Raw genomic sequence first — 57,671 nt, 5'->3', positions numbered from 1 at the left:
TTAATAAAAATGATACCGCAGCTAGCGGGATCAAAAGCACAAAACCGTTTATATACATATTATCAAATCCAAGCCACTTGAAAAGCCATAGAAAAAATATATTTAAAAAATAAGTAATGATGTAAACAAATATAAATTTGAAAATCAGACTATTATCATCACTTTTAAAGACCAATTTACCTATAGTTTTAAAATTAAACATAATACCAAAGATAGTAGACAATAATACTGCTAGTGAATAGTGAAGCCCAGCGTAAATGAATAATGAAAATAGCCCATATCCAAAGGCGGTATTTAGGATGCCTACGAGGAGAAACTTGACGGCCTGTCGTTTAATCATAGCTACCATTTCGTCTATAAATATTTATAGTATTAAAATTTACCGTATCAATCGGCTCAACCCCAAGTTGAGGTAAAATTTCCATTATATTGGTTACATTACCATTCAAGGTTACTATATCAGAATTCTTAATTGTATTATTAATATCTTGCAAAACGGCTCCGTCTCTAGTGATCTGCATAATATTTACGCCGCTATCCTGTAGCCATAAATAGAACCTTTCATAACTTTGATCGAAAAAATTACTATTTTGAATTATTACATCTGTTTGGATATTTAAATTTTTAGATGCATTATTAAACATCAAGCTATTAGGTACAACAAAGGAGTTTATAAATTTATATCTACCCTCTTTTACCCATTTATTCATTACTTTATAAAAATCTTCTTGAATAAAATCATCTTTTCTCAAAAGTCTTTTGTTTATATCAAACGCTTTTTTATAGTATTGATATAAAACAATGTTCTCGGTTGGTCTATTTGTAAAATTAATATATTCTTGTTTAATCAGTTTTGTCGGAGTTACATCAAACCATTGCGTTACTAGGTGATATGGTGGAATTTTATCATTTAAAAGATACATTATTGGTAAGTTAAAAAAGTAAAAATCTTTGTCAGATACTGTATTTTTAGGTACATAATCATGAATATAGTCAAAAATATAAGATAATTTCTGATTCATATAAATATTTTTTAAAGGAATATATGAGGTCTCGGATTTGGCCTCGAATACACTACCTTGATAATTTTCAAGCCAGTTATATGGTATTAAAAATTTTACGTATATTATGAAAGATACCATTACAAGCATCCAATAGATCAATAAGATCCTGGCTATTTTGCGCAAATTTTGATTTAATAAAAAGCCGAATGCCAACCCTGCACACAAAAGAATGCTATTCATATTTAAGGCGATAGTAGTGAAAGTATTACTATAAACTATAGCAGCAGCACAAAAAGTAATGAAAATATAAATTTTTGATCCAAAAATGCTACTGTTTTTATAAAACATAGCAGCAAACATGATATACAAAATCATAGCTATGGAAAAGCTAATATAAGAGATATATTTAATAATATATAATATAACAGTATTATGAAATAAAGCAATATAAGTAAGCGCAGTCAGTCCAATAGCTACGATAGTAAACCGAAATAAGATAGTTGTTCTTGCTGCAATTTGTCCTACCAATGCATCATATAGATATACAATCTTTTTTCTAAAATGTACAAGAATTAATATTATAAAAAATTCCAACACACTTATTGTTAATATCCGACTAAGCTCTGGTTCAAAAATAAACCTCGTCGCTATCGTCCATAGACTTCCTTTTGAATCATTATCTGTTATTGATGAAGGATCAAAAGGCATTATGAAATTTATGGATGCAAAGAATATAATAGTAAAGAGTAGTAAAAATCCTATTCTTTTAAAATAATTTTTTACGCTACTAGATATAAAAGCATAAGATACAAAAAGACTTGCAAAAAGAACCAATCCCACATTTTGCTTTATGAAAAAAAGTAGGACTAAAAATAAAATTCCAAATATTTGATATATAACGCCTTGTTTAGAATTCTCATTTTTTATGGATTTTACTAGAAATAGTAGGGTAGAAAATTCTATGATGAAGACGTAGGTATGATAATCCTTCGGTATATATGTCTCCATACTAAACCATAAAAAACTAGCAAAAGTGGCTCCTATAGCACTAGCCGGTTTTGAAAAAAATTCTCTTAAAACCAAATACAATAAAATTACCTGTATCATTGCAGCTACTACACCGATGCAGGCAAAAGCAAAAAAATTTATTCCGAATATTTTTTGATAGAAGGCGTTTATATATACAAATAACGGAGTCCATGCTAGATAAAAATCTTTATTGATTACCTCTCCCCTATTTACTAAATAAGCATAGGTTTCCCACCAGCCTTCTTGGAGTGAGAAGTAATGGTTAAATATAAAGAGATGCGGTATTAATATTATGCTCAAGCACAGTATTAATACAAATTTATCTCTAACGGAGCTATTCACTACGATCTCCTTGTTTTTCATATACGTTAATTGTGTTGAAAAAGGTTGCTTCAGTCGGAGCTACTCCTAGAGTTGGAAATACCCTGCACAGATCAACGATACTACCATCCATTTGTAATACATCACCATTTTGCAAACGGTCATCTTCTTGCTTTGTGTCATTTTGGTCAGTAGCTATTTTTTTATCACGTCTAATAGTAACTAATGTTATACCGTTTCCCTTTAACCACTCCGTAAATTGTGACCTATCCATGCCGAAAAATTTTTCATTTTGCAAAATAATCAACATATTTTTAAGAAGATGGTTTTTTTCTTCCTCGACCGGCACATTATCATATGGAACTACAAATGACTTTATAAATTTATATTTCCCTTCCTGCACCCATTTATTCATGGTTTCATGAAAATCAAGCTGTTTAAAAGAGCTTTTAACTTGAAAATTCCGGTGCACAGTAAAGAAAAATGTCTGATATTGATACATAACAATATTTTGCGCAGGAGATTTGACAAATTCATCATATTCCCTAGATATAGCCTTGGACGATGACACATCTAGCCAATGAGTTACTAAATAATACGGTGGAATTTTATTATTCAATAAGTACATTATAGGAAAGTTAAAAAAATAGAAATCTTTTTGGTTTTTAGATTTAGTAGCTACATACTTATCAAAATAATCAAAAATATCTGATATCCGCTCATCCATATAAATACCATCTAACTGAGCGTATGAACTTTTAGAATTGGCGCTAAAGATATCTACCTGAGTATTGAAATTCCAATAATACGGCATTCTTATAGTTGCTAAAAACATAAAAAATATTATTATTAAATGTATATATATAGTAATGTATTTTATTTGTCTTAATCTACTTATATTTATAATAAATGCGCTGGCAAAAGCTATACATATCATATTACCACTCGCCGTAAAAGCATCAGCCAAAGTACCCGAATAAGATATGGCGGCCATGGCTACAATCATAAAGGCATATATCTTTGATGAATTACCGACTATATTATTTCTATTGAAGCATATATACAGTAAGAATAAAATAATACCTATTGAAAGAGATATAAAATTCTTTATTTCTATTCCAATTCCACTCATCCTGACAAACATACAGTATATTATAATTATATGTAATATAATAAGCATTAATATACGAAATTCTATTGTAGTTTTGGCTATCATTTTTCTATATAGGTTAGTATAAATTTCTGCTATTTTTAATCTAATAATATACAAGATAAGTGCAACCATTGATACAATAAGCGAATTTTTTAATATAGTTTGGTTTAAAGGATATGTAGCAAATCTCGTGGCCATAGCGAAAAAACTGCCCTTGGAATCATTTTCTGTTATAGAAGATAAATTAAAAGGAATGATAAAATTCATGATAGTAAAAAATATAGCCGAAATAATGAGTAAAAAGCAAATTCTTTTTATATAATCTTTAAAGTTTATAGCAACAAAAGCATATGCAACAAACAAACCGGCAAAAAGGACCAGGCCCACATTTTGTTTAACAAAAAACAATAAAACACAAAATAAAATTCCAATTATATGATAAAATCTGCCTATGTTAGAATTATAATTTTTTATATATTTTATCAAAAATAGTAATGTTAAAAATTCGGTAATATATACATACGTATGATAATCTTTGGCAATATAAGTACCGCTGTTTATATTTAAAAATGTCGCAAAAAGAGCTGCGATAGCACTAGCCGGTTTTGAAAAAAATTCTCTTAAAACCAAATACAATAAAATTACCTGTATCATTGCAGCTACTACACCGATGCAGGCAAAAGCAAAAAAATTTATTCCGAATATTTTTTGATAGAAGGCGTTTATATATACAAATAACGGAGTCCATGCTAGATAAAAATCTTTATTGATTACCTCTCCCCTATTTACTAAATAAGCATAGGTTTCCCACCAGCCTTCTTGGAGTGAGAAGTAATGGTTAAATATCAGTAAATGTAACGCAAGCGTTATACAAAAGCAAAAAGCAACCATTAAATTTTCTAAAATTTTAGTGTTAAACATATCTACCTCAAATCATTTAAAATTATTTTCGCGCTCTCATCGAAAATTTTACCTTCCAAATGCGCTTTGCAAAATTCTACTATAAGCCCGTGAAATAGTGCATATGCGCCGTTTTCGTTCTCCAGCTTATCTGCTTTTGCCGCCGCATCGCAGGGAGAGTTGGCGGAATTTACAAACTCGTAGATCCGCTCAAATTCCAGTTCGCCAAGCCACGCGCTAAGCTCATCGTAGCTTTCAAACTCATAGCCCAAAGCCCCGAGCAGCCGCGCCGAATAGCTGTCTGCGACCATCACCGCGCGCTCGCACGCGTAGCACAAGATCGCATCGCAGCTCTCCGCGCCGATCCCTTTGCGCGCTAGCAGCCACTCGCGGCTAACGCCCGATTTAAAGCTCTCAAAATCCCCAAAATCCGCGATCATCGCTTTGCAAAACAAGCTTAAGCGTCTCGCTTTTTGATTATAAAATCCGCTTACTTTGATGATCTGCGCAAGCTCCGCTTCATCTAGCCCGGCGATCTCATCTAAGCCCAAAAGCCCCTTGCTACGCAGGTTTTGCAGTGCCGCGTCAGCATTGCGCCACGCCGTATTTTGGATCAAAATCGCCCCCACGACCACCTCAAAGCTTCCAAACGCAGGCCACCAGCGAAAATCCTTGATTTTCACGGCGCGAAAAAGCGCGATAAAAAGCTCGGTCGCGCTCATTTCGCGCCTCCGAAATTTCTAGCAGCGTCTTTAAAATTTCGCGCGGCGGCAGCAGCTTGTCGCACGCATTTCGCTACCGCGATAAAATTTACGCCAAATTTAAATTCGCGCGCAGTATTCATCTGCCGCCGCCTTTTAAATTTACAAAAAATTCCTCGCCAAAGCTCAAGAAAAACTGCTTTGCTGCGCGGCCGCTGCGGCTTGCGCGAAGCATCGCAAACTCACGCGCCTTTGCGTGCAGCACGTCTAAATTTGCGGCAAAGCTTAGGCGAAATTCCGCCGCACTCATACCTTGCGCAGCCGCAAAATAGGCATCTACGATCCCCAAATACTCCCGCATGCTCCCGCCGTAAAAGCTTAACTGTAGCCCGAAGCGCTCACTCAGGCTGATTCGCTCGTTCGCCGCGTCGCTTAGGTGCAGCTCGCCGCGGCTGATCTGCGCGGCGTCATTATCGCTTGCGCATTCGCCTACGATGTGGCGGCGGTTGGACGTCGCATACATCAGCACGTTGCGCGGCGCGCGCTCTAGTGAGCCTTCGAGTAGCGGTTTTAGGTGCTTGTAACCGCTCTCGCCGAGCTCAAAGCTCAAATCATCGCAAAAGATGATAAATTTAAAATTTATTTCTCGGATCGCGTCTATTATCTCCACGAGATAGCCCAGATCATCCCTACCAATCTCGATGATCTTAAGGTCTTGCGGGATAAATTTAGAAAAAACCGCTTTTGCAAGGCTTGATTTGCCGCAGCCGCTCTCGCCCCACAAAAGCGCGTGGTTGGCACTCGCACTGCGCAGAAAGGCGTCAGTGTTTTTTATTAGAGCCGATTTTTGGCTCTCTAGCCCCACGAGCGCGTCAAGATCGGTAAAATCGATGTCGCGAACGATCTTTAGCACCTTTTTATTCGCGCGAAAGACGGCGACCTGCACCGCGCGCCAATCAATCGCTCTAAAATCGCTGAAATAAATTTGCTCGATAGAGCCGCTCTGGGCGCTTTTTAGGACGGCTTGCCCCGCTAAATTTAAACCGCTCACCGCGTCTAAATTTAACTCTTCGCTCCCGCTTTTGCTCGCGCTTTTTTTGATATTTTCATCGCAAGTTCGCATTTTTTAGCTCCCTTCGCAGATAGATCAAAATTTCATTTATCACGTCGTCATCGTCGCGCGTCTGTGCCTTTAATCGCACCTTATCGCCGTTTGCAAGGGTGATCAAGATATTTTCATCCATGCTCGAAATCACGCGCAAGCCAAGCTTCGTAGCCAAAACCTTAATCATCATCACGTCGATAAATTGCTTGGTGTAGATATCCGCGCGCCCGAAGCGATCCTCGATCTCGCCGAAAATTTCAAGCACTTCGCTCGCCTCTGCGCACTTGCTAAGCCGCCTGTAAAGATCCAAGCGCAGGCGATCCTCTCTGATAAATTCCGAGTTTAAAAAGGCGTTTACCGAAATTTTAAGCTCCCCGCTCGCAGCGGCGCTCTTTCTGCTTAGCAGCTTGCCGATCTCCTCTTCGAGCATCTTTAGATAAAGCGAGTAGCCGATCGCTTCGATATGCCCGCTCTGTGCCTCTCCGAGCAGGTTTCCGCCGCCGCGAATTTCAAGATCGTGATACGCCAGCACCGAGCCGCTGCCCAAAAACGAGTTGCTCTCAAGCGCTACGAGCCGCTTTAGCGCATCCTGCGTAAGAGCGGTTTTATCCTCGATCAAAAAGTAGCAAAAGCCCTGCTTATTGCTGCGTCCGACGCGGCCGCGCAGCTGGTGCAGATCGGCGATACCGAATTTATCAGCGTTTTCGACGATGATTGTATTCACGCGCGGCATATGAATGCCGCTTTCTACGATGCTGGTACAAAGCAGCAGATCGTATCCGCCCGCCACAAATTTTAAAATTTCATCCTCCGTAGTTTTAGCGTCGATCTTGGAGTGCAAAATTAGAATTTTAAGGCTCGGCAAAATTTCAAGCAGCTTCTTTTTGGCGCTTTGCATCGTCGCGATGTGGTTATGGACGTAAAAAATCTGCCCGCCGCGTCGCAGCTCGCGCGAAATCGCCTCTTTTATGATCTTTTCGTCCCACTGCTTGACGAAGGTGCGCACATCCAGGCGGTCCTGCGGCGGGCTAAGCAGCGTGGAGTAGCTTTTAATCGAGCTTAGCGCCATATTTAGACTGCGCGGTATCGGCGTCGCAGACATACTAAGTAGGTGCGAGGCGGCGCTTTTTTCTTTGAGCCGCTCCTTTTGCTTAACGCCGAATTTATGCTCCTCATCGATGATTATGAGGCCCAAATTTGCGGGATTTAAATTTAAAAGCGAGTGCGTGCCGACTACGACGATCGCCTCGCCGCTTTGCAAGCGCTTTAAAATTTCGCTCTTTTGCCTCGCGCTACTGAAGCGATCGAGCTTGAAAACAGGAATTTCAAACTCCCTAAAGCGCTCGCTAAGCGTGGCGTAATGCTGAGAGCTAAGCAGCGTAGTGGGCACAAAAAACAGCACCGAATGGCCGCTGCGGATGCAAGCAAATATCGCATTCATCGCAACCTCGGTCTTTCCAAAACCCACGTCGCCGCTAAGCAGGCGGTCCATCACCTTGCCGCTTTGCAGATCCGCCAAAATCGCACCCACCGCCTTTTGCTGATCGCTCGTGTAGCTAAAGCCGCTCGCGCTTAAAAATTTCGCATAATCCGCGCTTTCGTTTTTGATGACGAGCCCCCGCACCAGCTCGCGCTTGGCAGCCAGCGCGATGATCTTCGAAGCGATCGCAAAGAGCTTTTCGCGCACTCGCTCTTTGATTTTTGAAAAGCTCGCCCTGCCCAGATGATCCAAGCTCACCGCGCCGCCGCTTGCGACGTAGCGATCGATCTTATTTAGATACTCTACCGGCAGCAGCAGTTTGTCGCCGCCCTCGTAGAGCAGGGATACGAACTCCTTGCTGCGCCCCATCACCTCGATGAGCTCAAGCCCGTTAAATTTAGCGATACCGTGATCTTCGTGCACGACAAAATCGCCCACGTTTAGCTCATCCAGAGCTAGGCTCGATCTTCGCACGCGCTTTTTAGGCGCTGCTTTGTTTAGCGAAAGGATGATCCGCTCGGCGCTTATTAAATTTACGACGAAATCCTCGCGTAAAATTTCGATATTGCTAAATCCGCTAAGATCAAACGGCGCGAGCAGAGCGTCGTTTCGCGCGATCAGCGTGATAGTCTCGCTGCGGTGAAATTCAAAAAATTCCTGCGACGGCGTCACGGCGAGGTCTTTAAATTTACGCGCCGCAGGCAGCACCTCGATCGCGTCTAAAAAATCCAAATTGCGCTCGGAAAAAATTTCATCCTTTTTGATCTCGCGCAACAAGATGCAATCAAACGCCTCCGTGTAATCGACGAAACCCTCGATAAACCAAAACCCGAGCGAGCCCAGATCGCGCGCTAACGCGTCGCTGTCCGCGCGCGATATCTTTTCGCTCACGCTCTCAAACTCGTCCTCGCTTAAATTTGCCAAAAACGGCGCTATCTCTGCTTGAGAAAGCTCATCTTTTTCGCTTTTTTGCGTAGCGACGTCAAAGCGCCTGATGCTCTCGACCGTCTCGCCGTCGAGCAGAATTCTAACCGCGCTTTCGCTCCCTACCGAAAAAATATCGATGATTTCGCCACGGAAGCTCACCTCGCCCATGCTTTCAACGATGTCGCGCACGTCGTATCCCAGGCGTAAAATTTCCTCTTTCAACTCGCTTAAGTTTAACTCACCCCCCAATTTTATATTTAGCGGGCGCAGATGGCTTGCTGCGGGGAGTTTGTTTAAGATCGTGCGAACCGGCGAGATTAAAATTTTTTTGCCGCTTGCTTTGTAAAACGCGCTAAGAGCGGTGCTGATGCCTGCTAGCTCACCCATGTAGCTACGCAGATCCTCGCCGAAGCTAGCTCTAAAATCGGGCAGGCAAAAGGCCGCGTAGCCCATAAATTTAAGCACCTGCTCGCACGCCGCGGCTTCCTTTTCATCCTCGCAGATCAAAAGTTCTTTTTGGTTTTGCAAAAAGTATTCGTAAACCTCGGCTTGCATTATTTAAACCTTTCGATCTGGTGCTGCACGACGTTTGCGATCTCCTGCCACGAAACATTAGGCTCTAAGGTCGAGATATTTTTGAAATTTTGCGCGTTCCAGCTCATAAAATTTGCAGGATCAACGCTTTGAGCCAAAAACCTAACTTCGTAATGCAAGTGCGGACCAGTGCTGTAGCCGGTGTTGCCGCTATAGCCGATGAGATCGCCCTTTTTAACCCAAGAGCCGGGCGTTACGACCGCGGAGCTAAGGTGGCCGTAGCGGGTCTCAAAGCCGTAATTGTGCGATAAAATCACTAAAATTCCATATCCGCTGCCGCTACCGCCTGCAAACTGCACGAAGCCCTCTGCCGTCGCAAACACCGGAGTGCCCTCGCTCGCTCGCAAGTCGATGCCGTGGTGCATCCTCATAACACCGCTGATTGGATGAGTGCGCATCCCAAAAGGGCTAGTTACGCCGCGATACTGCATCGGAAGTCCATTAGGCACAGCGCTAAGAATCGCGCTCGCCGTTTTTTCGCTAGCTGCGATATGCGCGCCGGAGCCCTTTTTGCGCTCCTTTTTCATCTCATTCATCGCAAGCATTACTTGGATATCACTATCCAGCCCGCCTCCATCGTCTTCGCGTCCGTCCAGCTTGGCAAGCACCTCCTCGTTTTTGCCCTCAAGTGCGATATTTTGCTCTTTAAGCGCGAGATTTTCGGCGTAGAGGGTTTTGTTTAGCTCCTTTAAATTTGATCGGTCGCTCGCGAGTTTAAATATCGCAAAAAACAGAACGAGCAGAAAAATTACGAAAAACGCAGATAAAATTTTAAGTTGAAATCTAAAATTTTCGCCAAAATACAGCGTCTTGGTGCCAAAATGATCGCTTAGGGTGAGTTTAGTTTTAGCCACGGCGCGCCTCAAGCCATAAAATGAAATTTTCTACCAAATGAAACGAGCCGAAAACCAAATACTCCTCGTCCGCTCTAAGCTCGCCGCGAAACGGCGAATGTGGAATTTTAAGCGCGTCAAGCGCACGGATTATCGCCTCCGCTGCCATTTCGCGATCCGCAACCTCGTAGCTAAAGATCTCCACGCGCTCTACCACGGGTGCTAAAGCTCGCAGCACTGCGGCTACGTCTTTATCGGCAAAAGCGTTGTAAATCAACACAATCTTTCTGCCCCTGTAGATTTCAATAATTTCGCGGGCTACTTGCTGTGCCGCAAGCTCGTTGTGCCCGACGTCCACGCGCAAATTCGGCGCCAGAGCCTCCATCCTGCCACGTAAATTTAGAGGCGGTAGCTGCGAAATTTCAAATTTCAAATTTAAAAATTTCATCGCAGCAAGCGCTAGAGCTAAATTTGAAATTTGAAATTTAGGTAGATTATTGTGCGCGCAAAACCATGCAATCTGCGCTTGCTCACTTTCGCTTAAAAGCTCTGCTGCAAACCTCAAATGAGTTCCTTTTTGCTCTGCGATCTGCTGCGCGATACGAAGCGGAACCTCGCTCATCTCATCGCTTAAAATCGCCTCCTTATCCATCGTAATGAGCTTGGTGTGGGCGATCTGCTCTAGATTTTGTCCTAGCATGCCCAAATGATCGGTGCCGATCGGTGTAAAAAGCGATAGCATGCGCCCGAAGCTCGACGTAGCATCAAACTCGCCGCCCATCCCAGCCTCGATCACGCAGTAATCGCAATCCCCAAAAAGCACTGCCGCCGCAAGAGTGAGATACTCGAAATACGACAGGCTATCTTTAAACTCCGCGGGCAAGCTTTCTTGCAAAAACTCATGCGCGAAATCAAGCTCCTCATCCGTAGCATCGCGCCCTAGCGAAATGGGAGGCGAGCTTTGAGCAGATTTAAAATTTAATCTTAGCGGAGATTTAAAATTCTGCTTCGGCGAGAATTTGAAATTTTGCTCAGACGGCGATTTAAGATCTTGAGAATTCCATAAATTTTGTGTAGAAGCAGAATTTTGCGTATCTATGGAATTTCGCGCGATAAAATTCTGCTCGCTACAAAAATTTCGTGTGGTAGAAATGAAGCTTTGCAGGGCAGAATTCCGCTCACCATGCGAATTCTGAGTGGCGATAAAATCCTGCATGGCGGAATTTTGCAAATTAGAAATAGAAATTTGAGAGGCTGAATTTTCTCTGTTCGCAAAATTTTGCATCTTTGCGGAATTGTGTTTTTCCGTAAAATTTGACGCCGAAGCGGAATTTTGCTCGTTTTTAAAATTTGAAGCGCCTGAATTTAACGCAAAAACTGGGATTTGCGCGATGCGTCCGCCTAGATAGATGCGCTCGTTGAGCTTAAAAACGTGCGGGCTAGTGTAGTGCCCGACGCTAAAGCCCGCTGCGGCGATCGCGTTAGCCAAAAATCGCCCGGTGCTTCCCTTGCCGTTGGTGCCGATGATCTGAATGACGTTTTTGAGCGGAATTTTATCTTTAATGGCGGCATACGCCCGCGGGAAGCGCTCGTAGTCGATTTTTTTGTAATAAATCGGGCGATTTTGCAAAAATTCTTTAATGCTGCGCCCGCTCAAGTCTGAATCCCCTAATCGCAAGCACCGAAATAAACTCGTCAAACGCCTGCGTGGAGGCATTTTCGATCGCCTTATAGCGGTCCTTATCGCTAATGATCGAGCTCGTATCGTAGCTATTTTTGACTAGGCGGCTAACTTTAAAATCATAATCGCCCACGCAATCCTTGTTGAAAACCTCGCCGTTTTTAAGCTTGGTGCTGAAATTTACGATGAGATTTGCGCGGTAGCTAGTGACATAGCCGAACTGATCGTATGAAAGCTCGCTAAAGCTTAGGCTTTTTATACTCGCTACTACGATCGTCTGCGCCGAGTTTTTATCCGAAAGGCTCATCCCTAGGCGCTGGACTATACCCTGCCTGATCGCATCTTTAATAGCGACGGTGTTTTGCGGATCGGTCTTGCTCATCATAACGTCCACAAATACGCTTCCGCTCATCGTCTCTTTTGCAATCCTTGAAACGGGCTTGTAGCCGCAGCCAATTAAAAAAATCAAACAAAAAACGGTTAAAGCTTTTCTCATCTTCGCCTACTTTATTACCAAATTTACGAGCTTGTTTTTGACGTAAATTTCTTTTACGACGCTCTTACCCTCTAGCCATTTGGCGCAGTTTTGCTTTGCAAGGCTTAAAATTTCGCCCTCGCTTAGGCTCGCACCCGCTTCAAACTCGGCACGTTTTTTGCCGTTAATCGTGACGGCGAGTTTGATCGTATCACTTTCAAAAACCTCTTCGCAAACTCGCAGCTCGCCGAAATTCCGCCTATTAAACAGCTTCTCGCTAAGCTCGGCGCAGATGTGTGGCACTATAGGCTCTAGCAAATTTAAGATCACGAAATAGCCCTCGGTAAATACGTCTTTGTTGCTCTGCACATTTAGCGCATTTAGCGCCTCCATACACGCGGCGATTAGGGTATTAAAAGCAAAGCTGCTCTCATAAACCTGCTGCGACTTCTTAAGCGCCTCGTAAACTTTGAGGCGGGCATATTTTTCCTCTTTATTTAAAGCGGCGTGGTCGATCTGTGGAATTTTATCCGTAGCATAAGCGTTTTTGGCGCGATCGTAAAGGCGGCTAAGAAATTTATATGCGCCCTCTACCGCGCTGTCGTTCCACTCAAGCTCTTTTTGAGGAGGCGCGGCAAAAAGTATAAAAAGTCTCGCCGTATCGGCGCCGTAGGTCTCGATAATGTCATCGGGATCGACGGTGTTGCCCTTGCTTTTACTCATCTTTGCGCCGTCTTTTAGCACCATGCCCTGGGTTAGCAGCCGCTCAAACGGCTCACTATCGCGCAGATAGCCTATGTCACGAAGAGCCTTTTGGAAAAACCTTGCATATAAAAGGTGCAATATCGCGTGCTCGATGCCTCCTATATACTGATCGACGTTCATCCAGTAATTCACGCTTTGCTCATCAAACGCCCGCTGCTGCCATGTCCGCTCGTCGCTTGCGTAGCGCGCGAAATACCACGAGCTTTCAAAAAATGTATCGAGCGTGTCGGTCTCGCGCACCCCGTCGCCGCCGCATTTAGGGCATTTGCAAAACTTCCAGCTAGGATGCGCGTCGAGTGGATTGCCTTTGCCGGTGATCTTAATATCCTGCGGAAGCTCTACGGGCAGATTTGAAATTTCCTCGCTTACCAGCCCGCATTTTGGGCAGTGGATCATCGGGATCGGCGCGCCCCAGTAGCGCTGGCGGCTCACTCCCCAATCGCGCAGTTTAAAATTTACCACGCGGCGTCCGAGCCCTAGCTCTTCAAATTTTGAGATAACGGCGCTTTTTGCTTTCTCGCTATCCATGCCGCTAAATTCCGCGGAATTTATCAAAACTCCGCTCTCTACGTAGGCTTTGTTAGCGTCGTAATCGCCGCTTTTAGGAGCAATACTTTGAATGATCGGCAGGTTAAATTTCTTCGCAAACTCAAAGTCCCTCTCATCGTGCGCAGGCACAGCCATAACCGCACCGCCGCCGTATTCTGCTAGGACGAAATTTGCGGTCCAAACGGGGATTTTTCTGCCGCTTAGCGGATGAAGCACGCTGATTCCGAGGCTCACGCCGTCTTTATCGCTTGCTTGGCGCTCGCGCGGGCTTTGATTTAAAATTTCTCTCACCTTCGCCGCAGCTTCGGCGTCAAGTAAATTATTATCTAAAAGTCTCTTTACGACCTCGTGCTCCGGCGCAAGCGCCGCGTAGCTCATACCGTAGATCGTATCAGGGCGCGTCGTAAAAACCTTAAAGCCCTCGATGCCGCCGAGCTTAGCGCTGCTTTGTTCGTCAAATTTAAAGCTAAATTCCAAACCCTCGCTGCGCCCGATCCAGTTTTCCTGCATCGTAAGCACCTGAGCGGGCCATTTGCCCTCAAGCTGCTTTAGGCAATCCAAAAGCTCCTGCGCATAAGCGGTGATTTTTAGGTAGTAGCCAGGCATCTGCTTTTGCACGACCTCGTTGCCGCAACGCCAGCACCTACCCTCCTCGACCTGCTCGTTGGCAAGAACCGTCTGATCGTGCTCGCACCAATTGACCACGGCGCTTTTTCTATAGATAAGCCCTTTTTCAAAAAGTTTGATGAAAAATTCCTGCTCCCAGCGCGTATAAAGCGGATCGGAGGTAGCGAGCATGCGACGAGCCGAAAAGCTAAAGCCAAGGCGGTGCAGCTCATTTTTCATATAATCAATATTTTCGTAAGTCCAAGTTTTAGGGTGAATGCCGTGTTTGATCGCCGCATTTTCCGCAGGCATACCGAAGCTGTCAAAGCCGATCGGCTGAAGCACGTTGTATCCGCGCAGCCTATAATAGCGACTCAGCGCGTCGCCGATGCTGTAGTTTCGCACGTGCCCCATGTGGATGCGGCCGCTTGGGTAGGGAAACATCGAAAGGATATATTTTTTAGGCAGGCTGTAATCGTCCTTAGGCTCGAAAATTCCCTCTTCATCCCAAATTTTCTGCCATTTAAGCTCAATACTTTTACTATCGTAAGGCATTTTGCGCTCCTAGAATTCGTCTTTAGTTTTTGCCGACTCGATCGCTATTAAAATTAGCGAGAAAAAGTTTGCAAGTAGCGCGCCGATGGCAAGCGAGGTCACGATCGACAGATCTCCCGGCGCTACTACAATCAAAACGAACGCCGGTATGAGATGCAGATCTGCTACGAGCGAGCTTGCGAAAAGCTCGGCCGCGAGCATATTTCGCACGCCTACCTTCAAAAGCGTCGAGACCGCATTTACGCTAGTTGCTATGAAAAGTAAAATTTCATTCTTCTCATACAAAAACCCGCCTATCGTAGTCATACTCATAAGCGCAAAAAATATGTAAATTACCCTTCCCCAGTTCATCTTTTATCCTTACACCGTGCCTTTTTCATACATGGCGCGATTTTTTTCTTTCTCTTTGATACGACGCTGTTTTTCAGCCAAAAATGCGCGGTATTTCTCGACATTAAATTTAAACAAAATCAGCATCGGAGCAGCTACAAATACAGAGCTGAAAGTTCCTGCTATGACGCCTATTAGCATCACGAAGCTAAAGCCGTGGATCATCTCGCCGCCCCAGACGAATAAAATCACAATGACGATGAGAGTCGTAAGCGAAGTAAGGAGCGTGCGCGATAGTGTGTGAGAGATTGATTCGTTTATAACCTCGTCAAGCTTAATCGATTTACTATCTTTTACACCTTCTCGAATTCTATCGAAAACGACAATGGTATCGTTAAGCGAATAGCCCATTATAGTTAGCAGTGCGGCTAGAATTTCAAGGTTGAAATCCACGCCGGCTAAAATCATCGCGCCTACGGCGACTACGACGTCGTGCAGATCCGATAGCACTGCGGCGACCGCAAATCTCCACTCAAACCGCAGGGTAATATAAACCAAAATGAGCGCAAACGACACACATACCGCTAAAATTCCGTTTGTGCGAAGCTCTTCGCCGACTTTAGGACCTACGATATCGACCTTGCGAATGTCGAAGTTTCCGCTGCCTTGCAAAATTTTTTGCGCCGCTAAAGCTGGATTATCACCCAGTTCACTCGCAGCGCCCGAATATCTAATCGTGACCTCTTGATCGCTACCAAATTCCGTAACGTTGATATTACCTAAATTTGCCGCTTCGAAGCGCTTTCTGATCTCATCAAGCGGTGCTTTAGCGTCGTATTTAACCTGAATGAGTGTACCGCCGCTAAAATCGATGCCGTAATTAATGCCCTTAATGAAAAACAGCGCAATAGAGCCTATTATCAAAACTGCAGAAAGCGCAAAGGTAAAATATCTAAATTTCATAAAATCATAAATTTTGCCCTTATCGAACACTTGCATTTGCGCCTCCTCTTACTTTATAACCGAGCCAAAGCGCGGTATTTTTGCTTTTTTCCATCTTATCTATTACTAGCTCAAACATTCCGTGAGTGCCTAAAATAGCCGTTATCATCGACGCTACGATACCGATGCTCATCGTGACGGCAAAGCCCTTTACCGGGCCGGTACCGTAAGCATAAAGCGCAGCAGAAGTAATTAGCGTAGTGATATTTGAATCCACAATCGCGCTCATCGCATTTTCATAGCCTTTATTTATACTTTGGCGGATTGAAACTCCCGTCCTTAGCACCTCTCTAACGCGCTCATTAATAATAACGTTCGCATCCACGGCCATTCCGATAGTTAGCACGATTCCCGCCATTCCAGGAAGCGTTAACGTTGCACCAAAAAGCGCCATACAAGCGATTAGAAATAAAATATTTACTACAAGCGCGATGTCGGCAAAAAGCCCCGCCACGCCATAGTAGAAAATCATAAAGATCAAAATCGCAACCGCCGCCAAACTAAGCGCCGCCATACTTTTATCGATGCTATCTTGTCCTAGGCTAGGGCCGATACTGCGCGTTTCTGAGACTTTGACGGGAGCCAAAAGCGCGCCGCTTCTAAGCGCTATCGCTACGTCGTGCGCCTCCTCGACGCTAAATCCGCCGCTGATCTGACCGCTGCCGCCGCCGATACGCTCGTTTATGCGCGGTGCGGAGTAAACCTTGCCGTCAAGCACGATGGCTAAACGTTTGCCGACGTTTTTACCGGTAAAATCGCCGAAAATTTGAGCACCTTGAGAGTTCAGCGTAAAATTTATAATCGGCTGGTTGGTGTGCTGATCGAAAGCAACCTTCGCATCGACTAGCATCGCGCCGTCTAAAACCGGAATTTCGTTTATGAGATACTTATAATTCGGATTTTTAACGTCGGGATAGATCACGTCGCCGTAGGCCCTGGCGTCCGCCGCGCTGATAGTCTGCGCGCGGTCTTGGCGTACGTCGTCCACCGCCATAAGCTGCAAGTGAGCCGCTTTGGCGATCAGATCCTTGGCGCGCTGCTCATCCGCTGCGTTTTTGACGCCCGGAAGCTCCACCAAAATATAGCTCTCGCCCTGCTTTGCTACCGTTGGCTCCGCAAGTCCGAATTGATCTAGGCGGTTTCGGATAGTCTCAACGGCCTGTTCGATCGCGTATTTTTTAGTCGCTTCGACCTCCTCAGGCGTTAGCGTGACGCGGTATTTTTCACCAGATTTTTGAATGTCTAATCCGCTTGCGGCGCTATGCAAAATCGCATCAAATTTAGAGGCCTCGTCCGCGTCTAAAATTTCAAACTCAAACGAATCGCCTTCTAATTTTAGCCCGTCCATCAGCAGATCATCGCGCTTGGCGGCGTAATTGACGCTCGCAGCGATCGATTTGATCTTTGAAACGACCGCCTCGTCGCTTTGAACTTCCAAAAGCATATGTAGGCCGCCTTGCAGATCCAAACCCAAGTTTATCTTGCTTCCCTTTTCGGTCTGAAAGATCGAAGGCGCAGCAAAAATCGCCGAAAAAATAACCGCAGCCAAAAAGATCAGCAGGCGGTATGAAATTTTACTAGTCATCTAATTTTCTTGCCACAAATTGCTTATCCAGCTCGACCATGACCTCATCGTTAAGCTTAACTGTGATAAAATCCTCGTTGGTTTTTACGACTGAGCATTTTATGCCGCCGCTAGTGACGATTTTATCTCCTTTAGCGAGCGCATCGACCATCGCTTTATGATCCTTGGCCTGCTTTTGCTGCGGTCTGATAATCAAAAAATACATAATCGCGAAGATTACGACGATAGGTAGGATTGATGCAAAGAGATTTCCCTGTTCCATGTGTTTCCTTCATTAGAAATTTAAAAAGTAGCTATTTTACATCAAGTTACATAAATAAAGGCTTTTTTCTTGCGCTTGCGCTTTCAAATTTTATTTTCGTAGAAATTTTAAGCTCTAAATTTGACGGCTTAATCGCTCTAGCGGCGGAATTTTTCTCGCCTCTGATCGCGATAGCGGCACTTTTTTATCTGCTAAAAGCAAGCAAGGCGGAGTGGTTTTGGTGCGGATTTTTTATCGGCGCGCTGTGGCTGCACTGGATCGGCTTCAGCCTGATCTATTTCGATCTTGCGTTTTTGATCCCGCTTGAAATTCTTGGAATTTGTCTCGTTTACGCCTTTATTTTCCGCATCTTTGCGATCTTTGACGCGCCGGTTTTGCGCGCTGCATGCCTTTTAGCGCTGAAATTTATCCATCCTTTCGGCTTTGATTGGCTAAATTTTGAACTGCTGCTAAGCCATGGAATTTTCAGAGCCGATCTTAGCGCGCTAGCTCTGATTTTAGCGGGGCTTTGCACGGTTTTGTATCTACGGGGGCGCGGCGCCCGGGCTAAACTTAACGCCCTAATTTTCGCGGTATTTTTGATCTGCGCGCTGCAATTCAGCCAAAAAGAGCCCGAGCCGCTGCCGATTAAAATTTTACTAGCAAACACCGATATTTCGCAGTATGACATCTGGGCAAAGGATAAAATTTTATCCGCCGCGTTGGCAAATTTAGCTCGGATTGACGATGCGATCGCAGCGGGGCAGGACGCGATAATTTTGCCCGAGAGCGCCTTTGCGATGCCGCTAAATTTAGAAAATGTACTAGTTAAAGCTCTAAAGGAGAAATCGCGCACAATTACGATAGTAGCGGGTGCGGAAGCGTATGAGAACGGGAAATTTTACAACAGCGCCTATCTTTTTGCAAACGGGGAAATGAAGCGCTTCGATAAGCATATTTTGGTGCCGTTTGGCGAAATGGTACCGCTGCCCCAATTCGCGCGAAATTTCATAAACCGCGTGCTGTTAGGCGGCGCGACCGATTTTTCGACGGCTAGCGGTTTTAGCGACTACGAGCTTGGCGGGCGAAGCGTAAGAAGCGCCGTTTGCTACGAGGCTACGCGCGCAGAGCTTTACGAGGGCTCGCCCAAATATGTCGTAGCGATCAGCAATAACGGCTGGTTCGTGCCGAGCTACGAGCCCTATTTGCAGCGCCTCATAATCCGCTACTACGCGAGCTTGCACGGCACATTGATCTATCACGCCGTAAACGGCAGCGCTAGCGAGATAATCGCTCCGAAAAAGATCTGGATAAACCGCCTTAAAGATCATCTAAAATAGCCTAAAAAGTTATTTTTAAACGACTTTTGGATAATATTTTAAAATTTTATTAGGAGCTAAATTTATGGCTAAATACAATCGCATACTCGTAAAATTTTCGGGTGAAGCGCTAGCGGGAGAGAACGGCTTTGGGATCGACAGCGAAATTTTAAAATTTATCGCTAAAGAGATCAAGCAGCTCGTAGAGGGCGGCATCGAAGTAGGCATCGTAATCGGCGGCGGCAACATCATAAGAGGCGTAAGCGCCGCAGCTAGCGGTATCATCAAGCGCACCAGCGGCGATCATATGGGCATGCTAGCCACCGTCATCAACGCAATCGCGATGAGAGAGGCGCTAGAATACGCAGGTATGGATGTACGCGTGCAAAGCGCGATAAAGATGGAAGCGATCTGCGAGACCTTCATCATCGGCCGCGCCAAAAGACACCTCGAAAAAGGTCGCGTCGTGATCTTTGCCGCAGGCACCGGAAATCCGTTCTTCACGACCGATACCGCAGGCACGCTCCGCGCTATCGAGATCGGAGCCGACGCTATCATAAAAGCCACTAAAGTAATGGGGATCTACGACAAAGATCCGCAAAAATTTAAAGACGCCAAATTGCTTTCCAAAGTCACTTACGATCAAGCCCTGCACGACAACATCAGGGTGATGGACGATACGGCTATCGCGCTTGCTAAAGACAATGCGCTTCCGATCATCGTGTGCAATATGTTTAAGAGCGGAAATTTATACAAAATCGTCGATGGCGGAGATCTAAGCTCCTGCTCGATCGTAAAAAACTGAAATTTTAAATTTAAGGAGAATTGATGAGAACTGAACAAATTGTAGCCAAGGCTTTAAAAGTAACGGGCGGAGATAGATATAAGCTATCTTTGATGATAAGCAAACGCGCCGAGCAGCTAGCTGCTGGCGAACCTCCGCTGATAGAGAACGTAGATACTCGCAGGATGAAATTTGCCGATATAGCAATCTTGGAACTAGCCGAAGGTAAGATCGCATTAGATGGAATCGTTGACAAGGATTAATGATAACTTCTTAGAAAGTCTCATCGACGATGTCGTCGATACCAAAGACATTCAAAGCGCCAAGCAGCTGCTTTATAATCTAAAAGAACCCACTCCGTTACTGGTGGATGCTATAAATTTATGCATCGCTCAGCACGACGGACAGTTTCGCAAAAGCGGCGAGCCGTATGCGATCCATCCGATTTTGGTAGCTTGCTTCGTATCTTTTATGGGCGGAGACGACGCGATGGTGATATCTGCGCTACTACACGACGTAGTAGAGGATACAGATTACAGCATCGAGCAGGTTAGACAAAGATTCGGCGACGAAGTAGCCAAAATCGTAGAAGGGCTTACTAAAATCGTAAACATCAGGGAGGATAAGCTGGCTCCATCCGGCGATAGCAACGCCAAGCTACGCACTACCGCCCTTACCTTCCGCAGGATGCTGATGATCTCCATTAACGATCAGCGCGTCCTAGTCGTCAAGCTCTGCGATAGGCTGCACAATATGCTAACCCTAGACGCACTTCGCCCCGATAAACAAAAACGCATCGGCGAGGAGACACTTTTGGTTTATGCGCCGATCGCGCACAGGCTTGGAATTTCATCGATCAAAAACGTGCTTGAAGATCTTAGCTTCAAATACGTCATGCCCAAAGAATACGCGGCGATCGCCGATTACGTCGAGGAGCATAAGCAGCAGCTTCAGATGAGCTTGAGCAAATTTAGCGAAAAGATCAAGGAGTATATGCTTTCAAACGGCTTTAGCGAGGGCAGCTTTGAGATCCAAAAGCGGATGAAGCACTACTACTCGATCTTTTTAAAAATGCAGCGCAAAGGAATTTCGATCGAGGAGGTGCTCGATCTTTTGGCTATCCGCATCATCGTGCAAAAGCCGATGGATTGCTACTTGGCGCTTGGTATAATCCATACTAAATTTAACCCGCTCATATCGCGCTTTAAAGATTACATCGCGCTGCCGAAGCAAAACGGATATCAGACGATCCACACGACCGTTTTTAACGAAAGTATGATCGTAGAGGTGCAGATCCGCACCTTCGATATGCATAACACCGCGGAATTCGGCGTCGCCGCGCACTGGAAGTATAAATATAGCGGCTCGATCAATCCGAAGCTTGATTGGCTAAACGACATCGGCATGCAGGAAGAGGACGACGCCAACGCCGAGGATCTTTACGAATACGCCAAAGACAGCCTCTACGTCGAGGATATCGCCGTGTATTCTCCCAAGGGCGGAATTTTTACATTGCCGCGAGGCGCCACGGCGCTTGATTACGCCTACGAGATACACTCTCAAGTGGGCTTAAAAGCAACCGAGGCCTTTATAAACCGCGTCAAGGTGCCGCTATTAACGGAGCTAAAAAACGGAGATATCGTTCATATCATCACCGGAAGCGAGCCGCATTACCGCTGCAGCTGGCTAAGCTCGGTCAAAACAGGCAAGGCGCGCGCAACGATAAAGGCATTTTGCAAGCAAAAGATCAGAGACATAAATTTTGAAGTAGCGATTAAAATTTTATGTGCGATCTTTACGACGAGCAAGGAGAGCATTCTAAGCTGGCTTGAAAAAGAAAATTTAAACAAAAAGATCGGCAAAGCAGCCTATGACTCGGTATTTTTAAAAGACGTCGTAAACGCGCTGAAAAAATACCCGCTCAAAGAGAAATTTTTCAATATGAAATTTCGAAGCAAGTATGAGATCGAGAAGCAAAAATTTGACAACATCGTGGTGTATTCAAATTTTAAAATCGACGAGGTTGAGTTTGATTACTGCTGCAACCCAAAGCGTGGCGACGACATCATCGGCTTTCGCAACGGACACGGCGTGACGGTGCATCATAAGCTGTGCGAACGTGCAAGCGAGCTAATCAAAACCGATGAGATGATCTTCGTAAAATGGACGCGTAATGCGCCGCACCGCTACAAGATCATATTAAATTTAGAAAACAAGCGCGGCTCGCTGGCGACGTTTTTGAACTATTTAGTCAAGCTCGAGGTCGATCTAGTATCGATAAGCCTTAACGAAAATAGCGAAACGACGTCGGATTATTTTGAGATTATCATCGAGCTAAACGAAAATTTAGACTCCACGGAGATTAAAGACAAACTCAAAAACCGCTTTAAAATCGTGGATTTCGTATCGCTTACGGACGTATATAAAAACTAAATAAGGGAGAGCAAATGGCTGACATTCAAGGCATTATGGAAAATTTCAAGCGCGGTGTCGCGGAGATCATCGGCGAAGAGCAGATCGAGGCGCTGATTAGGCGCTATTACGACAGCGGCGAGGTCTTTTACGTCAAAATCGGCATGGATCCCACTGCTGCGGATCTACACCTAGGGCACGCTGTCGTGCTAAATAAGCTTGCATTTTTGCAAAATCACGGCGCGATCGTGCAGTTTCTAATCGGTGATTTTACCGCTCAAATCGGCGATCCTACGGGTAAGAGCGAGACTCGCAAAAAGCTAGCGCGCGAAGTCGTGCTTCAAAACGCCAAAACCTACGAGCAGCAGGTGTTTAAAATTTTAAATCCCGCAAAAACTAAGGTGATGTTTAACTCCGAATGGACCAACCGCCTGGGTGCTAGCGGTATGATTGAGCTATCAAGCACTTTCAATGTTGCCAGGATGCTCGAGCGCGACGACTTCGAGAAGCGCTACAAGGCCGAGCAGCCGATCAGCATCAGCGAGTTTATGTATCCGCTACTGCAAGGATACGACAGCGTTTGCATGAAATGCGATATAGAATTTGGCGGCACCGATCAGAAATTTAATCTTTTAATGGGTCGCCAGCTGCAAAGAATTTATGATGTCGGCAAAGAACAAAGCGTCGTTATGATGCCGCTTTTAGTTGGCACCGACGGCACGAATAAAATGAGTAAAAGCCTTGGTAACTACATCGGCGTAACCGATACGCCTCATGATATGTACGGCAAGGTGATGAGTATCAGCGATGCGTTAATGTGGGATTGGTATAATCTGCTAAGCCAAAAGAGCAGCGAAGATATTGAGCTAATAAAAGGCTTCGTAGCGGATGGCTCGATCCATCCTAAGGCGGTTAAGGAGGAGCTTGCCTCTGAGATTGTCACGCAATTTTATGACGAAAACACCGCCTTTGAGGCCAAACAGGAATTTGACCGCGTCCACGGCGCAGGCGAGCTTCCTAGCGAGATCAAGGAATATCACGTAAGCTCGCCTGCATGGATCGTAAAGGCGCTAATTAGCTGCAAGCTCGCCGTATCCAGCTCGGATGCACGCAGGCTGATAAAATCAAACGCCGTCAGCATCGATCAAAATAAAATTTTAGATGAGCAGCTTCAGCTTAGCTCGGGCGAATATACACTCCAAGTAGGAAAGAAAAAATTCGCTAAATTAAAGGTGGATTAATGAGTATAAAAATAGGCAAACACGAGATTGCGCACCCGATAATTCAAGGCGGCATGGGACTTGGTATCAGCTGGGACAAGCTAGCCGGCAATGTCAGCCTAAACGGCTGTCTAGGCGTCATTAGCTCGGTCGGCACCGGATATTACGAAAATCTTAAATTTGCCAAAAAATCGCTCGAGGGCAGACCCTATCAAAGCGAGAATTTTTATAGCAAAGAGGCGCTTTTTGCGATAGTGCAAAACGCCCGTAAAATTTGTGGCGATGCGCCTTTGGGGATGAACGTAATGTGCGCGGCGAACGACTACGAGCGCATCGTGCGCGACACATGCGAGGCGGGTATCGACATCATCATAAGCGGCGCGGGACTTCCTACCAATCTGCCGGAGTTTACGGCAGATTTTCCAGACGTTGCACTCGTGCCTATAGTCTCCTCAGCTAAGGCTCTTAAGATCATCGCCAAACGCTGGAAGCAGCGCTACGACAGAATTCCCGATGCCGTAGTGCTGGAGGGTCCTCTTAGCGGCGGACATCAGGGCTTTACCTACGAGCAGTGCGGCGATCCCGCGTTTGCGCTGGATAATCTAATCCCGCAAGTAAAATCGGAAATTACGCAATGGGGCAGCTTCCCGCTATTTGTCGCAGGCGGAATTTGGGATAAAACCGACATCGATCGCGTAAAAGCCCTAGGCGCCGACGGCGTGCAGATGGGTACGCGCTTCATCGGCACCTTTGAATGCGATGCCGCGGAGGAATTTAAGCAGGTACTTCTTAACGCCAAAAAAGAGGACATCCAGCTTCTAAAATCGCCCGTAGGCTATCCCGCGCGCGGAATTCATACAAATTTACAAGATATGATCGCCGCAGGCACGGCGCCTAAGATCCGCTGTATCAGCAACTGCGTAAGCCCTTGCGAGCGCGGCAAAGGCGCTAATGCCGTAGGATACTGCATCGCCGACCGCTTAAGCGACGCGTATCTTGGCAAAACGCAAAGCGGTCTGTTTTTCACGGGTGCCAACGGCTGGCGATTGAACGAGATCATATCCGTGAAGGAATTGATAGAAAAACTTGTAAATGGCGAAGATAGTTAAAATTTTTCTAATCGCGGCCTTTAGTTGCGTATTGGCGTTTGGAGCTTCCAGCGAGGCGTTTTTTGCGAAATTCGACAAGGATTTCATCGTAGCGACGCCGAATTACAAGCGCTCGCTGCACAAGGAGCTAAAATCGCTCTACCAAGGCGCATCCGATAAAGAGGTCCGCATCAAAGCGCTAAAGAGGCTAGTTTACAGCTCGAAAAATTTAGGACTCGACTCCTCGCCTTATGAATCTGCGCTAGCCAAATTACAAGGCAAAGCAAGCGATAGCAGCACGAATTCTAAAAAGCTCAAAGATGAAAACGCAAAAAATTCCAAAAGCTCGGACGAGAAAAATGCTTCAAATTTAGCGCATAACCCCAAAGCTCCCGCCTCCAAAAATTCTAAGAATTCAAAAAATTCCACTTCCAAAAATCTTAAAAAGACGCGCGCGCCAGAAGAAGCCGATCTAAGCTCGCTATCTAAAGAAGATTTGGAATTTTTACGCTCGACTAGGCCCCGCGGTGCGGACGACGCAAAAAATTCAACAGACGATGCGCATAGCAACGACGCGAGCGAAAATCCCGCAGGTAGCACTGCGACAGAGCGACTAGATTCTGAGCTTCGCAAAAGCAGCGTAAAAAAATCCGCCCCCGATGCCAAACTCGCTTTAGCATCGCTGCGCGGTGATGGGGATGAGATCGTGCTTGAGTTTAACCGCGATCTAAAGCGCGGCGATTATAAAGATTTTACGATCGCAAGTAGCGATAATTTTCGCTTCGTGATTGATTTTAGCGCGCGGCAAAAGTCACAAAAAACGCGGTTTAAAGATAGCTTCGTTAGCGATGTACGCGTCTCGCAATACAACGATAAGACCGTGCGAATCGTACTTAGTGATCCGAAAGAATTCAACGCAAACGTAGAAATTAACGGCAATATGATGATTTTAAGTACGGCTGAAGGCTTAAAAGCCGCAAAATCTGCGCGTGCAGAAAAAAACAAGGATCAAAAATCAGGGCGCAAGCGCGAACACGAGCAAGATAGCGAGCCGCAAATCAGCACGATAGATGATGCGCAAGGCGCCAAAACCGCATCCGTGGCCGCCGGTAAAATTTACAAATCCACTAAGGGCAAACTCATCGTAATCGACCCCGGTCACGGCGGCAGCGATTCGGGCGCGGTCGGAAACGGGCTGAAGGAAAAAAACGTCGTGCTAGCCACATCCAAAAAGCTCGGTGCGCTGCTTACCAAGCGCGGCTACAAGGTGCTTTATACGCGCAGCACCGACGTGTTTATAAATTTAAGGTCGCGTACCGCTTTCGCCGCTAAAAAAAACGCCGATATGTTTATTTCGATCCACGCAAATGCCGCTCCTAACGCCAGCTCAGCACTTAAAATGAGTGGCGTGGAGACCTTTTTCTTAAGCCCGGCTAGAAGCGAACGCAGCAAAAACGCCGCCGCGCTCGAAAACAGGGGCGATCTGGAGGATATGAATACCTTCTCGAAGCAGACCTTCCTAAATTTCTTAAACCGAGAGAAGATAATCTCCTCAAACAAGCTTGCCATCGACATTCAAAGCTATATGCTAAGCTCGGTCAAAAAGAGCTTCTCAAGCAGAGACGGAGGCGTGCGCGAGGCGCCATTTTGGGTGTTAGTGGGCGCTACGATGCCCGCGGTACTCGTGGAGATGGGCTACATCACGCACCCGGATGAGGGTAAAAATTTAGGCAAAAGCGCCTATCAAGACCGCATCGCTCAGGGTATCGCAAACGGCGTGGACGCGTACTTTCAGAAAAACAGGTGATGAAATTTTACGCGCTACGCATTTTGCGAGCTAGATAAAATTTTATTTTGGCGCCGAGATTTGCCCCGCGGATATAGTTTAGCGGGCACGACGGATCTTGCGGATAAACAGAGCGCAGAGGCGGTAAATTTAAAATTTTAGAGCCCCCGCGCTAAATTTAAAGCAAAACGTGCGGCGTTTGCATGCAAAATTCGCTCGCATGCCAAATATTTACTACGGGCGGTAAATGTTACGGAGCGTCTTGCGGCGCCACGAGCTAGGGATATATAACGGCTTAGACGCGGAATTTTTAGCGCAGCTTGGCGTGAAATTTTGAAGCACGGACTTGGCGCTACGAGCGCAGAGAGTGCAGCTAACGGTAAAATTACCGACAAAGTCGCATTTAAGCCGCGCGAAAATAGCAATTTAGTCGCGCTAATGCGAGCCGTGTTTCAAACCGCGTCCGTGCAATTAGGATTGCGCTTTAAGCCGCAAGCGTGCATATTGCGCCGGCTGCGCTTAAGCGGCGCGGCGGCGCCCTAAAATTTCGCGCCATGTTCGCAGAGCGGCGATATTTACATAATGCTGCGGACATGGCGGTTGCAACGCGCCAATACCTGCGCTATATGCACATGAAAGAGTGCAGCTGAATCGTAAATTCACAAATTTAAGTTTAGTAGCCTAGATTTAAATTTGTGAATTTAAAGAATTCGGTATCAACGATACTGATGGGATTTAAATTTGACAAAAAATAAATTTTCAGGATTAAATTTTGAGAATAAAAAATAGCGGTAGAAAAATGAAATTTCTAAAAATTGTAATAGGCTTATTATTTGCATTTGTATTATTGGTAGTTGTAAATATCGTAGCAAAGACATTTGAAATAAATAAAACTTTACAAAAAGATTACATTGAATTATCGGCAAATCCAAAAATAACACAAGAATTTATGACTACTATGAAGTATAAAATTTGGATTTCGACACTACATAAATATGTAAATTATGATAATTTTTTAATGCGACCGCTTTTTTCAAAAATGAATTATCACTTTAAAGAAACAAAAGCAAATTTAGAGCAAAATAGTATTGATGATATTATTTTATGGTGTTTGTTGTATGATGAAATTTACGGACTTGCATATAATGGTGATAACTCGATGAATTTTAAAAATTTAGATTATGAAAAGTTAGAAATTTTGACAAATGAAATTTATTTGATGATACAAAGATTGCCATACGGAGATTTAAAAATATTTCAAATTCAAGATAATTTGTTAATGACAATGCTAAATTTAACAGATTTTTATTTTAATGCAATGTTTGAAAAATATGAGCGAAATTGCACTAATAAAACTGATTGTTGCGGAGCAAAATTGTATTATTTGGATAAAAATAATCTTTCTGTAAATGAAAAATTATATAGTTATTTACAAGATGGATACAATAAATATATTGATAAATCGGCTTTCAAAGATACAGTTAAAATCAAATTTAGCCAAAAATTATCAGACATAGAAAATTTCTCAAATATTGTTATTAAAAATTGTGAAAGCGTTAATTCTAAATAACTCAATGAAAGGATAAAAAATGAGTATAGAGCAAAAATTGTTTAACGAGATAGATAAAATCTGTAAAGCAACAGATTTATTGTAAACTTTGTCACTTGGTGAAAAAAGTAAAATTGCTAGAATTTAGGACACATTTGTGTGACATAAATGGTGCCACAAAAGATGCGTTAGATATTGTGGTAAAAGCAGAAGATAACGACGATAAAATACGAACTTATTTTATAGAAATCAATGGTGCTTTGGCAAAAACAGCAACACAAAGTTCAACTGAAACATACGGAAACGCTGTTGCTTTTGGCATAACTAGTGCAATATTAGCCGATAACTGGGATAATCCTTTTGCTTGGTTTATGGCTCTTGTTACAGCTGGTGCATATCACTTGCTTGGTAAAGTTACAGCAATTTCGCTTGGAGATAAAGCAGAAAAAGAAGCAAAAATAGTGGCGACAAATTTGTATGATAGTTATATAAGTTTAGTTAAAAATAATAAAGATAGTAATTTGATTATTCAAACTGATAAATCTAAATTAGACACTTTTACAAAAGAAAATTTTGAAAATATTTTAACCAAACTTCCGTCAGATGCAAATTTAACAATAGCTCATAATGGTGGAGATTACACGATTGATATAAATATTTCCAAAAAAAAGAAATCGATATTAATTCTAGTATAAATTTGAATGAAAAAAATAAAGAAAGTGAAAATTTAAAAATAAACTTAAAAGGTCCAAAATGAAAAAAATCGTATTTTTGATCCTGCTTTTCGCAGCCGTTGCGCTCGCGCTCTACGTCACTTCGCGCGTCAATCCAAATCTTTTCGCCGAAATCAAAATCCTAGGCGCGCTGCTAAACGCCACGATCTTCGGCGTCGCGCTCATCGCCTTAGCGATCGGCGAAAAGGATGTAGTGCGCTTCCCGTTTCTTACTGCCTCGCTACTGGCGCTGTTTTCAGGGCTACTGGAGGGCGTGCTGCTCTTTGAAAACCGCTACTACATCGCGATCACCGCGGTGGCATTCGTTGTCTTCGTCTTTTATCTGCAGATCAGGCACAAAAGATTTTCAAACAAAATTTATAAAAATTCTGCAGACGAAGGCTCTAAAAATTTAGATGAGAACGCAAATTTAAAAGACGCGGATTTCTGCGACGCAAAAGAGGCGCGGGAGCCGCAGAGCAAAAGCGCTGCGGTGGATGAAATTTTAAACTTTAAAAGCGATGGCGAAATTTTAAATTCTCAAAGCGAGAATGAAATTTTAAACTCCAGTGGCGATCTCGGTGAAAATTTCGCGAGCGGCGCCAATGAAAATTATGCGCATCACGCCGATGAAAATTCCGACGGAAATTTTAAAATTTCAAATGACGGCGCGTGCGAAAATTCTGCGCAAAATTTCAATCAAGACGCTGAAAATTCCGTGTCCGACGCAAGGCGCGATAGATGATCAGATCCGCGCTGATCGCGCTTGCGGTGATATTTTTACTACTTTTAAATTTAGCCAATCTTTTCGGCATGATAGGCCTAAGCGGGCCGGTGCCTGCGATGATCTGGTTTGCGATCAGCTTCTGCATGGTTTTTTACCTATACAAATTTTGCGGCGCAAAGCCCGTCGCGGCGCGGATCGGGATCTTTGCCGTGGCTTTCGCGGGCGGATTTTTCACGAGCGTTTTGTACCACGGATTTTTTAATTCGCAAACTTTAGAATTTGCCTTTACATATGCCTTTTTCGCGGTGGTTTTTACGCTCGGTATCGGCGTGATTTTGTAGCGAGCTTTAAAATTTAGCCCGCTGCTTCAAATTTCACCGCCGACTTAAAAATAAGTCCCGCGCGATTTTGTAAAATTCCAAAATTTATCCGCACGGGCTAAATTTACATCCTGATCTTATAGGTTTTGTAGTTATCCTTCATCCTAAACGTCAGCAAATTTTGCAAAATTCCAAAGAGGATCATAAAGGTGATGAAGCTGCTGCCGCCGTAGCTGAAAAACGGCAGCGGCACGCCCACGACGGGCGCGAAGCCCACCACCATCGAGATATTAACGCCCGTGTAGATGAAAATGAGCGAGGCAAGCGCGCTCGTAAAGACCCGTATCAGATAATCGCTTTTAAAATCGTAGTTCAGGCTCAGCAGATGCAGTATCAGCAACGCATACAGCGCGATCAGCGCGGCAGCCCCCACGAAGCCGAAGCGCTCGATCGTATAAGCAAAGATAAAATCGCTCGTCGCAATCGGTAAGAATTTAAAGTGCGTCTGCGTCGCTTCATCCTTATCCTTGCCGTAGATGCCGCCGTTTCCGATAGCTATGATCGCCTGCTTGACCTGGTAATTGGGCTCCTCGCTGATGAAATCGGCGATGCGCTTTTTTTGATAATCGTGCATGTTTTCGTACAAAATCGGCGAGCTGGCCACAAAAACGATGATCAGCGTGAGCCAAATTTTTTTATCCACGCCAATGATGAAAAGGATCGCAAATCCCGTCAAAAAAAGTATCGCGGCGGTGCCTAGATCGGGCTCTTTCGCGATCAAAACGAAAGGTAGAAGTATGTAAAAACTAAGGCGCAAAAAATCCTTCAGCCCGTAGCCGTTTTTCGGCGGCGGATTTTTGTGTATCAGATACATCAGCATCAGGATAAACGCGGGTTTCATCACCTCGCTGGGCTGCAGCGTAAAATGCACGAACGGAATCTCCAGCCAGCGCCTAGCTCCTAGCTTACTAACGCCGAAAAAATCGACGCTGAGCAGCAATATGATGTTGATCCAATAAAATATCGGGATCAGATATAAAAATTTGCGTATCGGAAAGAGAAAAAACAGCGTAAAAACGGCAAATCCGACGCCAAAATATACTACCTGTTTTGAAGACAGCACGTCGTTTGCCTCGCTTATTAAAACGTATGAAAAAACCACTATCGGCACGATCAAAAAAGGTTGAATGAAATCAAAATATGCTAAAATCTTTTTGTCAATTTTAAACAACGCTTAATCCTATTAAAATTTTGACGTAAGAATAGCCAAAAAAGGTATAAATTTGGATAATCTAATAGCACAATGCAGCGAAAGGCTCGATGTTTTTTTAAGCTCGCAGCTTGGAATTTCGCGCAATCAAATATCAAGCTTAATCAAATCCGAAGCGGTCAGAGTGGATGGAGCCGTGCAAACTAAGCCCGGCTACAAGCTATCCGCGGGCGAGCTCGTGCACATCGACTACCCCGCGCCCGCGCCGCAGCAAATGAGCGCAGAGAGGTTAAACTTCGACGTTGAAATTTTATACGAGGATGAGGATCTGCTCGTAGTAAATAAGCCCGCGGGCCTTACCGTCCACCCCGCCGCAAGCGTCAAAGAGCCCACGCTCGTGGACTGGCTCAAGTCTCGCGGCTATCTGCTCTCTAGCCTCGGCGGCGAGCTTCGCGCGGGCATCGTGCACCGCCTGGATAAACTCACCAGCGGCGCCCTGCTCGTCGCCAAAAACAACGCCGCGCACGCCGCGCTCTCGGCGCAGCTAAGCGACAAGAGTATGGGGCGGATATACCTCGCGCTCATCGACTTGCCGCTGAAAGAACCCTGCGTGATCGAGCGCCCAATCGCTCGCAACCCTGCAAACCGTCTAAAAATGGGGATCGTACCCGATGGACGCAGCGCAAATAGCGCGTTTTATGAAATTTTAAGCGGAGCGGAATTAACGGAACTTCAAAACTCCGCCCAGAAGTGCGATGAAATTTTAAATACGAGCGATGGTACGGCTGCGGGCAAAAGTGCGGGGGCGGATAAAATTTCAGCCGCCGATAAAATTTTGGCTGCGAACGCAAGCGCAAGTAGAATTTCGACTGAAGAGAAAATTTTGGGCGACGCTACGGATAAAATTTTAACTGGTAATGCGGATAAAATTTCGGCTAAGGACAAAATTTCAGACGCGACTACAGGCACGGATAACGCGGATGAAATTTCAAATAATTGCATGCGGAGTGCGGATAAAATTTCAATCCAAAGCGTAGATAAAATTCCAAGCAGCCGCGCGGATAGCGAGGATAAAATTTTAACCGCCAAAATGAGTGCAGCTCAAACCCGCACCGCCCGTCTCGCCGAGAATAAAGCTTTAAATTTTAAAAATCCCGCTCAAAACCAAATTCTGCCGCCGATAAGCCTAAAGAACTTCAATCTCGTCGCGGCAAAGCTCTTCACGGGTCGCACGCATCAGATCCGCGTGCATTTAAGCTCGATAAATCGGCACATTTTGGGCGATCATTTATACGGATTTAAGAGCGAAAACGCTAAAATTAGCAGAATTTTGCTCCATGCCTATTTGCTCTATTTCATCCATCCGCGAAGCGGCAAAGAGGTGAAAATTTGCGCGGGCTTGCCGAGCGAATTTCTAAATTTTACGACAAATCAAAAGGTAAAGGATGAAATTTATGAAAAAATTTTACCAACTAACGTTGAGCGCTACTTTAGCGATACTAGCGGCTGGCTGCGCTACGTCTAGCGCGCCTAGCGCAAGCGACGAGAGCCTTCCGCGCGTAGAGGGCATTAGGACGATCACGAGCGACGATGAGATCGGGCTCGAGTGGCCTAGATACGACTCAAATACCGCCGTATTGGGCTTTATCGTCTACCGAGCGCCTGCAAGCGGCGGCGAAGCCAAAAAGATCGCCACCATCACAGATCCATACTCCACTCACTACGTAGATACGAGGCTGCAGCCGGGCACTTCGTATAAATACACCGTGCGCACATACGGCGCCAAGGGCGTTTCGGCTCCTTCTCCGGTCGCTATCGCAAGTACCGCGAAAATGCTAGAGTCCGTGCCGTTTGCGCAGGCGATCTACGGACTTCCGGGCCGCGTTAAGATCATCTGGCGCCCGCATCCAGATCTTCGCGTAAGCTCCTATCTAATCGAACGCCGTCCTAAGGGAGGCGAGTCGTGGAGCACAATTAAAGAGGTTCGCGGCAGACTTAGCGCTGAGTATATCGACAATATCGATTATGGCGAAGGATATGAATACCGTATTTCCGTCAAAACCGAAAACGGAGAGCTGTCCAAGCCTAGTGCAGTCATTGCCGCAGCGCAGGCAGAATAAAGTTTGCCAAATTTCATAACCCAAAGTGTGAGCCTGCCGCCGCTGCCAATTAAGCTCGGCGAGACCGAATTTTTAGAAACGGCGCGCGGCAGAAATTTAACGCTCGTGCGAACTAAGAGCTTTGATAGCGAGTTTTTTATCATCGTTAAGCCCGGCGGCGGTAAAGTGATAGTAAAGGGCGAAAAGATCACCAAGCCCGCCAAGATCGGCCATCTGCAGCGAGCGCTCGAAATTTTTAAAGAGCGCTTCTGCGGGCAGATCATCTCGCAGGCATTTGCTTACAAAGGCAGCTCGCTTACCGAAAAAACGCCGCTGATTTTGGACGAGAATGAAATTTTATCCCTCGTAAAAAGCTCTAAATTTAATAAAATTTTTATCGAGATCGGCTTCGGCTCAGGCAGACATCTGCTTCATCAGGCGCGCTCAAATCAAGACGCACTACTAATCGGTATCGAAATTTACAAGCCCGCGATCGAGCAGGTCGCAAAACTAGCGATCCGCGAAGGGCTGCAAAACATCGCTCTCATAGCCACCGACGCGCGGGTTTTGCTGAGCCTGCTTCCCGCAGGCTGCTTGCAGCGCGTATTTTTGCACTTCCCCGTGCCGTGGGACGACGCGCCGCACCGCCGCGTCATAAGCGACGAGTTCACCTCGCAGATCGCACGCACGCTCGGACGCGGCGGCCGCTTCGAGCTTCGCACCGACAGCGAGGAATACTTCCTCTACGCGATGCAAAAGCTCTCGCCCTACGTTCGGCGCAAAGCGGGCGAAATTTCGCATTTTAAAAACCGCGACGCCGCCGTAGCGAGCAAATACGAGGATAGATGGCGCAAAATGGATAAAAATATCTACGATCTGATCTATGAGAACAAAACCGCGGGCCGTGGCGAGCCGCAGCGGTTTGAGATGGAATTTTTAAAATTTAACGCGGCGGCAATCGCGCGAAATTTTAAAAATTTCACCTTCAAAGGCGAGGATTTTTTCGTGCATTTTGAGGAAATTTTTTACTTCGATGCGCAAAAAAGCTTGGACGCGGGCGGAGCTTGCGCGGCAGGCGGCGTAAATTTAGGCAGCGCGGACGAAGCGATGAACGACGAGGCTATAAATTTAGACGCGACGCGCAGCGGAAATTTAACCGAGCGCGCGAGCATGGATGAAATTTTAGCAAGTGGCGGCAAAATTTCATCTACGACAGCGAGCGATAAAATTTCAGCTTGCGCGAACGCTACGCAAATTCTAAAAAAAGCGAGCGACGCACTAAATACAAACCTTGCAGATGAAACGGGCGCAAAAGACGGCGCAAATTTAAACGAGGATCGCTTGAGCACAAAGGGCATAGATTTAACGAGCGACGTTCCCATCGCAGTAAGCGCTAAATTTAGCCACCCCGCCCCAGGTGAAAAGCGCGCTTTAGCCTGCGAGCAGATCGCAACAAGCAGCGCGCCAAATGCTAGCGGCACGGAGGGTGCGCTTGCGGCTATCGATGTGACAAGCGCAAGCACTACACCCGCAGCGATCGGCACAATAGATACAAACAATGTGCCGAATTTGGACGGCTCATTCGCAGCGATCAGTGCGATAGAAGAGAGTGCCACGCCGAATGCGATCCGCGCAGACGGAGCAAGCGCTACGCAAATTCTAAAAAAAACAAGCGCCGCATCTTGCAAAAATGAGCCGCAAGCCGAACTAAAAAACGAGCTAAACCACGCTGTCGAACAGCAAGCTGAATTACAAAATAAGTCAAACCCCATCAAGTCGCAAATCGGTCACCGAAGCGAGCTAAGCCATGACGAGCTACAAGCCAAACACCAAGGCAAATTAAATCGCGCCGAGCGGCAAGATAAACGACAAAGTGAACCAAGCTACACCGAGCCGCAAAACGAACGGCAAAGCAAGCCGTGCACAACCGAGCCACAGGACGTGCTAATCCTGCTTTCGCTCGGGGCATTCGACTTTCCGCAGCAGTGTTTTATCCGCGCAAACGCAAGCGGCACGCGCTACTTCATCCGCCGCCCGCTTCCTACGCGCGAAAACCACGCGGCACATCAAAAAATTTCGGAGATATTTTCACAATGGCAGAGATAACGGACGATTACAACATCATCACCGCAGCGGGCCTCACGCTAGGCTACGAAAAGGCGGGCGCAGTCATCCAAGACGCGAGTTTCGGCATAGGCGCGAAGGACTTCGTCATCATCACGGGCAAGAGCGGCAGCGGCAAATCCACACTGCTTAAGTCCTTCTACGGCGGCATCGACATCATCGGCGGCGAGCTGAACGTCTGCTTGTGCGATCTAAAGGGCATCACGAACTCCGATCTGCGCACCCTGCGCCAGCGCATCGGCATTATCTTTCAAAACTACCGCCTGATCAACGAATGGACGATCGAGCGCAACATAATGCTTCCGTTAATGATAATGGGCTACAATCAGCAGGTCTGCCAAGACCAAGCCAAAAAGCTACTGCGCCACGTCGAGCTCGGGCATAAGATGGGTAAGTACCCGCTCGAGCTTAGCGGCGGCGAGCAGCAGCGCGTGGCTTTGGCGCGTGCGATGGCGCATAATCCGCGGCTACTGCTGTGCGACGAGCCTACGGGAAATTTGGACGACTACTCCAGCGCCATTATTTGGAATTTGCTGCGCTCGGCGTGCGAGTCGTGGAACGCCTGCGTCGTCATCGTGACGCACAAAATGCCCGCTACGCTGCGTTTTAGGCATCGACATTTTGAGATTAAGGACGCTAAAGTAAATGAAATCGATTAAAACCCATTTCGGCGTGATCTTTTCGCTCGTCGCGCTGCTTTTCTCCGTGCAGTTTGGAATTTTTATGAGCAACCTAACCAAAAGCTACGAGCGCTCGATCCAAAACGAATATAACATCGTGTTAGTCTCCAAAACCTCGCTCAGCCTGCAAGACGCGCAAAAAGCAGTGCCGAAGATCAGCTCGATTAGCGAAATTTCGACCGCGGGCATCACCGAGCGCCTGAAGGGTAAAATTTCACAAAACGCCTTTGCCGAGCTGAGTAAAAATTTGCCTAAATTTTATAGCGTCAAGCTCGAAAGCTTCCCCGACGCCGCGCAGCTTGCCAAGATCGAGCAGGATCTAAAATCCATAGGCTCGCTCACGCGGGTTGAAATTTTTAAAAAGACCCACGATGAAATTTTTAAAATTTTACTGCTTATCAAAAGCCTCGTTTACGGCTTTGCGTTTCTCATCGTGCTTTTAGGCGTGATGTTAATTCACCGTCAGATGCGTATTTGGGTTTACGAACACAAAGAGCGCATCGAGATCATGGAGCTTTTCGGCGCGTCGTTTCTGATAAAAAGCGGCAAACTCTACCGAATGGCGATAATAGACTCCTTCATCGCCACGCTGATCGTGACCTGCTTCTACATTGCGCTTCCTGGCTGGGAGGTGTTTTCGACTACGCTTAAGGGTATCGGCGATCTACGCACCGCCATAGTGCTGCCTTACGACGCGCTGATCCTTTTAGGCGTGGCTTTAGCGCTATCTATCATCGCGGTAAGTTTTGTGATGCTGCAAATTGGAAATAAACGAGCATGAAAAGAGCTTTTTTAGCGCCGCTTCTTGCGCTGGGGCTCGCCGCAGCTCTTACTTACGCCGCACCCGCAAAGCAGCAAAGCACGAAGGATAAGATCGCCAAAGCGGGTCAAGAGCTCAAAAGCTCGCAAAAGGAGGGGATGCAACTCTCGCAAAAGATCGACGAGATCGCAGGCCAAATCGTAAAGGAGCAGGAGGGCTTTAAAAAGCGCGAGGGCGAGATTAAGCAGCTAAGCGACGCGATAGAAGGCCTAAAGGATCAATATGCCGCCGAAGCGCAGGAGCTTGAAAAGCTCAATAGCCAAAATGTCACGCTTCTTAGCGTGCAAAACGATCTAGAAAGCAAGATCGCAAGCGTGATCTCGCAAGAGTTATCATTTGATCTCATCACCGACGTAAATTCCACCACCACGCCCGATTCTATCATGGCTAGCGAAATTTTAGAAGGGCTTGGCCTCGTTATGAACGACGAGCTGAAGGGGCTGATCAAAGACTACGAAAATAATCAAAATTTTATCAACGAGCAGAACAAAAAGATCAAATCGATCCAAGCGAGCATGGCGGGCTACGATAAGAAAAAAACCGATCTCGACGCCAAGCAAACCACCCAAAAAGAGAAACTCGCGCAGATGAAAAAGGACAAAGAGGACTATATCGCGAGGCTGGAGAAGATAAACGACGAGCAAGACGCCATATCTAAGACCCTGCAGGAGCTTAAGATCATCGACGACGCCGAGGAAAAAGCCAAAGCGCAGAAGGAGGAAGCGGCACGCCAAGCAAAGCTTGAAGCGCAGAAGCAAAAGGAGCGCCAAGCTCGCGAAAAAGAGTATGCCAAAGCAAAAGCAGCGGCAAAAAAGGCGGGCAAGCCCGAACCTGCGCCTCCTAGTGAGCCCGAGCCCGAAGTGAGCGAGCCAGCGGATGAGCGCGTAAGCAAGATCAACCAAAAGGTCAAGCAGTACGGCTCTAGCTATCAGTCCTCGCGCGTTAAAAAATACGGCGGAGCCAAGACTGCAGCGCCTTTAAACGGCGCGTATTTGAAGCGAAAATTCGGCAACTACAACGATCCCGTGTATAACATCAAGCTTTTCAACGAAAACGTCGTGCTCGGCTCAAACAGCGGCGACACGCAGGTTAAGGCAGTGCTGCCGGGTAAAGTAGTCTTTGCTAAAGAAACCGCCGTGCTCGATAAGGTCGTGATCCTAGAGCACAGCGGCGGCATCCACACGATCTACGCGCATCTAAATCAGATCCCGCCTACCGTGCGCGTCGGCTCCAACGTCAAAAAGGGCTACATCATCGGGCGCATCGGCTCGGATCTGACCTTTGAAGTGACGCAGCAGAACTACCACATCAACCCGCTCGATCTCATCAGCCTGAGGTAAGCGTGAAAAATTCTAAATTTAGAGAATCTTGCGAGGATGCCGAAAGTTTAAATTTAAGCGAGCAAAGCTCAGACTGCGATTTAAATTTAAGTGAGCAGAATGCTTTAAAAAAGCAGAATTGCGCCGCTTCAAATTTGAGCGATGAAAGCTCCGCTGCTGCGACAATAAATTCTAGCGGCGAGAATTCAACCTCGACGTTAAATTTGAATGACGAAAATTCCAAAGCCACATTAAATTTAAACAATCAAAATTTAAGCAGTCAAAATTTTACCGCTACAAGCAATGTCGCCGCGTCAAATTTAGATAGCGAGAATTCCTCCACGGGCGCTACCGCTGCATTAAATTTTAAAAATAAAAATTCCGCGACGGCGGACATCATAGCGACATCAAAAATGATGGCGGGCGCCGCAAAAACAGGAAGCTACAACGAGCGTCGTAGAAGTAAAAACGACGAAAACAGCGCAAAACGATATTGAGATTACAAGAGTAGCGGAGGAAATAATGACAACGGAAATAGCGGCAGCAAAAGAAGCAGAAGCGGCAAGACCGCAAATCCAAGAGCTTACCAATTTTCTTAGCGAATACGCCGCCAAGATGCTTAGCATCGGCACTTACACAGCGCGCATCGAGCGCTGCGTGCGCAGGATAGCGGATGCTTACGGCTACGAAGCAAGCCTGATGATCTTCGTGCGCCACTTCATCATCAGCGTGATGGACCCTGCGGACAACTCCATTCGCCGCACCTACGTCAAAACGGGCGCTGCGGCGCAGATCAGCTTCGATCTAATCTCGGAGCTAAGCGCGCTTAGCTGGGAAATTTACGACGAAAAAATCCCCCTTGCGCGCGCCAAAGCCGCGTTTACTCAAATTCTAACCTCGCAAAAGAGGAATTTTGTCAAAACTCTCGTTTTGCTCAGCGTCGCAAATGCCGCGTTCTGTGAGCTTTTCGGCGGCGATGGCGGCGCGATGGCGTTAGTGTTTGCGGCTACGGCTTTTGGAATTTGCGTCCGCTATCTGCTTAGCAAGCTTAAAATCAATCTAAAAATCCAATACATCGCGGTTTCGTTCGCAGTCTCATTCATCGTCTCGCTAGGCGCTCGTTACGGGCTTAGCGCCACGCCCGACGTAGCCGTGGGATCGAGCATATTGTTTTTGATCCCTGGTGTCTGGCTGATCAACTCGGTATTTGACATCCTAAACGAAAATATGCTCGTAGGCATCAGTAGAGGGCTAAACACGGGGCTTTTGATCATCTGCATCGCAATCGGGCTCTTTCTGACGCTTAGCATCTCAAATTTGGGGCTTGTAAATGTTTGATATAGCACTTTTGGTATTTAAGGACGCTTGCTTTGCCGCTGCGGCGGGGCTGGGGTTTGCGTATGCGTGCATGCCGCCTAAAAAGACGCTCATTTTCTCGGCGCTGCTTGCGGCGGTTGCGCATTCATGCAGGTTTTTGCTGATTCAAAGCCAAATTTTTTCGATCGCCGCCGCGACGCTTTTTGCGTCGTTTCTGATCGGCGTTTTGGGGATGCTCTGTGCCAAGCGTCTCAAGGTGCCCGCAGAGATCATCGCCTTCCCCGCGCTACTTCCGATGATACCTGGCATCTACGCCTACAAGGCGGTTTTGGCGCTGTTTTCTTATATCAGAGCCACGGGCGCAGAGCATAAACTCGCCCACCTCATCTCGTTTTTCGACAACGCTCTCGCCACGATCTCGATCTCGCTGGCGCTAGGCACGGGCGTTTCAATAACGCTGCTAATTTTCTACGAGCAGTCCTTAATGATCACTCGCGGTGCAAGAGGTAAATAACGCTAAGCAATAAATTTTAAGCAGGCGCGGCGGGTAAATTTTAATTTATCATCTTCGCTACCGAGGTAAAATTTTATAAATTTACCGCCCTTGCCGCGAAGGTAAAATTTAGTTATATTCGCCATTTATCGCTCTTTATTCGATATTTGTTTTATTGTTTTCTCTTTTTCATCGTAGTAATATCCCATATAACTCAAAAGCGTATTTCTGCGGCCCAAGATACATTTGTTGCATAATTATAAGAAAGATAAATGCTATAATATAAAATATATTAAAATACTAGAAATTTCTTAGAAAGGATTTGAAATGGCTTTAACAGAAGAAGACATGAAAATGTGGCAGGGCGTGAGCGATCATTTGACGCGAATGGAAAACGACGCTGAATATCGCAAGAAAATAGAAAAGCAACTTTATCGCGGTGCTCCAAAAAAGAGTATTGAAAGAATACGACAAGTAGGTATAAAAAATGGCCAATCAAAGTTAGTAGGCGCAATAAAAAAGATTGATTTCAGCTCTAATGCCGAATTGATAAAAATTCAAGACGAAGCGATTGTCCTTGCTGAAAATTCTTTAAAAAATTTTTTAAAAGAATATAATGAGCACCCTAATACCACAGGTGGTCGTTATATTTGTTCCGATACATTCAAAGAACTTTTTCCTTGCTTTGAAGCAAAAGAAAATAGGGCTCTAGTAAATGACGCGATACATAATTCCTCCGCTGTTTTGGCGGCGACGCAGTTTGAAGAGGTTCTGAAACGCGATGAGCCTAATAAAACCAAAGCAATCTTCATCACCGGAATTCCTGGAGCCGGAAAAACAACCTCGGTTAAAAATTTTATGACCGATGATAAAGTTAAACTTATTTTTGAGGGTCAGTTGGCAAACCCGGCGCCGACTATCCCAAAAATAGAGCAGTGCCTACAAAAAAATTTAGACGTTACGATTGCTGCGGTGCATATAGAACCTGAAAAGGCTTTAGACAATACTTTTAAGCGCTTTAACGAATACGGGCGCGGCGGGAACATTGAAGTTATGTCTAGCATCCAAGGAAACTTGCCAAATGGCTTAAAAAAGCTAAAAGAGCATTTCGGGGATAAAATTAATATTATCGCCATTGATAGAAATAGCGATAAGAATAAAATTTTAACCGACGAAAAAGAGATCTACAAACTAATCAGTATCGGCTCAAAAGAGGAAATTTTCAAACGCTTAAAAGTCAAATTAGACCAAGATTTTCAAAAAGGCAGAATCGACAAAGCTTGTTTTGCTCAGGCGAATGAAACGAAGCTAAATAAAATCATGTCTATCCAAATCGATAAAGCCGAGATCGCAAAATTTAAAAGTAAGCTATAGTAAAATGCACGAGCAATATAGCCTTAAGACTTAATCCGCGATAATTTTAGAATGTCTCAAATATCGTTAAATCGGGGCTTTTCTTGATCCGCTTCGGCAAATTTCATCTCAATGCTTTGTAGGTATTGGGCTCTCTTGCTCCGCTCGTCGCACCTCTATCGCCAAAGTAAAATTTAGCCGAGATTTTCTGACTTAAACGCCCTTTTTACCGTCATATAAAAGCCACTAAAGATAAAAAGCGCCATACAAAGCGAAACGAGCGACCATAAAATTTTACCCGCTAGCCCGAAAAAATAGCCCGTGTGAAGCTGATAGTTCGCATCTTTAAACTCGCCCACGGTGATACCGTCCGTCTGCTTCTGCTCCGCGACCTTGCCCTCCTTTAGCTTCACGCTCGCGCCTTTTGGACGGGCGGTAGCGGGCGCGTCGGGCTCATAATACCTGACGCCGATCTTATCTCTGGCTGCGAGCATTAGGGTAAATTCTTTATACTCTATGCCACTTGATCTGAATATCTCATAAGCCCTCTGCGCGTCGCTAAATTTATACGTAGCGGGTTTTTTGCCCTCATCTTTAGCAGGTGCGGCGGCGTGATCTTTAGAAGCGGCGGCTTTAGGCGCGCTAGCTTGCGGTAAATTTTGCGAACTTACGAAAAGCTTCGTCACGGCATCGTTATACCAGCTATACGACCAGTTAAGCCCGGTTAAGCAGATAAGCAGGTAAATCACTGCACTTAGCGAGCCTAGGCTCGTGTGTAGGTTATAAAAAAGAGCGTATTTTTTGAGTTTAAAATTTGGCTTTATAGCTTCGATAAATTTGCGTCTAAGCCTTGGGAAATGCAGCCAGACGCCGCTTATTACGAGCAGTATCATCACCACGACACTCGCGCCTACGATCTGTTTACCGACCTCGCCTGCAGTTTTATTGCCGCTTAGCGCTAGGCCCAAATTTCGATGCAGCGCCATCACCGTTAGCACAAAGCCCGTGCCGCGATCCTTGCCGATGATCTGCGCGGTGTATGGATCGACCAGATATGCATCATTTCTGTTTGCGTAAATGACGAAGGCTTCGTCATCGCTTTTGGGCACGACGAGCCTTACGGGCTGCTTAGCGCCTGTTTGCTCGCTAAAGCTTTGCAGAATTTTCTCTATGCTTTGCATTTCGCCTGTTTTTTCGACCTTTTTAGAGCCCGCGTTTATTAGCGCCTCAAGCTCGTGCTGATACGACAAAATCGCGCCCGTCACGCCTATAATAAGCAGCGGGATAGAAAAAACGATCGACAAAATAAGATGGACGTTAAACAAAATTTTATTGCGCTTCAAAAGCGAGCTCATTGTAGATCCTTGCGAGATAAATTTAATCTTTATTTGATTGAGGTTCGCAATTATATTGTGCGATTTTAAATATTTAGATAATTATCATTAAGATTTAGGCCGCAAAATTTTAAGGCGCTTTATGGCATCGCAAGAGCGCCTAGGCACCTCGCGCAACGTCATAAACCGCGTGCTGCAAGATCTAAAAGCTAAAAATTTAATCCGCCTTTCGCTCGGCAAGATCACGCTAGCGAGATAAAATTCTAATCGCGATTTATAAAAAGCGCGCTTAGAATCTCGTAAATTTAGAAATTTTGCGCTAAAATTGCCAAAGACGCGAGCTTGCGTAATCTAAAAAACAAGGTCATTATTATGTCGCAAAGTATAGTCGAGTTTGCTACGATAATCCTTTATGTTACGATAGGCTTTTGCCTTCTTGTTTCATTGCTTCAGACAAACAGATCGTATAAAACCGTCTATCGCGGGACATTATTTATCCCAACCGATCCGCTTTTAAAGATACCTATGTTTATAATATGCCTAAGCTTCGGTGTAGTCACTCTATCTAGCCCGCACGTAGCAAAACACAACGGTAATCCGATACCCTGCTTTTACACCCACGATAAAATTTGCTCGCAGGAATACAAAGCGGCAGGCATAAATTTAAGATGCTTCGAAGAAGGTGATCCCAGATGCGTGGATGGGTATCTGCAAATAAGCGAGCCAAGACTAATACTCGGCAAAATCATATCTGTTTGTGCCATAATTTTTTCCTTTATCGTGCTAATTCAAAAAGGAATCAGAATAGATAAAAGCGGCATCTACAAAGAATGGGAGGTTCTGCCGTTTAGGCATACGGAAAAAATAGGCTTTGACGAAATGATATGCGCCGTAGGGTTTATAAGAGGCGTAAAAATAATAAGCATACGAGGCAAAATTAGCGGCGTTAAATTCGGAGCGGGATTTTTATATGCACGAAGAGATATAGATTTTTTGCAAAATTTTATATTAGAAAAGCTAGCTGAAATTTCAAAAGCCGAAGCGAGCGAGCAGGATGCTTGAGCTTAATTTAACGCTAAAAATATCTAAATTTAAGGCGGCAGTATGATATTTTTATATTTGGTATTCGGCATAAATCTTTTACTGCTTGGACTTGCCATTTTAAAAAGCATGGCTTTTAAAAGTAAGGTCTCTTATAAAACCGTGCAAAAGGGCGCCTGGCTCATACCTCCTAGCCCCATAGCAAAAACTATGCTTATCGTGCTATTTTTATCCTGGGGTTCGTTGGTGGCGTTTGATGAGCCTTGGATAAAAACAACAAGAGGCGGAGGTAAAGTTGCATGCTTTGATGCAAACGACCCTTTATGCGTAGGCGGGTATATGCAAAGAGGCGGCGGCGAGGCCGCACTCGTGATCGTGATGGGTCTTGCAATGATGCTAATTGCCATACTGCCGTTATCTGAAAAGGGCGTCATCATGGACAGCCGCACCGTAAGGAAAGAGTGGAGATTTTTGTCGTTTAAATTTAGCACAAAGATCGATATAGAAAATGCCCTTACGGAGAAAGGGATGAGGGGTGAGATGCCGATTTTGATAGTAGAAGACGGGCAAAGCAGCAAAAATTTTACGCTCTCATTCCCATACGCACAGCAAGATATAAAATTTATCGAAGCAGAGATAAGAAAGAGGCGCTATAAGATGATGAAATCAAAAGAGGCAAAGACTCCCCTTAAATCCACGCTCAGAAAAACTATAAGTTTAAAAGGCGCGAATGAGCGCGCAAACATAGAAATTCCAAAAAATGACAAATAGGGCGCGGGCGATTAAATTTTAAATTTAGCCACGCGCGAGCAATAGCTATGAAAATTTATGATAAGCCGTAGCAAAGCAGCATAATGATCGCGCGAGTAGTAGCCGTAAAATGTACGCGTAGCAAAGCGGCATAATGATCGCGCGAACAAGTGCGCGCAAGCCCAAAAAGACGAGCCGAAAACTTAAAACGAGCTAGGCGCTAAAATTTAACTCGCGATTTTAAAATCCTAAATTCTAAATCGCTCCGCCAAAATTTAGCCTATTTTTTACCTAAAATTTCGTAAAATTACGACTTTAAATTTTCAAAAAGGACGCAGATGAATAAAAGTTTGGAATTCAGAGCCGACATCGGAATGGTCTTCGTGGCGATCGCTTTTGGGCTCGGGTATCTGCCCACCTCGCAGGCACTTGCGAGCAACAACGTCTTCGTGCTGCTATTTTGGCGCTTTTTCGCCGCGAGTATCATCGCAGGCGTGATATTTTTCCCGAAGCTCAAGACCATAACTTCGCGCGAGATCAAGCACGGCGCGGTGCTTAGCCTGTTTTTATTCGCAGGTTTTACGTCGCAGACCTTCGCCTTTAAATTTGCGCAAAGCTCCTCCGTGGCGTTCATCATCGGTCTAAACGTCGCACTCGTGCCCTTCATCGCCGCGGCGCTGTTTAGGCACAAAATTTACTCCTACGCCTACGCTGGCATCGCGCTTGCGATCGCTGGGCTCTATCTCATCGGCGACACGCAGCTAGGCCTGGGCAAGGGTGAAGCGCTGGCGCTAGTCTGCGCGTGCGCGTATTCGTTTCACATCGTGCTGACCAACCGCTTCGTGCAAAGCTGCGACGTAGCGGGCATCGCCTACGTACAGATCCTCTGCTTAAGCGTGCTTTGCTGCTTTGCGGCGATCTTTTTTGAAAGAGTCAGCATCGTGCCGGTGATGGATCGAAGCTTTTTCGTCGCGATGGCGGTGATCTGCCTGCTGGGAACGGTTTTTGGCTTTTTTGCGCAGGCTTTGATGCAAAAATACACGACGCCCGTAAAAACCGCTCTGTTTTTCACGCTCGAGCCCGTGACGGCGGGCATTATGGGCGTATTCGTGGGCGGCGAGAGGCTAAGCGCGATGCAAATTTTAGGCGCGGCGCTCATCCTCGCAGGCGTTTTGATAAGCGAGATCGGAAGCTACCTCAGCGCAAAACGGAGCAGATCCGCAGATGTTTGATTTTGCGGCGGCGTAAATTCCATAAATTCCACGCCACGTGGAATTTTGCGTCGTAAAATTCCGTGCTGCATAAATTTGCACGCGTAATCCCGTGCCGTATAAAATTCTGCGCCTTAAAATTTCGCGATGAAATTCTGCGCCATGCAAAATTCTATGTCACGCCGAACTTTGCGGCGCCGTGCGCAAAGATACGTTAAAATTCCGCAACAAAATTTCGTATTAAAATTTACCCAGCAGAGGCGTGCGGTGAAGCTTTAGCGATAAAATTTCATTGATTAAGCGATACAATAGTAAAATAATGAAATTTTAACAAAGGAGCCCCTATGAAAAAAATCATCCTTCTTGTAGCCGCGCTTGCGGGCATAATGTTTGCCAAAAGCGTAGAGCTCGCCACGCCGCCCGATCATAAAGACGGCGTAAATCACCTGGAATTGGTACTGATCTTAGATAAATCAGGCTCGATGAGCGGGCTTGAGAGCGACACGATCGGCGGATTTAACTCGATGATAGAAAAGGAGCGCAAAGAGGGGATCGACGCCAGCGTCACGACCGTGCTTTTCGATACGAAATTTAATGTCATCCACGATCGCACGCCGCTTAAAAAGGTCGAAAACCTAACATCCAAAGAGTACTACGCCGGCGGCAACACCGCGCTACTTGACGCCGTCGGCAGCACGATAGCGCGTATCGAGCGAGTGCCCGACATCTATGCCAAAAACAATCGCGTGCTTTTCGTCATCATCACCGACGGGATGGAAAATTCAAGCCGCGAATACTCCAAAGCGCAGATTAAGAAGATGATTAGCGACAAGCAGGAAAAATACGACTGGGAGTTTATCTTTTTAGGCGCTAATATCGACGCCGCAAGCGAAGCGCAAAGCATCGGCATCAGAAGCGAAAACGCCTTAAAATACGAGAATTCCAAAGAGGGCGTGAGTAAAAATTTTGAAGCGGCAGCCGAGATATCCAAAGACGTAGCGACCGACAACAAAGCAAACTCGAAATGGCGCGATAAGGTGCTTCAGGACAAAAAATAGCAAATCGCAAAGCAATGCGCGCTAGAAATGAGGCGCCGCTAAGAAACTGGCGGCACAAAAATAGGAGGCGATTTGAAAACATGCGGCGCAGAATCATAAATTTGCCCGCTAAATTCAGACGCTTCGCGAATGGCGCCGAATTTGCAGCGAGCAAGCCGCATTTCGCAGGCGGCGCTAAATTTACGGCGCGCAAATTCCGATTTTTGCAAGCGACAGGTAAATTTCGCCCTTTGCAAGCGGCGCTAAATTTTAAAATTTAGGCACTGCAAAACGGGCGCAGCTACTAAGCACGGCTGCATTAAAATTTCGTAAATTTAACTAGGAGGAAGCTTATGAGAGTATCCGACATCGACACGCCGGCGTTGCTGATTGATCGCGAGATCGTGCTTCGCAACCTGCAAAAGATGCAAAGCTACGCGGACGCCGCGGGCGTGAGCCTGCGCCCGCACACCAAAACGCACAAAATGCCCTATTTCGCGAAGCTGCAAGAGAGCATCGGCGCTGCGGGCATCACGGTCGCCAAAACGGGCGAGGCCGAGATTATGGCGGCAAACGGGCTGAAAGATATATTTATCGCAAACGAGATCGTGGGCGAGCTGAAATTTCAGCGCATCATCGCACTTTTGCGCGCGGGGATAAACTTAAGCTTCGGCGCAGATAGCATAGAGCAGGCGCGCCTAATAGAGTGCGCCTTTGAGCGCAGCGGCACGAAGGCCTGCGTGCTTGCCGAGATCGAAGTGGGCGAAAACCGCTCGGGCTTTGTGGAAAAGCAGGATTTCGCAGCGTTTATAAAATTTCTAAAAGGCTGCAAAAATATCGAATTCCGCGGCGTATTCTCCCACGACGGCTACTCCTACAAGGCTGCCGATAAAAGCGAGTGCGAGCGCGTCCACCTAGCCGCGCAGCGCCGCACGCTGGAGTTTGCGGATATCGCGCGTGAGCTGGCTCTGCCCGCACGCGTCGTTAGTATCGGCTCGACGCCATCACTCATAAACGATTTTGAAATTTTAAAGGGCGTCACCGAGATCCGCCCGGGCACCTATATCTTTATGGACGCCTCGCAGGCGCAGGCGTACGGCGATTATTCGATGAACGCGGCGAGTATCCTTACGACCGTCATCAGCAGGCCTACGGCGGATCGCACCATCACCGACGTCGGCGCCAAGGGACTCACGCAGCAAAGGCGTACCGAGGGCTTCACCGCCACGCCCGGGCTCGGGCGCATAAAGGGCACGGATGTGTGGATAAATGGCGTTTACGACGAGCATGCGATCATCTGCGACAGAGCGCTACGAGACGCCGTGCGCATGGGCGATCGGCTCGAAATTTATCCGAACCACATCTGCCCCGTCGTAAATTTATACGAGTTCGCCTACCTCGTTAGCGGCGGCGAGGTCATAGAAAAGATCACCGTGCTATGCAGAGGCAAGCTGCAATGAGCGGGAAATTTAGAGGCGCAGCGAGGTAAAATTTTAGCTTCGGTAGAGCCTGGCTAAATTTAAGACGCGAATTTATCGCCACTCAGGCTGCGGCGCAAAGCGCGCCGAATTTGACGACGAAATTTAACGAAAGGCAAAAATGAGGCTTTGGACGATAAGCTTTAAATATCTCGATGCAAAGGGGCTTGTGGCGCTGTGGCGAGAGGCGCTGCTAGCTAAAAACGTGCTGGCGGGACTTAGCAAGGGCTATAAAAACCACCCGCAGCTTGACCGCTTTTATGCACACGAAAACGCGCTAGAGGCGGTAAATGCGTATCTGGCGGAGGTTTATGCGCAGGTCTGCGCTCGCGGGTATAAATTTGACGCCGCGAAGGTGGGCGAATTTGACGCGCGAAATTTGGCTAAAATCAGCGTCGCTCGCGGTCAGATCGAGTATGAATTCGCCTTTTTACAAAAGAAGCTAAAATCGCGCGATATCAAGGCTTACGAGCGAAATTTAAGCGTAAAAAATATAGAAATCGCAGGCGTTTTTGAGGAGGTTGCAGGCGGAATCGAGCCGTGGGAAAAGGTGAAAATTTAGCTCTGTTTCGCGCAGGATTTTTGGCTTTCCTGGGCAAATTTGATCAATAAAAACACCGAAATACGTTACGTCGATTTTCCCCTAAATTTGACGTAAAAATCTCAAATTTACGATTAGCGGCGATTTGCCAAAAAGGCAAGCAATTTTATCCGCTTTGGCGAGAAATTATGGGCAATTCGTCAAATTTTAAAAGGCGAACCTAACGTCAAATTCTCGTCAAATTCGCCTCTGCTTTTAAAAAGCAAAGCCGATCCGCAAAATCCCGCGCTTAAAATTTACCCGCAAGCGAGCAAATTCAGCCAAATTTTGCAAATCGGTAACTCTACTCCGCTTTCATCTGAGTACCTACGAACGCTAAGCTTAAAACGCGACTAGGCCGGAGCTAAATTTTAAGCGCGGAATTTTCAGCTTTGGTTTTGAGTGCCGAAAATAAAATTTCACGCCAATCCGCTTATAACGCCATCGTCCGTGATCTTCATATGTAGCGCGTTAGGAACCTTCGGTAGCCCCGGCATAAGCATTATCTTGCCGCAGACGGCGACGATGAAGCCAGCTCCCGTGCGAATCTGAAGGTCTTTGACGCTGAGCTTAAAGTCGCGCGCACGCCCAAGCGCTTTGGCATCGTCGCTGAAGCTATACTGCGTCTTTGCGATGCAGACGTTTAGCCGCTCAAGCCCCAAGGCCTTGATATGCTGCAGCGCCTTTTGCGCCTCTGGCTCAAAAACCACCTCGCTCGCGCCGTATGGTTTAAATTTTACTTCGCGGTGGCGAGCTATCCGTATTCAAAAAGCAGCGCCCATTGCATGATAAAATTTCGCCGCCTCGCGACATCTGTCAAACGGCACATTAAATTTAAAATTTACAAAACGCAAAATTTCAAAATTTCGCGCAGAGCGGTATCTCTACACGGCGCGGCGCCAAATTTCCACGCAGAAGCAGCCCTCGCAAAAGCGGTATATCAGGCGGTAGCCCGCTTTCCGCGTACTTTGGCATAAATAATGAGGGCATAGTGCATGAAGTCGGCGAAATAACTTATAGTCGCTCGAGTACGGGAAATACACTTTATATCCTTTAAAACGACTACGAAACCACATTTACCGATATTGATGAATTCTGCATGTACTGCATTATTTGGTAAATCTCAGCGACTTGGTCTTTGATATGACGGAGCGTGGATAATCATCAAAAGCTACGATTATATTGCCGATATGGGGGTAGAAGGGGAAAAGATAGCACGAAAAACCCATCGCAAAATACGGCTGGCATAAAGATATTTTCTAAAGTCATAAAAAGCTTATTAAACTGATAAATTTTTACTCAATGAGTTTAATAGTTAATTAAGCTAAAAGTATTTACAATTTCAAAGATGTGTGGCTAGATTTTGTGTTTGTGTTTCGCAAACGTTGACTAAAATGTTGGCAAACTTTGCTACATGCTTACAATAATGCAATTATTTTGTATAATGAGTTGCCACACATTCTGATTTTTCCTTTGGATAGTTATGCTTAGTTTAAAAGATGTAAAAACAAGAAAAGATTTTGCTGTTTTTTTGGGAATTGAACTTAAATTATTAACCTACATACTTTATCACATTAAAGTGGAGAATTTATATACTACATTTGAAATACCAAAGAAGAATGGTGGCACTAGAATCATTAATGCGCCTGATAAGAAGATTTTAAAAAAAATACAAAATAGACTAATGAATAAGCTGTATAACTATCAAAATAAGATCAAAAAAGATGAAAATATAAAAATTAATATCTCTCACGGTTTTGAAAAAGGCAAAAGCATAATAACTAATGCTAGAATCCACAGAAATAAGCGGTTTGTTTTAAATATAGATTTAAAGGACTTTTTCGCTAGCTTTCATTTCGGTAGAGTTGTTGGGTTTTTTGAAAAAAATATAAATTTCAGAATCCCAAAAGATATAGCAATTATTATAGCTCAATTATGTTGTTACAAGGGTTCTCTTCCGCAAGGAGCCCCGACTTCTCCAATTATATCAAACATAATATGTAATATATTTGATATGCGAATATTAAAACTTGCTAAAAAATATAAGCTTGATTATACAAGATACGCAGATGATTTAACATTTTCTACCAATAATAAAGATTTTTTGAATATATATAATGAGTTTTTATTGTGTATTTCGAAAGAAGTAGAAAAGGCGGGCTTTTGCATTAACCAGAAGAAGACTAGGCTTTTCTATAAAGATTCAAGACAAGAAGTTACTGGATTGGTTGTTAATAAAAAAATAAGTATAAATCATAGTTATTGTAAATATACAAGAGCTATGGCCAATTCTCTTTATAAGAATAAATCCTTTAATATTGATGGCAAAGATGCCACCATGAATCAACTTGAAGGAAGATTTGCTTTTATTAATCAAATTGATCGGTATAACAATATAATCAATATTAATGATAATAAACATAACGATGGTAAGAAAAGTAATGATAAAAAGTTAAATTGCAGAGAAAAAGAATATCAAAAATTTATTTTTTATAAGTATTTCTTTGCTAATCAAAAACCACTCATTATTACAGAAGGAAAAACGGATATATTGTATTTGAAATCCGCAATAAAAAGTCTATATGCATATTTTCCAGATTTGATTAAAAAAAATAGTAATGACGAATTTGAATTTAAAGTATCATTTTTAAGAAGAACAAAGAGGCTTGAATATTTTTTAAATTTTGTAAAAGATGGAGCGGATTCAATTCAAAATATCTATAGGTTTTTTGTAGGACGAGAAGTTGTAAATTATTCTGAGTATTTTAAAAAAATAACAAAAGATATAGCTGCAAATCCAGTCATTCTTATTTTTGACAATGAAATACCTAATAATAAGAAGCCTGTAAGGAAATTTATAAATTTTACCAATAAGAAAGAATTTGAGAATATATTAGATAAAGAGCTATATGCAAATATTGTAGACAACTTATTTATGATAACAAATCAGCTAGTAAGAGATAAAGAAGAGTGTGAAATAGAAGATTTGTTTGATGATAAGACGCTTAATCATAAGATGGATGGAAAAGTATTTTGTAGGGACTCGGCTATTTTTGATAAACAAAAGCACTATAGTAAGGAAATTTTTTCAAAATATGTTTCAAAGAACTATAAAGATATAGATTTTATAAATTTTAAACCCATGCTAAAAAATATTGTAAAAATAATAACAACTTATAAATGATAGTTATATAAGTAACCTTTTGCTAGAATTATATAGAGAAGAATTGCGAAAATTACTCCTATAGTTACTGCCTCTAAGTTTATAAAAAATGCACAAGCTATTAAATGCGTATCTAGTGGTGTTTTAGAGAGGTTCTACACCTACTAGCATAAATTCGGTGGTGCGAAGAACGGTGGTGCGAAGCGAGGATTTTTAAATCCTCGCAGATTTATCGGTGCAGCGCGTAACTCGTTAAATAACATGAAATTTCAAATTTGCAGGCAAATTTAAAGCAACGTAAAATTTTTAAATTTCATCATAACGGAATTTTGGATTTAAGCCGTAAATTTACGGTTCGTAGAATTTTAAAATTTTGCGTCATAAATTCTAAATTTTAACTCAGCACGATTTACCTACGCAAATCGATGCAGCTCGCGTTTATCATGGCGCGTGCATAAATTTCAAGAATCTCCCACCTTTTAAAACGGCGCTATCTTTGCGCTGAAATAAAATTCCGCAAAATTTCAAAGTAGCTTCCGATAAATTTGACCTGTAAATTTAATCTAGCAAAGCTCCGTCTTTTCGATTTTGCGGCGCGAAATTCCGATTGCAAATCCCTTTTACGAAATTTCATAATCTCTTAGCTGCGCAAAATTTCAAAATTTCGCGCAGAGCTGTATCTTTAGGCGGCGCGCTGCCAAATTTCTACGCAGAAGCAGCCCTCACAAAAGCGATATATCAGGCGGTAGCCTGCCCGCCGCGCGCTATGGCGTATTACGCGCAGCACGAAGCCGTGCGCGATCACCGCAGTGTCCGTCTCTAGCAAAGACGGCGCCAGATCAAGCGCGCGCCGCCGTTCCGCTCCTGCGCTTGCGCCGCTAGGGTTCGTGCCGCACAGCCACAGCAGGCGCGAGAGCACGAGCCAACAATCAAACGGCATTTTTATTAGCGGCATGGGGAATATTCGTAGATTAAACTCGCGCAAAGCCTCTAGGTACTCTATGCCCCGCTGCGGGAATAGCTTTTGCGCCGTAAGTGCGGCGCGCGGCAGCGGAGAGGAACATACTCGGCTTATGCGAGCGAGCTTTTCGTATGCGGCGCTGCTTTTAAATTTATCGGTTTGCCACAAAGCTAAGCTTAGCGTAGCGTCATACAGGATCGCGCGCCGTGCCGCTTCTGCGGCGTCGCATACGCCGCGATCGATCAGCGGCGTAACGTGGCGGATCAGCGCTAACGTCATGATCTTGCCTCCTAAAATACGAGCATGTAAGGGCTTGCGCGGCTATTTAAGCCTCTCGTAGCTTTCGCATGAGCTTTTCCATATCTGCTCATGCTCCGCTACCGAGCTCATAAATCTATCCTTGCCGCCCAGCTCGCAGGCCTTTTTGTAGTACTGCATGGCTTTTGCATTATCTGCGCCCTCGTAAAGACGCGCTAAATTTAAGCACGCAGCCCAGCTATCCGCGATATCCATATCGCAACCGCGCACATAGTAACCTACGCCCTTTATAGCGTCTTTGCGCACGCCTCTACCTCTGATATACGCAGAGCCTGCGTTACTGCAGCCTATCGCGTGCCCGTCATCGCAGGCTTTGTCGAACAGCTCCGCCGCCTTCGCCTCATCGCGCGGCATCCCCTCTCCGCTTTGATACAAAATGCCTAAATTTACGCACGACTCCACATCGCCGCCTTTGCAAGCTTTGACGTATAACGGCGCAGCCTTTAGCAGATCTTGCGGCACGCCCCAGCCATAATTATAAATCTGTGCCAAGGCCCCGCACGCCTTCACATCGCCCTTATCGCAGGATTTTGTAGCCCAGCTTATATCGTCTGCGGTGATTTCAAAATTTTCGGCTAGCGCGAAATTTGCGGAAAGCGCCGCAGCGAATACTAGAATTAAAATTTTATTTTTCATTTTCGTCCTTTTTGATTTTTTAAGATCGCCCGCCAAGCCTAAGTCGCGGATTTACCGTTAAGGCGCAGTTTGATCGCTAGAGTTCGGGTTCGTTCTCGCACGCTCTTTGCTTTTTAGAGCCTCGTAAATTTCATCGACGCCGCTTAGATTTTGATCCAAAACCTCTCTCGCCTTTTTTAGCGTGCGTGCGCCAAAAATCCCATCCTGCTTGGCTCCGATGCTTTTTTGGATATATAAAATTTTATTCTTTTGCATCGCAGCGGAATCCTTAGTCGCCCCGGAAGCGGAATTTGAAGCAGGGCTTTCAGAGCCGCTAGAGCTTGCACTCGTAGAATTTTCGTCTACAGAATTTACGCCATCACTCGCGGAAGCGGAATTTTCGTCCTCAAAAAATGCAGGCATCCACCCTCGCAGTAGCCCTGCTGCGCCGGTTTTCGGCACGTAGCCCGTATTTGCCGCGCCTCCGTAGATTGCGCTAGCTAAAACGGCGCAGAGCAGAGCTTTGCAAAAGCGAGCAAACGCCGCGCCGCCCCTGCCGCAGCGATACTCTCGCGGAATTTTACGAGCTTTTACGGTGCACCGCACTGCGCTTGCCAGCCACAGCGCCACACCGCCCAGCAGCCCTGCAGCAGCGATTACCGCGCCGCATGCAAGTGCCCAAAAATAATGCTCCGCAAAGATCATCTCGAAGCAGCCCTCGCACGCCAGCGCAGCCGCTGCGATGAGCGCGCCTCCGCCTATGCACCACACCGCGCGATCATAGCGTGGGCTTAGCACGCCAAGCGCCCCAGCCATCGCTCCGCCCAAATCACGAGCGCATTGCTGCGAAATAGAGCCCTCGCAAACGCGCATAATCGCCGCGGCAAAACTCTGCGCGCAATCCTCGCGCAAAGAACGTGGGAAAAAGAACTTCTTTAATCGCGCAAAAGGCGAAATTTTAGAATTTGACGAGGCAGGGCTTTGCGTATTCGCGCGATTTTTAAATTTTGCAGCGGCGAGGTTTTTGGAATTTGCGGAATTGATTGCGGCGGAGTCTATGGAATTTGTGGAATTTTCAGCACCCAAGGCGCTTAAATCTCGGTAATCTCGCTCGCCGTATAATTCACAAAGATCCTCCGCGGCGCGATCAGAAGTGCCGCTTAAGCTCTCTTGCGAGCCGGCAAAATTAGGTCCATTCTGCGCGAGAGCTTCGCTGTTTTGCTGCCTAGCCTCAAAATCGCTGGCAGAATTCTCTCCACCTTCCAAAAGATCCGCCCCGGCAAATTTTATGCCACCGCTCACTCCTCCTGCGAACCTGCCTTGCTCTCCGCGCAACCCCAAGCGATTATCTTCCGTGCCCATAGAATTTGCCGAAGCGCTCGCGAATTTCGTGCCCGCAAATTTTACGCTCGCGCCGCCCTCGAGATTTTCTTTGCGAGAAGCGTCTTTTGCAAGGCTCAAAGCGTCGCGATCAGCCGTGCCGCAGGTAGAATTTACAGGGTTAAAATGTCTATCCGCGCCGCGCAACTGCTCGAGATCTAGCGTCTCGCCGCGCAGTTTAGCACTAGCTAGGCGCATCGCCGCATCCAGCACAGGCTTTGCGCGAAATAGCGCAAAAAGGCTTTGCGCATCGTTCTGCCCTAGCCTAGCGGGCACGCCGTGCACCGCCGCAAGCTCCGGCGCAAAAACTTCGTCCAAAAAATTAGGTCTTACGAATGTTACGCCACCGAAGCACGCCGCATCGTAAGCCTTACCGCAGACGGCAAAACTCAAGCGCAAAAACTCCTCCTCCGCGCTAAATACCGCTTTGCAGCCGCCCTGTACCGCTCGCAGCGAGCTTAGACGAAATAAAAGTCTGCGCGCAGCAAAGCCTACGCCCTTGCTGCATAAAAACTCCAGCAGCTCGCGCCCAAAAACCTGCGAGCTAGCACCTATGCTGACGCTCGGACGGGCATAAACGGATACTTTGCCAGTGCGAGTGAAATACCCGCGCCCATCGCAATGCTCGCAGCGAAAATCACCCGCACCGCCGCAAGCGGGACAAATGCGCGAGCCGCTACCGCCGCAGCTAGCGCAGGGAATGAAGCGATAGCCCATAGAATTTGACGCAGGGCCTGCAGAGTCGCCTCCAGAAAGGCCGCGCGCATGAGCGTCCGTAGAGCTTAACGCCGCGCGGCTATAGCCACCGGCGCCCTTGCAATCGGGGCAGATCAAGCGCCCGCGCCCGCCGCAGTTAGCGCACGGCGCCTTGCCTGCGCCTTCGCAGCCTTTGCAGCGTCTCCTACCAGATCCGCCGCAATGCTCACAACGCAGCTGAACGCTAAAGGGCTTAAAATCGTGAAATTTTATGATTTGATCCGCATTCATAGCGGCTTTTTGGGGATCTGCACGCAGGCGTAGCATAAAGGCCTCGCTTAGCTCCGCATCTGCGCTTGCCGCGCGCAGGCACTCGCGCGCATGAGCCTCGAACTGCGCGATATCTGCGAAATGCAGCTGCGCGCGCTCGCCGCCACTTATCTGCGAGACGCTAAACTTGCCGGCGAAGTCGTAACGCACACCAAGCCTCACGCTAAATCCGTAAAACTCGCGATCAAGCTCACGCAGATCGGCGCCACCGCTACGCGTTAAAGCTTTGAGTCTAGCGACAAACGCCTCTGCAAGCTCCTCTTTATCCAGCTTGTCCATGATCGCTCCTTTCTTGCAGGCACGCCATAAAGCCGCGCCGCATAAATTTTAAAATTCCTTTATTAAGATCCCGCAAATTTTAGCATTTCATATAATTATACCGCGAAAGGGAATTTTAAAATTCCAAAATCTCACGCAGGATGGAATTTAGCGCCATTGCGCGCCGTAAAATCTCGCTGCAAATCAAAGCTCTAAAATAGAGCTCGACGCAAAATCTCGCACTGCGACGGCGACGCGCGTAACTGATCGCAACAAATACGGCGCGAACGGATCGCAAAACGGAGTCTCCAGGCATACAGCGTCCGAGTAATAGCATGGAACATGCAAGACTTTAATCCCGCAGCAGCGCATAATTTGGCTCGCGACGATGCGCGATACAGAGTAACGCGAAGTAAATTTCACGCCTGCATAGAATTTTAAATTTCACAGCTAGCTCGTACGTACGCACAGCATGAAATTTAAAATTTTACGACAGCTACAGCGCGGCGTGCAGCGATCTAAATTTTATGACAAGGGCAGTTCGCAAATTTCAATCCCGCGCTACAATCAGGCGACGGGCGCGTGGAGTGCAATTTAATTTATAAGCGCGCAGCGGCATATAGTCGTCGCACAAATTCAGTTCGCAGCGGGCAGCACGGCGCGAAATTTCATTGCCGCGACGTGTCAGCTCGTAAAATTTAATCCTGTTACCGCGCAGTTATAGCCGCCTGCGCCTTTGCAAGCAGAGCAGATCAGACATCCGCGCCCACCGCAGGCGATACACGGCGGTGCGTAAAATTTAATCTAGGCTCTGCAAACCTCCGCCAACATGACTGATCGCACGAGCGTAAAATTTAGCTTGCAATGCCGCATAATTTAACTCACGGCGGTGCATGTCGCGGCGCAAGCGCGAATTTTAGATCGTGCTGCGATCTGCTGCGCGACCGACGGATTAATTTCACGGTGCGCTCGACATGAAATTTAGAATCTCGTAGCGACACATGACACTGTGCGCAGCCGCGTGAAATTTTAAATTTCACGGCGAGCTTATGCATTATGAAATTTTAAATCTTGCCGCGATGAGCTCGCAAACTCGCGAGCGGCTCGGTTTAAGATCTTGCGCCCGGTTTTGCGCGGAATTTCGCTCGCGAAATTTCAAATGCCAAACCCGAGCAAATTTTGCGCCGAATTCTGCGTAGAATTTTACGCAGAATTTAATGAAATTTCGCGGGCCGAACCCGGCGCACCAAAATCCGACTAATCCGACTAATCCGACTAATCCGACTAATCCGACTAATCCGACTAATCCGACTAATCCGACTAATCCGACTAATCCGACTAATCCGACTA

General features: G+C 45.8%; 47 protein-coding genes and 4 pseudogenes (1 of these 51 running past the window's edge). 29 read left to right on the top strand and 22 right to left on the bottom strand.

Translation table 11 applies throughout. The annotated features are described in order from the left end of the window. The 15 genes and pseudogenes from Q0380_RS09060 to yajC all read right to left on the bottom strand — a co-directional run. Nucleotides 1–340: the 5' portion of a GtrA family protein gene (locus tag Q0380_RS09060; RefSeq protein ID WP_298962911.1), read on the bottom strand. 26 nt of this gene lie to the left of the window's left edge; only the first 340 of its 366 coding nucleotides appear in the window; it begins with the start codon at nucleotides 338–340; its stop codon lies beyond the left edge, outside the window. Then, entirely contained in the window at nucleotides 333–2,375 is a 2,043-nt protein-coding gene (locus Q0380_RS09055; protein ID WP_298962910.1) for a glycosyltransferase family 39 protein, read from the bottom strand. Before Q0380_RS09055 ends, Q0380_RS09060 begins: the two co-directional genes overlap by 8 nt. Next, nucleotides 2,368–4,428: a glycosyltransferase family 39 protein gene (locus tag Q0380_RS09050; protein WP_298962908.1), complete on the bottom strand. Its 2,061-nt coding sequence runs from the start codon at nucleotides 4,426–4,428 to the stop codon at nucleotides 2,368–2,370. The genes Q0380_RS09055 and Q0380_RS09050 overlap by 8 nt, the downstream gene beginning before the upstream one ends. A gap of 2 nt (nucleotides 4,429–4,430) precedes the next feature. Next, on the bottom strand, nucleotides 4,431–5,129 hold the full coding sequence (locus Q0380_RS09045; protein WP_298962906.1) for a 3-methyladenine DNA glycosylase: 699 nt from the start codon (nucleotides 5,127–5,129) through the stop codon (nucleotides 4,431–4,433). Further along, nucleotides 5,126–5,251, bottom strand: coding sequence for a hypothetical protein (locus Q0380_RS09040; RefSeq protein WP_298962904.1), 126 nt, complete (start codon nucleotides 5,249–5,251; stop codon nucleotides 5,126–5,128). Before Q0380_RS09040 ends, Q0380_RS09045 begins: the two co-directional genes overlap by 4 nt. Beyond that, nucleotides 5,248–6,231, bottom strand: a complete 984-nt coding sequence (locus tag Q0380_RS09035; protein ID WP_298962901.1) for an ATP-binding protein — start codon at nucleotides 6,229–6,231, stop codon at nucleotides 5,248–5,250. Before Q0380_RS09035 ends, Q0380_RS09040 begins: the two co-directional genes overlap by 4 nt. Next, nucleotides 6,215–9,175, bottom strand: coding sequence for a DEAD/DEAH box helicase (locus Q0380_RS09030; protein ID WP_298962899.1), 2,961 nt, complete (start codon nucleotides 9,173–9,175; stop codon nucleotides 6,215–6,217). The genes Q0380_RS09035 and Q0380_RS09030 overlap by 17 nt, the downstream gene beginning before the upstream one ends. After that, on the bottom strand, nucleotides 9,175–10,068 hold the full coding sequence (locus tag Q0380_RS09025) for a M23 family metallopeptidase (protein WP_005872272.1): 894 nt from the start codon (nucleotides 10,066–10,068) through the stop codon (nucleotides 9,175–9,177). Before Q0380_RS09025 ends, Q0380_RS09030 begins: the two co-directional genes overlap by 1 nt. 1,384 nt (nucleotides 10,069–11,452) lie before the next feature. Then, nucleotides 11,453–11,647: pseudogene (locus Q0380_RS10535) on the bottom strand (bifunctional folylpolyglutamate synthase/dihydrofolate synthase); the annotation flags it as partial. Nucleotides 11,648–11,684: 37 nt separating this feature from the next. Further along, on the bottom strand, nucleotides 11,685–12,224 hold the full coding sequence (gene lptE, locus Q0380_RS09015; RefSeq protein WP_298962894.1) for an LPS assembly lipoprotein LptE: 540 nt from the start codon (nucleotides 12,222–12,224) through the stop codon (nucleotides 11,685–11,687). A gap of 6 nt (nucleotides 12,225–12,230) precedes the next feature. Further along, complete coding sequence (gene leuS / locus Q0380_RS09010; RefSeq protein ID WP_298962892.1) at nucleotides 12,231–14,678, bottom strand: leucine--tRNA ligase; 2,448 nt, start codon at nucleotides 14,676–14,678, stop codon at nucleotides 12,231–12,233. Nucleotides 14,679–14,687: 9 nt separating this feature from the next. Further along, nucleotides 14,688–15,029: a DUF6394 family protein gene (locus Q0380_RS09005; protein WP_005872279.1), complete on the bottom strand. Its 342-nt coding sequence runs from the start codon at nucleotides 15,027–15,029 to the stop codon at nucleotides 14,688–14,690. Nucleotides 15,030–15,038: 9 nt separating this feature from the next. Then, nucleotides 15,039–16,007: a protein translocase subunit SecF gene (gene secF, locus Q0380_RS09000; protein ID WP_297902803.1), complete on the bottom strand. Its 969-nt coding sequence runs from the start codon at nucleotides 16,005–16,007 to the stop codon at nucleotides 15,039–15,041. Further along, nucleotides 15,991–17,595 carry a protein translocase subunit SecD gene (gene secD, locus Q0380_RS08995; RefSeq protein WP_298962888.1) on the bottom strand — a complete coding sequence of 535 codons (1,605 nt, stop codon included), beginning with the start codon at nucleotides 17,593–17,595 and terminating at the stop codon, nucleotides 15,991–15,993. The genes secF and secD overlap by 17 nt, the downstream gene beginning before the upstream one ends. Then, nucleotides 17,588–17,857, bottom strand: coding sequence for a preprotein translocase subunit YajC (gene yajC, locus Q0380_RS08990; protein ID WP_298962886.1), 270 nt, complete (start codon nucleotides 17,855–17,857; stop codon nucleotides 17,588–17,590). Before yajC ends, secD begins: the two co-directional genes overlap by 8 nt. Between yajC and Q0380_RS08985 the strand changes: the two genes are divergently transcribed. The 11 genes from Q0380_RS08985 to Q0380_RS08935 all read left to right on the top strand — a co-directional run bounded on the left by Q0380_RS08985 (nucleotide 17,833) and on the right by Q0380_RS08935 (nucleotide 29,775). Then, a complete protein-coding gene (locus tag Q0380_RS08985; RefSeq protein WP_298962882.1) occupies nucleotides 17,833–19,176 on the top strand; it encodes an apolipoprotein N-acyltransferase in 1,344 nt (447 codons plus the stop codon). The genes yajC and Q0380_RS08985 overlap by 25 nt on opposite strands. Nucleotides 19,177–19,240: 64 nt before the next feature. Further along, the gene (gene pyrH / locus Q0380_RS08980; RefSeq protein WP_005872284.1) at nucleotides 19,241–19,960 is read left to right on the top strand and encodes a UMP kinase; all 720 of its coding nucleotides are present in this window, start codon (nucleotides 19,241–19,243) and stop codon (nucleotides 19,958–19,960) included. Between the two features lie 23 nt (nucleotides 19,961–19,983). Further along, nucleotides 19,984–20,202, top strand: a complete 219-nt coding sequence (locus Q0380_RS08975; RefSeq protein ID WP_291935955.1) for a DNA-directed RNA polymerase subunit omega — start codon at nucleotides 19,984–19,986, stop codon at nucleotides 20,200–20,202. Next, complete coding sequence (locus tag Q0380_RS08970; protein WP_298957122.1) at nucleotides 20,180–22,372, top strand: RelA/SpoT family protein; 2,193 nt, start codon at nucleotides 20,180–20,182, stop codon at nucleotides 22,370–22,372. The genes Q0380_RS08975 and Q0380_RS08970 overlap by 23 nt, the downstream gene beginning before the upstream one ends. A gap of 14 nt (nucleotides 22,373–22,386) precedes the next feature. Next, complete coding sequence (gene tyrS, locus Q0380_RS08965) at nucleotides 22,387–23,592, top strand: tyrosine--tRNA ligase (protein WP_177389336.1); 1,206 nt, start codon at nucleotides 22,387–22,389, stop codon at nucleotides 23,590–23,592. Continuing rightward, a complete protein-coding gene (locus tag Q0380_RS08960) occupies nucleotides 23,592–24,680 on the top strand; it encodes a nitronate monooxygenase (protein WP_298962879.1) in 1,089 nt (362 codons plus the stop codon). The genes tyrS and Q0380_RS08960 overlap by 1 nt, the downstream gene beginning before the upstream one ends. Then, on the top strand, nucleotides 24,664–26,466 hold the full coding sequence (locus Q0380_RS08955) for an N-acetylmuramoyl-L-alanine amidase (RefSeq protein WP_298962877.1): 1,803 nt from the start codon (nucleotides 24,664–24,666) through the stop codon (nucleotides 26,464–26,466). The genes Q0380_RS08960 and Q0380_RS08955 overlap by 17 nt, the downstream gene beginning before the upstream one ends. A 751-nt stretch (nucleotides 26,467–27,217) precedes the next feature. Then, nucleotides 27,218–28,015, top strand: coding sequence for a hypothetical protein (locus Q0380_RS08950; protein ID WP_298962874.1), 798 nt, complete (start codon nucleotides 27,218–27,220; stop codon nucleotides 28,013–28,015). Between the two features lie 134 nt (nucleotides 28,016–28,149). Next, nucleotides 28,150–28,689, top strand: a complete 540-nt coding sequence (locus Q0380_RS08945; protein ID WP_298962871.1) for a hypothetical protein — start codon at nucleotides 28,150–28,152, stop codon at nucleotides 28,687–28,689. A 58-nt stretch (nucleotides 28,690–28,747) separates the two neighbouring features. Next, nucleotides 28,748–29,452: a hypothetical protein gene (locus tag Q0380_RS08940; RefSeq protein ID WP_298962860.1), complete on the top strand. Its 705-nt coding sequence runs from the start codon at nucleotides 28,748–28,750 to the stop codon at nucleotides 29,450–29,452. Next, nucleotides 29,449–29,775, top strand: coding sequence for a hypothetical protein (locus tag Q0380_RS08935; protein WP_298962857.1), 327 nt, complete (start codon nucleotides 29,449–29,451; stop codon nucleotides 29,773–29,775). The genes Q0380_RS08940 and Q0380_RS08935 overlap by 4 nt, the downstream gene beginning before the upstream one ends. A gap of 103 nt (nucleotides 29,776–29,878) precedes the next feature. Here Q0380_RS08935 and Q0380_RS08930 read toward each other — a convergent pair whose 3' ends face one another. After that, nucleotides 29,879–30,985 carry an FtsW/RodA/SpoVE family cell cycle protein gene (locus tag Q0380_RS08930; protein ID WP_298962854.1) on the bottom strand — a complete coding sequence of 369 codons (1,107 nt, stop codon included), beginning with the start codon at nucleotides 30,983–30,985 and terminating at the stop codon, nucleotides 29,879–29,881. A 31-nt stretch (nucleotides 30,986–31,016) separates the two neighbouring features. On the opposite strand from Q0380_RS08930, the pseudogene Q0380_RS10530 reads away from it, so the two are divergent. From Q0380_RS10530 to Q0380_RS08885, 10 genes and pseudogenes are all read left to right on the top strand, one after another. After that, nucleotides 31,017–31,670 (top strand): annotated as a pseudogene (locus Q0380_RS10530) (RluA family pseudouridine synthase); the annotation flags it as partial. A 492-nt stretch (nucleotides 31,671–32,162) separates the two neighbouring features. Then, nucleotides 32,163–32,489: pseudogene (locus tag Q0380_RS10525) on the top strand (RluA family pseudouridine synthase); the annotation flags it as partial. Next, the gene (locus tag Q0380_RS08920; RefSeq protein ID WP_298962852.1) at nucleotides 32,419–33,084 is read left to right on the top strand and encodes a fibronectin type III domain-containing protein; all 666 of its coding nucleotides are present in this window, start codon (nucleotides 32,419–32,421) and stop codon (nucleotides 33,082–33,084) included. The pseudogene Q0380_RS10525 and the gene Q0380_RS08920, both read left to right, overlap by 71 nt. Nucleotides 33,085–33,087: 3 nt before the next feature. Further along, the gene (gene trmB, locus Q0380_RS08915; RefSeq protein WP_298962850.1) at nucleotides 33,088–35,169 is read left to right on the top strand and encodes a tRNA (guanosine(46)-N7)-methyltransferase TrmB; all 2,082 of its coding nucleotides are present in this window, start codon (nucleotides 33,088–33,090) and stop codon (nucleotides 35,167–35,169) included. Continuing rightward, nucleotides 35,157–35,846, top strand: a complete 690-nt coding sequence (locus Q0380_RS08910) for an ATP-binding cassette domain-containing protein (RefSeq protein WP_295152369.1) — start codon at nucleotides 35,157–35,159, stop codon at nucleotides 35,844–35,846. The genes trmB and Q0380_RS08910 overlap by 13 nt, the downstream gene beginning before the upstream one ends. Further along, complete coding sequence (locus Q0380_RS08905) at nucleotides 35,833–36,648, top strand: hypothetical protein (protein WP_297961083.1); 816 nt, start codon at nucleotides 35,833–35,835, stop codon at nucleotides 36,646–36,648. Before Q0380_RS08910 ends, Q0380_RS08905 begins: the two co-directional genes overlap by 14 nt. Beyond that, on the top strand, nucleotides 36,645–38,027 hold the full coding sequence (locus tag Q0380_RS08900) for a peptidoglycan DD-metalloendopeptidase family protein (RefSeq protein ID WP_298962848.1): 1,383 nt from the start codon (nucleotides 36,645–36,647) through the stop codon (nucleotides 38,025–38,027). Before Q0380_RS08905 ends, Q0380_RS08900 begins: the two co-directional genes overlap by 4 nt. Before the next feature lie 2 nt (nucleotides 38,028–38,029). Then, on the top strand, nucleotides 38,030–38,503 hold the full coding sequence (locus tag Q0380_RS08895) for a hypothetical protein (RefSeq protein WP_298962846.1): 474 nt from the start codon (nucleotides 38,030–38,032) through the stop codon (nucleotides 38,501–38,503). A gap of 25 nt (nucleotides 38,504–38,528) precedes the next feature. Then, on the top strand, nucleotides 38,529–39,344 hold the full coding sequence (locus tag Q0380_RS08890; RefSeq protein WP_298962844.1) for a threonine/serine exporter family protein: 816 nt from the start codon (nucleotides 38,529–38,531) through the stop codon (nucleotides 39,342–39,344). A 1-nt stretch (nucleotide 39,345) separates the two neighbouring features. Continuing rightward, nucleotides 39,346–39,837, top strand: a complete 492-nt coding sequence (locus tag Q0380_RS08885; protein ID WP_298963501.1) for a threonine/serine exporter family protein — start codon at nucleotides 39,346–39,348, stop codon at nucleotides 39,835–39,837. A gap of 2 nt (nucleotides 39,838–39,839) precedes the next feature. Here the strand turns inward: Q0380_RS08885 and Q0380_RS08880 are convergent, their stop codons facing one another. Next, nucleotides 39,840–39,962: a hypothetical protein gene (locus Q0380_RS08880; RefSeq protein WP_298962842.1), complete on the bottom strand. Its 123-nt coding sequence runs from the start codon at nucleotides 39,960–39,962 to the stop codon at nucleotides 39,840–39,842. A gap of 181 nt (nucleotides 39,963–40,143) precedes the next feature. Between Q0380_RS08880 and Q0380_RS08875 the strand changes: the two genes are divergently transcribed. Next, nucleotides 40,144–41,190, top strand: coding sequence for a zeta toxin family protein (locus Q0380_RS08875; protein WP_298962839.1), 1,047 nt, complete (start codon nucleotides 40,144–40,146; stop codon nucleotides 41,188–41,190). Between the two features lie 173 nt (nucleotides 41,191–41,363). Here the strand turns inward: Q0380_RS08875 and Q0380_RS08870 are convergent, their stop codons facing one another. After that, nucleotides 41,364–42,524, bottom strand: a complete 1,161-nt coding sequence (locus Q0380_RS08870; RefSeq protein ID WP_298962837.1) for a PepSY-associated TM helix domain-containing protein — start codon at nucleotides 42,522–42,524, stop codon at nucleotides 41,364–41,366. A gap of 351 nt (nucleotides 42,525–42,875) precedes the next feature. On the opposite strand from Q0380_RS08870, the gene Q0380_RS08865 reads away from it, so the two are divergent. The 6 genes from Q0380_RS08865 (at nucleotide 42,876) to Q0380_RS08840 (ending at nucleotide 48,582) form a co-directional block, all read left to right on the top strand. After that, nucleotides 42,876–43,565: a hypothetical protein gene (locus tag Q0380_RS08865; RefSeq protein ID WP_298962835.1), complete on the top strand. Its 690-nt coding sequence runs from the start codon at nucleotides 42,876–42,878 to the stop codon at nucleotides 43,563–43,565. A 42-nt stretch (nucleotides 43,566–43,607) separates the two neighbouring features. Then, nucleotides 43,608–44,315 carry a hypothetical protein gene (locus Q0380_RS08860; RefSeq protein WP_298962833.1) on the top strand — a complete coding sequence of 236 codons (708 nt, stop codon included), beginning with the start codon at nucleotides 43,608–43,610 and terminating at the stop codon, nucleotides 44,313–44,315. 317 nt (nucleotides 44,316–44,632) lie between these two features. Continuing rightward, nucleotides 44,633–45,526 (top strand): DMT family transporter, encoded by an 894-nt coding sequence (locus Q0380_RS08855; protein WP_298962830.1) that lies wholly within the window; start codon nucleotides 44,633–44,635, stop codon nucleotides 45,524–45,526. A gap of 323 nt (nucleotides 45,527–45,849) precedes the next feature. Beyond that, on the top strand, nucleotides 45,850–46,563 hold the full coding sequence (locus Q0380_RS08850) for a vWA domain-containing protein (RefSeq protein WP_298962827.1): 714 nt from the start codon (nucleotides 45,850–45,852) through the stop codon (nucleotides 46,561–46,563). Nucleotides 46,564–46,895: 332 nt separating this feature from the next. Beyond that, nucleotides 46,896–48,002, top strand: coding sequence for an alanine racemase (locus tag Q0380_RS08845; protein ID WP_298962825.1), 1,107 nt, complete (start codon nucleotides 46,896–46,898; stop codon nucleotides 48,000–48,002). A 139-nt stretch (nucleotides 48,003–48,141) separates the two neighbouring features. Then, complete coding sequence (locus tag Q0380_RS08840; RefSeq protein ID WP_298962822.1) at nucleotides 48,142–48,582, top strand: pyrimidine dimer DNA glycosylase/endonuclease V; 441 nt, start codon at nucleotides 48,142–48,144, stop codon at nucleotides 48,580–48,582. A 437-nt stretch (nucleotides 48,583–49,019) separates the two neighbouring features. Here Q0380_RS08840 and Q0380_RS08835 read toward each other — a convergent pair. After that, nucleotides 49,020–49,331 (bottom strand): annotated as a pseudogene (locus Q0380_RS08835) (formate--tetrahydrofolate ligase); the annotation flags it as partial. 752 nt (nucleotides 49,332–50,083) lie between these two features. On the opposite strand from Q0380_RS08835, the gene Q0380_RS08830 reads away from it, so the two are divergent. Beyond that, a complete protein-coding gene (locus Q0380_RS08830) occupies nucleotides 50,084–51,784 on the top strand; it encodes a retron Ec67 family RNA-directed DNA polymerase/endonuclease (RefSeq protein ID WP_298962819.1) in 1,701 nt (566 codons plus the stop codon). A 661-nt stretch (nucleotides 51,785–52,445) separates the two neighbouring features. On the opposite strand, the gene Q0380_RS08825 is transcribed toward Q0380_RS08830, so the two are convergent. From Q0380_RS08825 to Q0380_RS08815, 3 genes are read right to left on the bottom strand one after another with little or no spacing between them, the layout of a single operon-like run. Beyond that, nucleotides 52,446–53,003: a histidine phosphatase family protein gene (locus Q0380_RS08825; RefSeq protein WP_298962817.1), complete on the bottom strand. Its 558-nt coding sequence runs from the start codon at nucleotides 53,001–53,003 to the stop codon at nucleotides 52,446–52,448. Nucleotides 53,004–53,045: 42 nt separating this feature from the next. Beyond that, complete coding sequence (locus tag Q0380_RS08820; protein WP_298962814.1) at nucleotides 53,046–53,678, bottom strand: tetratricopeptide repeat protein; 633 nt, start codon at nucleotides 53,676–53,678, stop codon at nucleotides 53,046–53,048. 57 nt (nucleotides 53,679–53,735) lie between these two features. Next, complete coding sequence (locus Q0380_RS08815; RefSeq protein ID WP_298962811.1) at nucleotides 53,736–56,342, bottom strand: hypothetical protein; 2,607 nt, start codon at nucleotides 56,340–56,342, stop codon at nucleotides 53,736–53,738. Nucleotides 56,343–57,671 lie beyond the last annotated feature (1,329 nt).

Origin of the sequence: uncultured Campylobacter sp., assembly GCF_937959485.1 — a bacterium.
Classification (GTDB): domain Bacteria; phylum Campylobacterota; class Campylobacteria; order Campylobacterales; family Campylobacteraceae; genus Campylobacter_B.
Note: the sequence above shows the minus strand (reverse complement) of the source record. Positions and strands in the feature narration are given on the sequence as shown.

Coding starts and splice junctions, on each gene's coding strand:
- Q0380_RS08910 (WP_295152369.1), top strand. CDS start 35,157: ATGGCAGAGATAACGGACGATTACAACATCATCACCGCAGCGGGCCTC.
- tyrS (WP_177389336.1), top strand. CDS start 22,387: ATGGCTGACATTCAAGGCATTATGGAAAATTTCAAGCGCGGTGTCGCG.
- Q0380_RS09050 (WP_298962908.1), bottom strand. CDS start 4,428: ATGTTTAACACTAAAATTTTAGAAAATTTAATGGTTGCTTTTTGCTTT.
- Q0380_RS08830 (WP_298962819.1), top strand. CDS start 50,084: ATGCTTAGTTTAAAAGATGTAAAAACAAGAAAAGATTTTGCTGTTTTT.
- Q0380_RS08935 (WP_298962857.1), top strand. CDS start 29,449: ATGATCAGATCCGCGCTGATCGCGCTTGCGGTGATATTTTTACTACTT.
- Q0380_RS08905 (WP_297961083.1), top strand. CDS start 35,833: ATGAAATCGATTAAAACCCATTTCGGCGTGATCTTTTCGCTCGTCGCG.
- Q0380_RS09030 (WP_298962899.1), bottom strand. CDS start 9,175: ATGCAAGCCGAGGTTTACGAATACTTTTTGCAAAACCAAAAAGAACTT.
- pyrH (WP_005872284.1), top strand. CDS start 19,241: ATGGCTAAATACAATCGCATACTCGTAAAATTTTCGGGTGAAGCGCTA.
- Q0380_RS08870 (WP_298962837.1), bottom strand. CDS start 42,524: ATGAGCTCGCTTTTGAAGCGCAATAAAATTTTGTTTAACGTCCATCTT.
- Q0380_RS08960 (WP_298962879.1), top strand. CDS start 23,592: ATGAGTATAAAAATAGGCAAACACGAGATTGCGCACCCGATAATTCAA.
- Q0380_RS08840 (WP_298962822.1), top strand. CDS start 48,142: ATGAGGCTTTGGACGATAAGCTTTAAATATCTCGATGCAAAGGGGCTT.
- Q0380_RS08920 (WP_298962852.1), top strand. CDS start 32,419: ATGAAAAAATTTTACCAACTAACGTTGAGCGCTACTTTAGCGATACTA.
- Q0380_RS08940 (WP_298962860.1), top strand. CDS start 28,748: ATGAAAAAAATCGTATTTTTGATCCTGCTTTTCGCAGCCGTTGCGCTC.
- secD (WP_298962888.1), bottom strand. CDS start 17,595: ATGACTAGTAAAATTTCATACCGCCTGCTGATCTTTTTGGCTGCGGTT.
- Q0380_RS08825 (WP_298962817.1), bottom strand. CDS start 53,003: ATGACGTTAGCGCTGATCCGCCACGTTACGCCGCTGATCGATCGCGGC.
- Q0380_RS08890 (WP_298962844.1), top strand. CDS start 38,529: ATGACAACGGAAATAGCGGCAGCAAAAGAAGCAGAAGCGGCAAGACCG.
- Q0380_RS08855 (WP_298962830.1), top strand. CDS start 44,633: ATGAATAAAAGTTTGGAATTCAGAGCCGACATCGGAATGGTCTTCGTG.
- Q0380_RS08880 (WP_298962842.1), bottom strand. CDS start 39,962: ATGGCGAATATAACTAAATTTTACCTTCGCGGCAAGGGCGGTAAATTT.
- Q0380_RS08955 (WP_298962877.1), top strand. CDS start 24,664: ATGGCGAAGATAGTTAAAATTTTTCTAATCGCGGCCTTTAGTTGCGTA.
- Q0380_RS08845 (WP_298962825.1), top strand. CDS start 46,896: ATGAGAGTATCCGACATCGACACGCCGGCGTTGCTGATTGATCGCGAG.
- Q0380_RS09040 (WP_298962904.1), bottom strand. CDS start 5,251: ATGAATACTGCGCGCGAATTTAAATTTGGCGTAAATTTTATCGCGGTA.
- Q0380_RS09045 (WP_298962906.1), bottom strand. CDS start 5,129: ATGAGCGCGACCGAGCTTTTTATCGCGCTTTTTCGCGCCGTGAAAATC.
- Q0380_RS09035 (WP_298962901.1), bottom strand. CDS start 6,231: ATGCGAACTTGCGATGAAAATATCAAAAAAAGCGCGAGCAAAAGCGGG.
- Q0380_RS08815 (WP_298962811.1), bottom strand. CDS start 56,342: ATGGACAAGCTGGATAAAGAGGAGCTTGCAGAGGCGTTTGTCGCTAGA.
- Q0380_RS08975 (WP_291935955.1), top strand. CDS start 19,984: ATGAGAACTGAACAAATTGTAGCCAAGGCTTTAAAAGTAACGGGCGGA.
- secF (WP_297902803.1), bottom strand. CDS start 16,007: ATGCAAGTGTTCGATAAGGGCAAAATTTATGATTTTATGAAATTTAGA.
- Q0380_RS08875 (WP_298962839.1), top strand. CDS start 40,144: ATGGCTTTAACAGAAGAAGACATGAAAATGTGGCAGGGCGTGAGCGAT.
- lptE (WP_298962894.1), bottom strand. CDS start 12,224: ATGAGAAAAGCTTTAACCGTTTTTTGTTTGATTTTTTTAATTGGCTGC.
- Q0380_RS08860 (WP_298962833.1), top strand. CDS start 43,608: ATGATATTTTTATATTTGGTATTCGGCATAAATCTTTTACTGCTTGGA.
- Q0380_RS09005 (WP_005872279.1), bottom strand. CDS start 15,029: ATGAACTGGGGAAGGGTAATTTACATATTTTTTGCGCTTATGAGTATG.
- Q0380_RS08850 (WP_298962827.1), top strand. CDS start 45,850: ATGAAAAAAATCATCCTTCTTGTAGCCGCGCTTGCGGGCATAATGTTT.
- Q0380_RS08900 (WP_298962848.1), top strand. CDS start 36,645: ATGAAAAGAGCTTTTTTAGCGCCGCTTCTTGCGCTGGGGCTCGCCGCA.
- Q0380_RS08985 (WP_298962882.1), top strand. CDS start 17,833: ATGCAAAGAGATTTCCCTGTTCCATGTGTTTCCTTCATTAGAAATTTA.
- Q0380_RS08970 (WP_298957122.1), top strand. CDS start 20,180: ATGGAATCGTTGACAAGGATTAATGATAACTTCTTAGAAAGTCTCATC.
- yajC (WP_298962886.1), bottom strand. CDS start 17,857: ATGGAACAGGGAAATCTCTTTGCATCAATCCTACCTATCGTCGTAATC.
- Q0380_RS08820 (WP_298962814.1), bottom strand. CDS start 53,678: ATGAAAAATAAAATTTTAATTCTAGTATTCGCTGCGGCGCTTTCCGCA.
- Q0380_RS08865 (WP_298962835.1), top strand. CDS start 42,876: ATGTCGCAAAGTATAGTCGAGTTTGCTACGATAATCCTTTATGTTACG.
- leuS (WP_298962892.1), bottom strand. CDS start 14,678: ATGCCTTACGATAGTAAAAGTATTGAGCTTAAATGGCAGAAAATTTGG.